Raw genomic sequence first — 54,465 nt, 5'->3', positions numbered from 1 at the left:
CGGTACCGACGCGCAGGCCCGTCGAGATGCGTTCCTGGGTGGTCTCCATCGAGGAGTTGATCGAACGCAGGGTGGCGAGTGCGCCCATTGCGGCGGAATTGGTCAGAATGCTCGTCATTAGAGTGTCCCTTTATTACTTTTGACGATTTGGGGGACATACCGGACTGTACCGGTGATGGCGGATCGGCTTCATGCCACTCGGTTCCAACTATCTCGGAAGAAACCAAACCCGTCATGTAAAGTCACTATCGCGGGCAAAGCTTGCGAATTGATTAAACGCCGACGGACGCTGGAGCCGAGACTATTTATACTTAACAACACTTTAATTGTGCATTCAGGATGTCCCCGGCAACGCTTTCAGCGGGCCCGGACAGACGCCGCCTAACGCAGGATCGCTCATGCCTGAGGCAAGCTCCCCCGGATAAATTCGGTGCCAAACAAGGTCCAGCAAGCCGGCGCCTGCCGCCGTGCATCTTCGACGGAGCACCCAGTGAACGCCCAAGCCATCTTTTCGACAGCCTCCCGGCACTACCAGAAGGGGCAATACACGGACGCGCTCAATCAATTGAATGCGCTGATGGAACTCAATCGCGATGCCAAGACCTTTGTGTTGTTGGCGAAGGTCCTCTCGAAGCTCGGCTTCAAGCAGGAAGCCGCCCGCGCCTATCAGCTCGCCGGCGAAGCTGGCGGCTCGCGGGCAGAAGACTATCTCACCGAGGCGATGAAACTCTACTTCGCCAACGGCAATGAGGACGAAGCGCTGAGCATCGGACTGCCGCTTCTGGAGAAAGCCAAGACCGATGCTGACATCGCCTTCATCATCGCCTCGATCTTCCTAAAGCGAGGGGAAAAGGCGATCCTCGGCCTCTTCAAGGCACCGCTGACCTTGAGCACCAACCGCCTCCACAATGCGCTCGCCTTCAAGCTGCTGACCGCTGAAATCACCGATCTGCAGGATCGTGACGCCCTTACCAATCTCTTCCGCAACAATCCGAAGAATACGACGCTGCGGTCGGCCTATCTGGTCTATGCGCGCGAAGCCAACGATTTTGCCGAGGTCGAGAAACACGATCGCGACATCCAGAAGGCGTTGAAGGCGGGGCAGACCGACTTTCTCGCGGCCGAAGCACCGTATTATCACGCGACCTGGTGCGGAGACGAGCGCCTGAACCACATCGCCGGCGCCCACCTTCGTCCGTTCCCGCCGAGCTTGACGGAAGCGCGCCGCAGCACGCCACACAGGTGGGGCGAACGCATCCGCATCGGCTATGTCTCCTCAGATTTCTGGGATGATCACGCGACGATGAAACTCTTGAAGGCGGTGCTGATGGCACACGACAGGAAGCGCTTCGACGTGACCCTGTTCTGCCACACCAACAGCGCGCACGCGGCCCGCGACAGAGACATCCGTGAGAAATGGGGCAGGATCGTCGAAATCGGAGACCTGACCGACGAACAGGCGGCTGAAGTCATTAGGCGGGAAAACATCGACATCCTGGTCGATCTCAAGGGACACACGCTGGAAAGCCGCGTTTCGATCTTCAATCAGGCCGCAGCGCCCGTTCAGGTGGGATGGCTCGGCTTTCCCGGCACAACGGTCAACGTCGATCTCGACTATGTCATCGGCGATCCCTACGTCCTTCCCGACGCCAGCAAGGCATTCTACTACGAGAAATATTGCCGCCTGCCGGAAACCTACCAGCCCAACGATCCCTACGGGCGCCCGCGTCCCGAAGCTGTCTCCAGACGGACGGTCGGCCTACCCGAAGACGCCTTCGTCTTCGCGTCCTTCAATGCCAACCGCAAGATCTCGCTGCAGACCGTCAATCTCTGGATCGACATTCTCCGCCAGACGCCGGAGAGCCTGCTGTGGCTCATGTGCGACCGTCCGGATGCGCGGTCGAACCTGCTGGCCAAGTTCAAGAGCGCCGGCATCGATCTCAAGCGCATCATCATCTGCCCCAAGGTTCGCTATCAGGATCATGTCAACCGCGTTCCGCTCGCCGACATCGGTCTCGACACCTACCCGTACAATGGCCACACCACCACGTCCGAACAGCTCTGGAGCGGCTTGCCGGTGTTGACCTTCAAGGGCACCAACTTCGCCTCACGCGTGAGCGAAAGCCTGTTGAACGCCATCGGTGTGCCTGAGCTCGTAGCCGCCGGACCGGAGGACTACGTCCAGGAGGCCGTCGCGCTCTACAACAACCGCGACAAGATCGCCGCATATCGAAAGACGCTGGAAGATAACCGGTTCCAGATGCCGCTGTTCGATGCGGAACGCTTCTGCCTGCACCTTGAGAAGGGTTACGAAATGATGGCTGACCGCGCCAAGCGCGGCCTGGCGCCTGATCATATCGACGTTCCCGCCCTGCCGGCGCGGACTGGCTCGTTCGAACGTTAAGCGGCGATCAACCCGCAACGACACAAGGCGGCGCCCTGGCGCTGCTCAGACTGCTGACAAACCCGTCGATTTTCGGCGGGTTTTGTTTTTTGATGTTTGCGGCTGCGGCGGCTCGGGCCGGTTGGGGTGGGCTGCTGCGACTGGGATAGGGGCGCGGGTTCAGACCGGCCTTGGTGTCGGGTTCTTGTCAGCGCCATTGCGATCTTCCTGATGTTTTGTGCTGTGGCAGCCAGCAGGCACTGGCATGTCCGGTCGCGCAGAAATTCTAGCTGAAGGAGCGCACCAGACTGCCGACGAGCAGGTTCCAGCCGTCGATCAAGACGAAAAACAGGATCTTGAACGGCAGCGATATCGCCGTCGGCGGCAGCATCATCATGCCCATGGCCATGGTGATCGTCGCCACGATCAGGTCGATCACCAGAAACGGCAGCATGATCAGGAAGCCGATTTCAAAGCCGCGGCGAATTTCCGAGATCATGAAGGCCGGCACAACCGCGCGCAGATCGACCTTGTCGTCGACGACCACCGTCTGACCCTTCTCCTTGGCGATATCAATGAAGAGCTGCAGGTCCTTGTCGCGGGTATTGGCAAGCATGAACTCGCGGAACGGCTCAGTGACGCGCGGGATCGCTTCGGTCTCGGTGATCTGGCTCTTGAGCAGCGGATCGATGCCGTCGCGCCAGGCGCGGTCGAACGTCGGCGCCATGACGTAGAATGTCATGAAAAGTGCCAGCGAAACCATGATCATGTTGGACGGCGTGGTCGCCAGCCCCATGCCGGTGCGCAGGATCGCAAAGGCGATCACGAAGCGCGGAAAGCTGGTGACCATGATCAGGATGCCCGGCGCCACCGACAATACGGTCAAGAGACCGAAAGTGCGGATGATCCACGAGGCGGCGGAGCCCTCTATAGGCGTATTCAGGATATCAGAGGGAAAGCTCTGAGCGCCGGCAATACCGGACATCGCCATCATGGCAACTAAAAAGGCGACTAGCCGGACCATTTACCGAATCATTGGATGACGAAGGTTCTGAACATCACATTGGTTACGCGCCCATCGGAGCGAAGGTCAACCCGCTCCTGGATGTCATCCCGGAGATATTGAAAGCCGCGCGGTCCCTGGATCTGCTGCAGGGAGACCGTCTTGAGGTAGGCGGCGATATCCTGGTGAATCTGTTCGGCCAATTTGGGGTCCGGCGCACCGTCGAACTGCAGGGCCACTTCGAGCCGGATCCAGTTCTCCGACGGATAGGCAAGGTTCGTGGTGATCGGCTCGAGCTGGACGACGCCGTTCGCTTCGGTCGCAACTTTCGGCACGCCCTCTTCGCCCGTCGCATTGGCGGCCGGTTCCTTGGTCGCCTCTACCTGCGCCTTCGGCGGCGGCGGCGCCAGCAGGTCGCCGACCAGCCAACCGCCGCCGCCGGCGACAAGCGTCAACACGGCAACGACCGCGATGGTCAGCACCTTCGACGGTGGCTTCGGGGTGGCGGAGTCGAGTTCTTCCATCTTGCCGTTCCCTGCCGATCAGATCGGCGAAAATAGATCCATGAACTGCTGACCGTAGGGCGGCTGCTGCACTTCGGTCAGGCGACCGCGGCCGCCATAGGAGATGCGCGCCTCGGCGATGCGGTCGTAGGAGATGACGTTGTCGGCATCGACATCCCGCGGCCGGACGATGCCGGCGACATTGAGAATGCGCAGCTCGTGGTTCACTCGAACCTCCTGCGAGCCGCTGATCAGCAGGTTGCCGTTTTCGAGAACCCCGGTGACAACGGCGGCAACGAGCACCCGCAGCTTTTCCGAGCGCTCCGTCGTGCCGTCGCCCTCGGTCTTGGTGTTCGAGCCATACTTCAACTCGCCCGACCAGTCGAAATCGCTCCCCTGCGACTTGCCGTTGGCGCCAACGTTGAATCCACTGGAGTTCTTGCGGCTGCGGTCGGTCTTGTTGTCGAAGGTGGCGCCTTCGTTGATCTTGATATCGACCGTCAGAATGTCGCCGACATTGATCGCGCGCGCGTCCTTAAAGAGCGCCGCCTGCTGGTCGTTCCATAGCGAATAGCCGTTCATCATCTGGCGCGGCTGCTTCGGGTACATGGCAAGCTGCGGTGTCTGGGAATATTGCAGACCGCTGCCGATCGGGCTCATCGACGGCGCCCGGCCAATCTCGTTGAACGCCTGGTTCTGACATCCCGCAAGGAGGGCGGCCCCAGTCAGTATAGCCGTTAGACGCATTTTCATGATGGTTCCTTCGAGGTGTTCGGGTCGCTGGCACTCGAGATGATGTTGGTGAGGATCGCCGCCTTCTCGTCGGTCATTTCGCTGAGAATCAGCGAGGACTGGCGCGGCGGCAGTCGCATGACGATAGCGGCGGCGATCTCCGGCCTGACCATTTCAAGCTTGCCGGCTGCGGCATCCGGCTTCATCGTCTTGTAGATATCGACGAGGCCAAGTTCGGCCTGCTTGAGGAAATCGTTGCGGCGCTTCAGCCAGTCTTCATATTCCTCGCGACGCTTCTCCAGCGTTGCGATCCGTTCGTCGATGCTTGCCTGCAGGGTCTCGAGATCCTTGCGTTGCAGCACGTAGCGCTGGTCGCGCGCGGCGTCGGCGATGTTGGTGCAGAACTGCTGGATCTCGTTCTGGGTCGCATCGCCGGCGGGCGGCGCCGTGACGTCCTGGGCAAAGGCGCCGGGCATCGAGAGCATGGACGCGACAGCCGCTGCAGCGAGCAGCAGCTTGCGGGTCCGGCCGAGAGAGTGATTGTGATTTGCCGTCATTGCAGCACGAGCTCCGCCTGGAGGGCACCGGCCGTTTTGATGCTCTGCAGGATGGCGATGATGCCATCCGGCTTGACGCCGATGTTGTTGAGGCCGGCGACGAGGGAGCGAAGGCTCGACCCATTGAGGATCGCCACCGTTCCGCCGTCGGACTGCGCGTTGATCGTGGTGTTCGGTTCCATCGCCGTCTGGCCGCGCGAGAACGGCAACGGCTGCACCACCGTCGGCGTTTCGCTGACTTCGACGGTCAAGGTTCCGTAGCTGACCGCCACCTCGTTGACCCGGACATCCTGACCGATGACGATCGTACCGGTCCGCTCGTTGATGACGACGCGGGCAGGCACATCGGTCTCGATAACGAGGTTTTCGATGTCGGCCATCAACCGGGCGAGGTCGGCCATTTTCGGCTTTTCGACGAGGACTGCCTGGGAATCGCGCGCTTCGGCGATTCGGCCGCCATATTGCTGGGCCGCATATTTGTTGATCGCCGCGGCCATGCCGACCGCGGTCGAGAAGTCCGGATTGCGCAATTGCAGAACCAGGTTGAAGCCATCCTTGAACTTGGATGGCAGTTCGCGCTCGATGATGGCCCCATTGGGCACGCGCCCTGATGTCGTGACCCCTTGGTTGAGGGTTGCAGCGTCCCCTTGAGCGTTGAAGCCGGTCACGACCACCGAGCCTTGGGCGACCGCATAGATCTGGCCGTCCGCGCCGGAAAGCGAGGTCATTACGAGGGTGCCGCCGCGCAGCGAGGTGGAATCCCCGAGCGAACCGACGGTTACGTCGACGCGGCTGCCGGGACTTGCAAAGGGCGGCAAGTTTGCCGTGACGAGAACAGCTGCAACGTTTCGCGTCCGGGATTCTCCTCCCTGGGTCGAAATGCCGAGGTTCTGCAGCATCGCGCGGATCGACTGATCTGTGAACGGCGAGGAACGCAGGCTGTCACCGGTCCCCTGAAGGCCGACGACGAGACCGTAGCCGATGAGCTGGTTGTCGCGGCCCGCCTGAAGCGAAGCGACATCCTTGATCCTGGAGGCGCCGAATGCAGGCGTCACCGCCGCGGAGAACGCGACGGCGAGCGTCAGGAACCATTTGCATGCAAGCATTTTCATTTCGCCACCACATGGACAGTGCCGTCGGCCATCACCGTTCCGGAAACGATGATGCCGGTATCGATGTTACGTGCCCGGATCAGCTCGCCCACGGCGGCATCCTGGAGCGGCGATCCGGCGGCGCTGATGGTCAGGCCGCCATTGCTGAAGACGAGGCGCACGGTGGAGCCGCGCGAGACGGCATATTGTTCGCGAAGTGCGCTCGCGAGGATCACCCGGCCCGGCAGCAGCGTGCGCTTGGTGACCTTGCCGTCGATCTCGCTCAGGGTCTTGACGTAACCGTCGGCAAGATCGGGATTGGTGACATCGACGATCTCGACGCGGCTCGCATCGAGCGTTTCGCCCGGATAGATCGTCTGAGTGGGGATCACTGCCGTCAGCCGCTCCGCGTAGCCTGCCGAAGGCAACAGGAAAGTGGCGGCAAGCAGAACGCCAGCCGCCAGCCGCCGTGCCTTGGCTGCGCGGCCAGCCCTCAAAACCTTGATCTCTGCGGCTCGGCGAAACGTCATGTTTGCCCCCTCTTCCGTTACCTGAGGTTCTTGCTCACCGTGGCCGCCATCTCATCGGCCGCCTGAATGATCTTGGAGTTCATCTCATAGGCGCGCTGTGCCGAGATGAGGTCGGTGATTTCCTTGACCGGGTCGACGTTGGATGCCTCGAGATACTTCTGCTTGATCTGGGCGAAGCCCGGATCCGCCGGGGTGCCGACGATCGGTTCGCCGGATGCCGGCGTCTGCTTGAAGAGGTTCTCGCCCTGCGGTTCCAGCCCAGCCTCGTTGACGAAATTGGCGATCGTCAGCTGGCCGATTTCCTGCATCGCCGGATCGTTGCCAATGCGCACCATCACCTGACCCGACTTGGTGAAGACGATTTCCGTCGCATCCTGCGGAACCGTCACACCCGGAACCACGGTGTAGCCGTCGATTGTCACGAGCTGCCCTTCGGCGTTCTTGTTGAAGGCGCCGGCGCGGGTGTAGACCGTCTCGCCATCCGGCGTCTCGACCTGAAACCAGCCGCGGCCGATCAGCGCCAGGTCATAATCGTTGCCGGTCGAGACCAGGCTGCCCTGGATGTGAAGGTTGCGCACCGCGGCCGTCTGGACGCCGAGGCCGATGATCGCGCCCTCAGGCACGATTGCCTGGTTGGAGCGGTTCGGCACGCCCTGGGCGCGCTCGGTCTGGTAGAGCAGATCGGAAAACTCGGCGCGCGCACGCTTGTAGCCTGTCGTGTTGATGTTCGCGATGTTGTTCGCGATCACTTCCAGGTTCAGCTGCTGGGCGTTCATGCCGGTAGCGGCAATGGAAAGGGCCTTCATGTCTCGTTCCTTCAGATCTGCATACGCGCAATTTCGAGGTAGGCGCTGACCACCTTGTCTCGGATGGCGATCGCCGTCTGCAGCGACTGTTCGGCGCTCATGACGGCATCGACGACTTCACGGGTGTTTGCCTGACCGCGGATGCCGTCGATCGACGCGCCTTCGGCCTTCTTCATTGCGCTGACGGCATCACTTGCCATGTCGCCGAGGACCGAGGCGAAGCTCTGCGTTTGCGGCACGCCCTGGGTTGCTGCCGGCAAACCGAAGGCCGACAAGGAAGAAGACGTGGCGTTGATGCCGTCGGCCCCTTTGGTGACCGAGAACGCGCCGAGGGATTTAACTGCATCGATCATTATTGCGAGGCCCTCAACAGGTCGATTGTCTGGGAAATCAGATCGCGGGACTGCTTGATGGTCTGCAGATTGGCTTCGTAAGCACGGTTGGCTTCGCGCATGTCGGCCATCTCGACCAGGATGTTGACGTTGGGCATCTTGACCATGCCCTTCTCGTCGGCGGCCGGATTGCCCGGGTCGAACTCGATGTTGAAGTCCGAATCGTCGGTGCCCTGCCGCTCGATCTCGACTAGGGATGCGCCGCTTGCGCGATCCACCTCGGCGGCGAAGCTGATGGTCTTGCGGCGATAGGGATCCGCACCGGGGGTGTCGCCGGAGGAGCGGGCGTTGGCGATGTTTTCGGAGACGATGCGCAGGCGGGTCGATTCCGCCTGCAGGCCGGAGGCCGACACCTTGAGGGCCGAGGTCAATGGATCCATGGTTCTTACTTCCGTACCGTCATCAGCATCATTCGGTGAAAAGCCTTCACGAGCCCGGCGCTAAGTTCGTAGTCGCGCTTGATCTCGCCGGTCTTCATCATTTCCTGCTCGATCGCGACGCTGTTGCCGGACTGCTGGATCTGCACGCCGTCGACCATGCCGACTTCGGCCACCTGGGAGGCTTCAAGGCCTTCGGTGAAATGCGCCTTATGGGTCGCCGCCATCTGGATGCCGGCGTCCTGCAGCACGCTTTCGAACGGCTTGACGTCCTTCGCCTTGTAGTGCGGCGTGTTCGCATTGGCGATGTTGCCGGCCACCACGTTCTGGCGGACGGTCAGCCATTGCGCTTGCCTGGACGCCAGTTCGAAAAGCTGAATCGGTTGCATCAAAAGCTCCATGCTTGGTGATGCGAACCTAGGCCGGTAATCTTGCGTGGGACTTTCGTCGGGAGCAGCTGTTGCGAGAAGGCTGACATCGCCGCCCGGCGACCACCGGGCAAACGCCAAAATGCCGCGTCTTCGAATGGACGCGACGGTCAGCGATCAAGCGTGCGGTCTTGGGGTCAGTTGGCCCGGTAGACTTCGCCGGACGAGGTAATCATCACCCAGTGGCCGTCGCGCTGCTCGAGTGTGGCGAGGCGGCTGTTGTCGGGCAGGACCGAACCGATGCGCACGATATACATGCCGCTCGTGTCCTCGATGAGCGCGCGGCCATTGGCGACATGCATCAGCTTGAAGCCCGACTTGCCGGGAAAGGGCTGCGACAGCCCCTCTTCCGCAGCAGCGCCCTCGGGACCCGGACCGCCGCCGATGCCCGGCACCGTCGCTGTCGTCAATTGGTCGATTGCGGCCATTGTCTCGCCGTCCGCATCGGGCATGGCCAGCGGAGAGACAGAGACGACGTTGCGCGCAGCGCCTTCCGGCAGATTGCGGGTCGAGCCCTGCCAGAGCGGCGGCATGGTGAATTTGTCCTGGTGGAAGAAGGCATACCAGGGAAAGAAGGTCGCGAAAGCCGCAAGCGCGACGCCGGTCGCAGCCAGGAACTTGTCGGTCATCGGCATGCCGCTTCGCTTGCGCTGATGAACCGTTTCGTCCGCATCGTAGTCGGTCACCGCCATCACCTCGCTCTTGTGCCCGGCTGATTGCCCATCGCCGCCGCCTTCAGTGCATTGGCGAGGTCGGCAAAGGCGTCTTGCGCCGGGCGCTCACCGGCCGTTTGTGTCAGGACCTCGTAGATGACCGGCACCTGCTTGATCGCCATATCGAGATCGGGATCGCCGCCGGGGCGGTAGCCGCCGATCAGGCGAAGGTCGCGGGTTTCCTCGAAGCGATGGATCAGCGCCTTCAGGCGCGACACGAGCTTCTCCTGATCCGGCGTCCACGCCTTGCGCGCCAGGCGCGAGATCGAGGCGAGCGGGTTGATCGGCGGATAGCGCCCTTCCTCAGCGAGGCTGCGCTCGAGAACGATGTGCCCGTCGAGAATACCGCGTGTGGAGTCGGCGACCGGATCGTTGTGGTTATCACCGTCGACGAGGATGGAGATGATCGCCGTGATCGTGCCCGAGCCTTCGGTGCCGGGGCCGGCGCGCTCCAGCAGGCGCGGCAGCTCGGTGAAAACGGAGGCCGGATAGCCGCGCGCGATCGGCGGCTCGCCAGATGCCGTCGCCACTTCGCGGATCGCATGGGCAAAGCGGGTGACGCTGTCGACGATCAGGAGCACGTTCTCGCCGTTGTCGCGATAGTGCTCGGCAATGGTGACGGCCGTCAGCGGCGCCATCTTGCGCAGCATCGGACTTTCGTCGCTGGTCGCCACGACCGCGACCGATTTTGCGAGGTTGTCGCCGAGCGTATCCTCGATGAATTCACGCACTTCGCGACCACGTTCGCCAACAAGCGCGATCACCACCTTGTCGAAGGCGTCAGCCCGCGCCAGCATCGAAAGCAGCGTCGATTTGCCGACGCCGGAGCCGGCGAAAATGCCAAGGCGCTGGCCGAGGCAGAGCGGCGAGAAGATGTCGATTGCCCTGACGCCGGTGAGAAAGCCCTTTTCAACCCGCTTGCGGCTCATGGACGGCGGCGCGGTGTTGGAGATCGAGCGGCGCACTTCGCCCTGCGGCAGCGGGCCGAGGCCGTCGATCGGCTCACCGAGCGCATTGATCGCGCGACCGCACCATTGATCGGTCGGGGCGACGCGAAACGCGCCCTTGCGGATAACCGTGTCATGGATGCCGATCGGATCGCCGGGCTCGATCGGGCAGACCACCACCCGCTCCGGCTCGACCCGCACCACTTCGCCGAGATGGGTTCCCGTCACGCTCTTGTGGGCGACGAAATCGCCGAGCCGGACATGCCGCGACAGGCCGGTCACCGTATAGTGGCCGGGCGAAATCGTCTGGACGTGACCGCCGGGCGCGATCGAAAATTCCGGCTTGGCATAGCGCTCGACCAGGCCGGCAAGTGCCGCCAGAGATGTCGATCCCGTGCTTGTCTTCAGGCCTTCGCTTTGCATACCGATGTCCGTCAGAGATTAACGACTGCCGCCAAGCGTCTTGACCGCTTCCTCAAGCGATCCTTCGCTGTCACGCAGGAGGGCGGTGATGTTGTCGAAGGCACGGGTCACCATGATCAACTGCGATATTTCCTGGACAGCGTTGACGTTGGACTCCTCGACGAAGCCCTGCATGACGCCCACGTCGAAACGGTCGACGACGGGCTCGGCCTGTGCGGCCGGTTGAACGGCGCTGTTGTCGAGGCGCATGAAGCCCTTGCTGAAATCGGCCTCGTAGAGACCGAGCGAGGCGACGGCGACGCCGTTTTGATGGAGCGCGCCGTCGGCGCCGACGGTGATGTCGCCGCCATTGCCGTTGAGCTGGATCGGCGCACCGCCGGCATCGAGCACGGGATAGCCGCGGATCGTGACGAGGTCGCCGGTTTCGGTAAGCGTGAAACGCCCGTCACGCGTCAGCGCCGGCCCCGACGGCGTCTCAATCTGAAACCAGGCATCGCCCTTGATGGCGAAGTCGAGTGCCGAGCCGGTGCGCGACAGCGAGCCGTTGCTGGTGTTCAGAAACTCCTCGCCCTTGCTGACATAGGCAACCTTGGTCGGCTTGGTGTCGCCGAGCATCTGGTTGAACTTCACCTCGGTGCCGCGGAAGCCGACGGTGCTGGAGTTCGCGATGTTGTCGGCAAGTGTGTTGAGGCGCTTTTCGAGCGCCATCTGCGACGATATCGCGACATATAGACCGGTTTGCACGTTCAGTTTCCCCCGAGTTTCAGGCTGTTGATGGACAGGAGAAGATCGGAAGAAATGCCGTAGCCACTCGACGAGCCGAAGACCGCGAGCGGATCGTAACCGTCCGTTGAATTTTTGACTTCCCAGAGAGCCGTGAACCGGTCGAGAAACTCGGTGACCTTGGCCGGATCCTGGAAATCCTTGAAATCGAGTGCCTGTTCATAGGCCTCGGCCTGACGATCGACATTTGTCGCGGCGAATTCGTCGGGCAGTTGCAGGGTCGTGCGCACCACTTGGGCAAGCGCCTCGTCAGCGATGATGGCATAGCCGCTGTCGATCGTCGGCGCCATGCGCGAAAAATAGAGCGCAAGCCGCACGCCGGCATTCTCCTCGCCAGCGTCCTGTTCCAGCGTCTGGCGGGCATATTTGTCGGCGACGCCCTTCTGGGCCCGGTCGAAGGATGTGGCGGCCGCACCATGGGCGGCGAAGTTCAGCGATTCGACGAGCTGCTTGTAGCGCGTGTCGGTTAGCTTGTTGGCGAAGGCATCATCGTTGTCGATGCCTTCGGTCAGCACCTTGCGCATGAAAGCCTTGGCATAGGCCATGTCTTCCAGACCGTGCGCCTTCACGGCGTAGTTGTAGAGCCTGGTATCGGCGAAGAAATCGTCGATCGTTTTGACGTCGCCGATCTTCGACAGGTAATACTCCGTCTCTCGCGCCACGTCCGGCTGCTCGGCAACGCGGGCCAGCGACTTCGTCAAGTCGGCCGTTATCAGCTTGTAGCTCGTATAGGTCGTGGTCACGATCGGTTCGCCCCTGCCGGAATGACACAGACAGACCCAGAGCCTGCCTTGGCAAATCCTGACCGGATAGCCTTGCGCGAACCTGTCCCGATGAATGCCGCCGTCGCCTGGACCGGCCAGCCTCACGCAAGCATCAAACCGTATCCCGTTAGCGGAAAATAAGATCGCGACAGGTATCGAAAATGAATATCATCATCGGACTTCTTGTGACGTTCGGCTGTATCCTCGGCGGCTATCTGGCGATGGGCGGCCACATGGAAGTCCTCAACCAGCCCTTCGAACTGCTGATCATCGGCGGCGCTGGCGTCGGCGGCTTCATCATGGCCAATTCGATGAAGGTGGTGAAGGATACCGGCAAGGCACTCGGCGAAGCCTTTCGCCACAAGGTGCCGAAGGAGCGCGAATATCTCGACACGCTCGGCGTTCTCTACTCGCTGATGCGGGACCTGCGCACCAAGTCGCGCAACGAGATTGAAAGCCACATCGACAACCCGGAAGAATCCTCGATCTTCCAGTCGGCGCCGACGGTCGTGAAGAACAAGGAACTGACCGCCTTCATCTGCGACTACGTTCGCCTGATCATCATCGGCAACGCCCGCTCACACGAGATCGAAGCGCTGATGGACGAGGAAATCCAGACCATCACCCACGACAAGATGAAGTGCTACCACGCGCTGAACACCATGGGCGATGCCTTCCCGGCGATCGGTATCGTCGCGGCCGTTCTCGGCGTCATAAAGGCGATGGGCGCCATCAGCGAGGCGCCCGAAGTTCTCGGCGCCAAGATCGCGGCAGCACTTGTCGGTACGCTGCTCGGCGTGTTCCTCTCCTATTCGATCGTCGCGCCGCTCGTCGCCAACATCAAGTCGGTGCGCGAAAAGCAGAACCGGCTCTACATCATCGTCAAGCAGACGCTGCTGGCCTACATGAACGGTTCGGTACCGCAGGTCGCACTCGAATATGGCCGCAAGACCATCTCGGCCTACGAGCGCCCGTCGATCGACGCGGTCGAGCAGGAAATGATGAACCCCGGCGGCGGCGGCGACAGCAAGGCGGCTTGATCCCATGAATTCCGCGACATCCAACGTACACGCATTCGACCGGAAACTGCTGGCGCGCATGACCGGCGCACTCGGCGACGACCGGGTGATCGGCCGGCTGGCCCTCGAACTCGGCCAGGTCTTCGGCGAGTTCCTGCCCGATATCTGCCGGGCAGAGACGGATCTCGACATCGCCATCGGCTATGCCGGCTACAGGACCGGTCTTCGCCGGGAACTGATCTCCGCCCTCGGCACGGGCGTACTGATCAGCGACGTTTCGCTGCGCAACTGGTGCACGGATTTTCAGATCGGCTGCGACAGCCCCATCATCATCACCCTGGTCGAGGCCCTGCTTGGGGCCGAGCCGGCCGGCATCGAGGAGCCGCAGCCACGCGCCCTTTCTCAGATCGAGATCGACGTCGCGGTGCCGCTTTTCGAGAAGATCGCCGACGTGCTGCGCACCGCCGTCAGCGCCCCAGGTGGCTTCGAGCCGGTTGTCGAACGGCCCCTCAACAGCACGGCCCGCCCTAAGCCCGACCCGATGGTCGAGGACGTCCATGCGGGCGCCATCGATATGACGATCGGTTTCGGCCCGGTTCTTTCCACCTTCTCGATCATCGTTCCGCAGAGCGTGCTTTTGAAGACCACGATCGTCTTCCCCAAGGGCAGCAACCAGCAGCGCAAGGCCAAGACCGAGTGGACGGAACAGCTCGAGGAGCAGGTTCGCCGCTCGGCGGTGACGATCGAAGCGCGGGTCCGGCTCGAAAGCCTGACGCTTGATACGATCAGCCGCCTGCAGCCGGGCGACGTCATCGCCTTCCACGACACCCAGGACGTCCGCGTCGACGTCAACGCCAACGGCCGCGACCTCTATGTCTGCGAATTCGGTCGCTCGGGTTCGAAGTATACGGTCAGGGTCAAGGATACCCACGGTTCCGAACAGGATATCCTTCGCCACATCATGAGTTAAATCGGCCTGCCGCGCGCTCGCAGCATGCCTGAGGCAAGCTTCAACTGGAATAGTTCTCACATGGCACCCAAGAAAGCACCCATCAACGAACAGGCAGACGTCGCTGTCGGAGACATGGAACTCGACCAGGCGATCAACGACCTGCGCGGTGTCCTCAAGCAGGATTCGGACGCGCCGACCGCCTTCGGCTCGGAGTTCGGCGATGAAGCGCTGGGCACGACAACCGAATTCGGCAGCGAGTTTGGCGCGCCGGCCGGTGGTCTCGACGCATTCGGCGGCGATTTCGGTTCCAGCGACTTCGGCTCCAGCGACTTCGGCGCTGATCTGGGCGGAAGCTCCGCGTCGAGCGACTTCGGCGGCACCGATTTCGCAGCAACGTCCTTCGACAGCGCGGACGCAGCCATCGACACGCCGCCCGGCAGTGGCATGACGGCCAATCTCGATCTGATCATGGATATCCCGATCGATGTCCAGATCGTGCTCGGCACCAGCCGGATGCAGGTTTCCGGTCTCATGAACCTCAGCGAAGGCGCCACGATCGCGCTGGATCGCCGCATCGGCGAACCGGTCGAGATCATGGTCAATGGCCGGGTCATCGGCCGTGGCGAAATTACCGTTCTCGATGGCGACGATACCCGCTTCGGCGTCAAACTCATCGAGATCAAGGGCGGCAAGAAGTCTTAGTAGGGCCCGATGATCGGGCGAAGGATGAATCCATGATGGATTTCGAAAGTTTCGAGGCTCAGGCGCTATCAAGGCCGCTCAGCCAGACGGACAAGGCGGCGGCGGTTCTGCTTGCCATGGGCAAGGGCGTCGCGAGCAAGCTCTTGAAGTTCTTCACCCAGAGCGAACTGCAGTCGATCATTGCATCGGCGCAGTCGCTGCGCGCCATTCCGCCGCACGAGCTGGAAGCCCTCGTCAACGAGTTCGAAGACCTCTTCACCGAGGGCGCCGGCCTCATGGACAATGCCAAGGCGATCGAGAGCATCCTCGAAGAGGGCCTGACCCCGGACGAAGTCGACGGCCTGCTCGGCCGCCGCGCCACGTTCCAATCCTATGAAGCCAGCATCTGGGACCGCCTGCAGGAATGCGACCCGGTGGCGGTCTCCGTACAGCTTACCAAGGAGCATCCGCAGACGATCGCCTATGTTCTGTCGATGATGCCTTCGAGCTTCGGCGCCAAGGTGCTGCTGCAGCTGTCCGAAGGGCAGCGGCCGGACATCCTGAAGCGCGCCGTCAACATGAAGGACGTGAACCCGAAGGCCGCCGCGATCATCGAAAACCGCGTCATGGAAATGATCGGCGAGATGGAAGCGGAGCGCAATTCGGCGGGCCCCGCCAAGATCGCCGAGGTCATGAACGAACTCGACAAGCCGCAGGTCGACACCCTGCTTGCCTCACTCGAATCACTCAGCACCGCGTCCGCCAACAAGGTTCGCCCGAAGATCTTCCTCTTCGACGACGTCCTTTACATGCCGCAGCGCAGCCGCGTTCAGCTGTTCAACGACGTGTCGACCGACATCATCACCATGGCGCTGCGCGGCTCCACAGCGGAACTGCGCGAATCGGTGCTCGCCTCGATCGGCGCGCGCCAGCGCCGCATGATCGAGTCCGATCTCTCCATGGGCGACACCGGCATCAACCCGCGCGACATTGCCATTGCCCGGCGCTCGATCACGCAGGAAGCCATCCGACTGGCCGCCAGCGGGCAGCTCGAACTCAAGGAAAAGGACGTGCAAGCCGCCTGATCGGCGGCAAGGCACCCTTGCCCGTTCGACCGGCTGCCCAGGCGGCTGGTGCAACCGTCCCCCCAGACAGTATTTTCTGTTGAGCCCCGGCGAATGCCGGGGCTCAACTCTTGCCTGCCTTACCCTCTGGGTTCACTACAGGAAGCTAGGGCCCACGTCTGCTAGGACGCGTGGCGGCGCAGAGGGAACCGGGAGCCGTCCTGTCTCATGTCGGACGATCAGGATAAAGACAGCAAAACAGAGGCCCCGTCCGAGAAGAAGATCTCCGACGCGGCCGAAAAAGGTAACGTGCCCTTCTCGCGCGAGGCCACGATGTTCGCATCGACGCTCGCGATCTATATTTTCTTCGTCTTCTTCATGGCCGACGGTGTCGCCACAATGACCGAGGCGCTCAAGGATATCTTTGAGCAACCCGAGGCCTGGCGGCTGGAGAATGCGACCGACGTCGTGGCACTCATTACCCATCTCGCGTGGAAATCGACGGCCCTGCTTGTCCCGGTGTTCGTGCTGCTCATCGTCTTTGGCGTCGGCGCCTCGATCTTCCAGAACCTGCCGCGGCCGGTTCTGGACCGTATCCAGCCGAAGATGAACCGTGTGTCGCCGATGGCTGGCTTGAAGCGCATCTTCGGCATCCAGGGTCTCGTCGAATTCGGCAAGTCGCTGTTCAAGATCATCATCGTTTCGGTCGTCGTCGTTCTGGTGCTTTGGAATGATTACTTCGCGACGCTCGACCTGATGTTCTCCGATCCGGTGACGATGTTTGCGACGATGTCGGGCGACCTCAACGAGATCATGATCGTTATCCTGCTGGCGACCGCCGTGCTGGCGATCGCCGACCTCTTCTGGTCGCGGCATCATTGGTACACCGAGTTGATGATGACCAAGCAGGAAGTGAAGGAGGAAATGAAGCAGGCCCAGGGCGATCCAATCGTCAAGTCGCGCCTGCGCTCGATGCAGCGCGACCGGGCGCGCAAGCGGATGATTTCGTCGGTCCCGCGCGCCACGCTCGTCATTGCCAACCCGACCCACTATGCCGTTGCCTTGCGTTATGTCCGCGAGGAGAGCGACGCGCCGATCGTCGTGGCGATGGGCCAGGATCTGGTGGCCCTTAAAATCCGTGAAATTGCAGAGAAAAACGGCGTGCCGGTATTCGAGGACCCGCCGCTTGCACGCTCCATGTTTGCACAAGTCTCGGTCGATAGTGTGATTCCACCCGTGTTTTACAAGGCTGTTGCCGAACTCATTCACAGGGTGCATGCGTCGCAACCAAAACGGATGACATAACTCCGATGAAAAAGTGCGAATTCTCCGAGAAGCGGGAACAGATCGTAGCTGAAGCAATTCGCCCTGTGGCGACTGAACTGCGTCTGATCGACGCTGCAGACTTCATCGCTTTGTTGCGGTTCGAGTCTTATGCCAGCCTCGCTGATCTCGTCGAATCAGCCGCCGAGCTCTACTTTCTGCCCGGCACGGTGAACTTCGGTCTCGGCGGCAACTACAATCTGGATTGGGACTGCGAACCGGAAATCGTCCTCGACCTCGAACTCAAGCCACGCGGTGTGACGATCTACGTCCGCCTTTCACTCGGCAACGAGACGGCGGGGATCGAGATCAGCCACATCAGCTTCCAGAACCCTTCGTCCGATCCGGACGCGAATACCGCATTCCTGGCAAAGAGCCTGGAGGACGCGAAATTCGCCAAGACCTATGAGCTGCCGCTCGCGAGCTGAGCCGCCGCGCCCCCTCTTTCAGGATCGGCGACGCTGCAAGCCATCGTTGCCTCCTGCACATCTCCATAAATCGACCTCGATCCAAAGAGGCACGCAGCAAGGGCTATGGCTGCCTTTGCGCGTTTGATAAAGCGCGGCGCCGTCGGATGTTCTCGACACAAATCGAGCCGAAGTCTGAGAGCGCCATGCGTTCACATGAACGCGCCAAGGACACTCTAGCACTTTGATTCTAGAGCATCTTTCTGCCTCAAGTGATTCCGCTTGAGGCAGGATGCTTAGCTGATGTAGCCGAGGCGGATTGCCTTGGCGATCGCCTGGATCCGGTTCACCGAATCGAGCTTCGTCGTCGCAGCTCCGAGATAAGCGTTGACCGTATGAACCGAAAGGCCCATGCGCTCGGCAATCTCTTCGCTGATATGCCCGTCGCCCGCCATCTGCAGGCAGGCGATCTCGCGGTCACTCAACGTTTCTGACGGCGCAATCCGCTTTTCATCCGCTGCCAGAAGATCTGTCATGATCATGCAGCTGCGACCGTGCAGGTCGACCACCTGTTCCGTCGAGGCATCAACATAGCTGCCCGCAAAGACAACGTAGCCGTTGCCCTGCGCGCCGAGCCTGACGGGAAAGGCGATGCCCGAATAGGGAAGCTTGCGGCCCTTCAGCCGATAGGCAAAGGGCGCCAACTCGGAAAGTTCGGCGGCCTGGTGCTCCCCTGCCCCGTCCCAAAGAACTGGCAGCAGCGATTGATCGAGATGGGCGACCAGTTCCTCGCCAAAGGCGTTGACGAGATCATGGGCGTTCGCCTCGGCCAACTGACCCCAGTTGTCGAGGACGCAGGTCAGTTTTCGCGCACCGCCCGTGCCCTTGCCGTTGAGGCGTAACACTGCGAAATGCTTGGCGTTGATCTGACGCTGCATGGCCTGCAGGCGCGTCACCAAAGTTGCCGCGCGCGCGGCACGATTGCTGTTTCTGGCAAGCTTCTGTTCGTCGTCGATCCGCCCGCCGCCGAGAAAATGCGTCATCGCGCCCGTTCCTCACACAAGATTGTTGCGCACCGCGTAAGCAATCGCTTCCGATCGCGTCCTGGTCGCGGTCTTGCGCATGACGCTGGTGATGTAGTTGTTGATGGTGTTGCGCGAAATGCCAAGAATCACCGCGATTTCTTCGCTCGTCTTGCCTTCGGCGATCCAGAAGAGGCACTCAAGCTCGCGCTCCGTGAGCTCGAAGTCGCGGTCGTGGCGGACTTCGGCGCGCGTGGTGAAGCTTGCCAGATAGCCCGCCAGCAGCGTGACGTCGCGCAGGCTCTCCTGCGACAGGATCACGTCGTCCGGGACCAAGAGCATCAGCGAGAAGCGCAGACGCCCGACGTTGAAGGTGATCGCGCAATACTCGCGGCTGATGCCCCGCGGCAGATCGATATCATCGGGAAGCGCGTGGAAACACGGCTGCAGCACCGCCAGGCACTTTTCCAGCTCGGTGGTCTTGGCATGGAGCGCGGTGATGATGCCGGAAAGACGCCGAACGACGTCGAACGGCCAGTCGGAGCAGACGACGTGGTCAAGCCCACTGTCCTGCGAGAGGTCGTAGCGCGCCAGGAGATAGTGGCTCGCGCCGACATACTCCGTCAGCGCCGAAAGGCCGCTTCCAAGACCGTTCCGCCCAGCGACTTCGCCCAGTCGTCGCAAGAGCTGATCGCGCGAAAATCCACCGCCGCGTGCGCGCGTCGGTGCCGTCGGCAAAGGCCAGACAGCAATGCCTGCTTGCGAAATGTCCATGAGTTCAGCCCCCGTACCGGATCCACATCCCGGAACTGCACTTGCGCTGCCGCCGCCAACAGCCGGCCAAAGCCGAATATTACCACCAGTCGCAGATCAGGACGCGAATCAACTGCTAAAAATGTACATCGGCGCGCGAAAAAAAACATCGCCCTCTTCTGGCTATTTACTTCGCAGCACACGCTTGACGCGATTCCCGGTAACGGCGCGCCACAGGCGACGCCTCGTGGCGACAAATGTCGCCACAGAGCTGTAATATATTGATAGACAATGTATTTTTCTTCATGACTTTGCTGATCCTCCGCAGCGGCTGCGATTGCAGACGGCGCTGGGAGCGAAGATGAGGGCAGTTTCATCCCTAAAATGGGTCAATTTGCGTGGGCGTCGGCAATTAGAAGTCGGCAAGATTATACTTTGTTTTCACAGCTGTGGCTGAAATGCACCAGTGCATTTTCAGACATTGCTCATTTTATCAATATATAAATTGTGAAATCTAAAGAATACCTTCGCATGAAATCTAAGCTATATTTTCAGTAATCTATGTATTGCCCCATGTCGGCATAGTAGATATCGACACTCGATGCACGCCATGCGGGCGCGTCGAATCTATAAATTAAGATACCGTTAAAATATTACCATCGACAGCGCCCTGCGGGACTCCACAGGCTCACTTCGAAACTTGAAGCAAATTGGCGGCAAGGGCAAAATCAGCAGCCAGGCTCGCGCAATATTTGCCTCGAACATGAAAGCAGCACGGCGCTCGCTTAAGGCCGGCATGAAAAAGGCAAATCCCGCCACAGGGGCGGGATCTGCATGAATGTCGAAGTCTGTCTGATGCCTATCATGCGGCCTTGTCGAGGGCCCATTTGCGCAGGATCTTCGCCGCGCGCTCTTCGCTGATCTCCACCATCCGCGCCAGGCGTCGTTCCGGCCCTTCCTTGACCCGGCGGTTGAAGCTGCCACTGTCCTCGCCCATGTTGAGCAGGTCGTCGGTGCTGTCGAAGCCGAAGTCGGATCCGAAACCGTCCATGAGCGCACCGCCGGCACCGGCGTTCGCCGGGGAGAAGTCGGGCAGTTCGAGGCCCGCAGCTTCGCCTTCGATCCGGCCGGCACCGCCGCCGAGACCGAGCTGGCGAGCCAGCGGCCGCATGCCCATCCAAACCACCAGGAAGGCGACCACGATGAAGGCGAGCGCGTTGATGATGCCGCCGAGATTGCGCGTGAGCGTCTCCATCACGCCGGGGCCGGCGACGGCCTGGTCCAGCAATTGCGTCTCGACGAAGTCCATCGCGGTCAGGGTCACGATATCACCGCGGTTGGTGTCGAGGCCGGCTGCGGAAGCAACGATCTTCTGCATGTCCGCCAGATAGGCGTCGATCTTCGCCTGGTCGGCCGGTTCGCCAACCATCGCGGCCAGACGGCCACGGTTGACGACGACGGCCACCGAGAGCCGCTCGATCGTGTAGCTGTTCTTGACGGTCGCGATCGTCTTGCTGTTGATCTCGTAGTTGGTCTGCTCTTCTTTTTTCTCGGCCTCGTCGCTCGACTTCGGGCCGGCGCCGCCGCTCGGGGCAGCCTGCGGGATGTTCTGCTGGACGGTCGCGGCATTGTCCGGCTGCTGCTGGCTGGACTTCTGCTCTTCCTTGGTCACGCGCGTGGAGCGCTCAACGCGCGATTCCGGATCGAAGACCGTTTCCTGGATCTGCTGCGTATCGGTGTTCAGCCGCGCGGTGACGCTCGAACGGAAGTTGTCCATTCCAAGGAACGGCGCCAGCGCATTGTCGATCTTCTTCTCGAGCTCGGTCTGGACGTTCTGGACGACGCCGAGCGACTGGTTGAGAGCGCTGTTGGACGGATCATCGCCGGAGGCGAGCAATTGTCCGGTCGAATCAAGCACGGTCACGTCATCGACGTCGAGCCCTGGTACGGACGAGGCGACAAGATGGCGGATGGAAGCGGCGGCGCTGCGGCCGACCGTGGCGCTGGCGCGGATCATGACCGAAGCGGTGGGGTTCTGGTCCGCCTTGCGGAAGCTGCCGCGCTCCGGCATCACGATATGGACGCGAGCGGCGGCGATGCCGGAGATCTGCTGGATGGTGCGGCCGATTTCGCCTTCAAGCGCGCGAACCCGGGTGACTTCCTGCATGAAGGAGGTAAGGCCGAGCGAGCCGACATTGTCGAAGAGCTCATAGCCGGCATTGGCGCTGCTGGGCAGACCACGCTCGGCGAGCAGCAGGCGCGCCTTGCTCGTCATCCCAACAGGAACCTGGATGCTGGCGCCGTCTGATCCGACATTGAAATCGACGTTTGCTTCGGCCAGAGCGATGCTGATTTGGGTGACATCGCTGCGTTCAAGCCCAACATAGAGTGTCTCGAACGAGGGTCTGTTGACGTAAATACCGGCCCCAAGGACCATGCCGACAGCGACGATGCCAGCTGCCGCCAGCGCAATCAGCTTGCCTTGCCCGAGATTGCTCAGGTTCTTCGTGAACGTCGAGAGTTGATCCAACAGACTCATTCTGTTTCCGCACCCAGTATCGCAAGGCCTTCGATCCGGTCATCGGACGCGTGCCCTGCGCAGTTCCTACATTCGGGTTTGCTGGGTATCGACATGCCCTGTATCGACTTCCAATTCGCACGAATCTACCAGCCCCGATCGGGACCGTAGGAAACGAAACTTGCGCGAACTTGGCTTGATGGCCTCGAAGGGCCTGGCAAATGGCGCTGCCGACGGATTTATGCACAGCCCCCAAAAAACGCGGAGACCACCGTTCTTCAGGGAGCGCGATCGCAACACGGCGCCGAGAAGTGTCCCCACGAGCCGCTGATTTCAAAAGGATGAGGGTAACGCGCGCCGCGCCCTCGCATGAAAGCCGTCAGAAAGCCTCGAAATCGCCGGCCGCCTTCGTCAGCGGCTGCGAGTGGCCGTGGCGCAACATGCCGTTGCCAAGCGCCTTTTTCATATCGGCAAGCTTGACCAGGTTGACGGCGGTGGTGACGTCAACCATCCAGGCGTCTGGGATCGACGCGGTTATCGTGTCGATGAATTCGGCAAGCCCGCGTGTCTTCTGCACGGCCAGGTCGATGCCCTGCAGCACCATCATCTTGTCCGGGTTGGCAAGTGCGTCGACGCCCTCGTCGCCAGCGAGCTGCGGTTCGATCCGCTCGATCAGATAGGCGACGTCATGCAGTTCGGTGACGATGCGCATCAGCACCTCGGGGAGCGCTTCTTCCACGTGCGGCATGTGGCCCTGGTAGTTGGTCTGCATCGGTATGTCTCACGTGGCTCGGGGCTTCGATAGAAGTCGTATTTGCGGCCTGCGAGGCGCCTGCCTCGCAGGGTCAGAAGAATTCGATGGAGCTTTCTACCGGCTTCGGCGCGACGATCGGGCGCTCCTCCATCTGCACCGTGCGCTGGGTCTCGACGCCGGTCAGGGCATATTGCCGGGCACGACCGCTGGACGGCCAGTATTCGAGCTTGCGACCGTGCTCGCCGCCCGTGCTTTCGCCGACGATGCGGATGCCTTCGTCGAGCAGGAACTGGCGCGCGAAGGCGGCATTCTGCTCGCCGACATTGGAGAAACGCGCGATCGTCTTGGCACCGCCGAAGATCTTGGCTTCGAGACGATCTCGTCTCGCACCCTGCTTCAGGAGGCCGTTGATGAGCAACTCCATGAGGTGGACCCCGTAACGGGTGGCGTCACCGCCGGAGGCAGGCGACGCCGCGGAACCGGGCAGCAGAAAGTGATTCATGCCGCCGACGCCGACCACGGGATCGCGCATGCAAGCTGCCACGCAAGAGCCGAGGATGGTCGACAACACGACGTTGGGATCGTTGAAGACCTTGTACTCGCCTTGAATGACATGCACGCGCTTGCCGGCGGCTTCATTGTTCATTTGAGCGCCCCGAATACGGCTTCGATCGCGGCCTTCATCTTCTCGATGGTGAACGGCTTGGCGAGAACGTTGTTGGCCCCGAGGGCCGCCGCCTTCTGGACCAGGGCACGATCGCCCTGAGCCGTCAGGATGATGAAGGCCGCCTTCTTGGTCGCCGGGTTCGAGCGAACCGCCTGCAGGAGGCCGAGGCCATCCATCTTCGGCATGTTGAAGTCGGAGATCACCAGATGATGCGGGTTCTGAGCCATGATCTTCATGCCCTGCTCCCCGTCACCAGCTGCGGTGATCTGCTTGAAACCGAGCTGCTGCAGGGCATCACCCAGGAGCAGGCGGCTGGTCACCTGATCGTCAACGATCAGAACTTTGATTTTTTCGGCGATGGACATTATTCGCTTCCTTCCTTGCGGAGCGCCGCTGCTTTCAGCACCTCCTCCCCGATGGAACCGAGGGGAAGCTGGGTTTCAACGGCGCCCAATTCATAGGCGACTCTCGGCATGCCGTAGACGACGCATGTTTTTTCGTTTTGGCCGAAGGTCTTTGCTCCGGCATGCCGCATTTTCAGGAGACCGGAGGCACCGTCGCGCCCCATTCCGGTCAGAATCACACCGATCGCATTGCGCCCGGCAAGTTCGGCCACCGAATCAAACAGCACGTCGACCGACGGGCGATGCCCATTGACCGGATCTCGGTCGACCAGGCGGCAGCAGGGTGCCGTCGGGTTTGCGACCTGCAGATGACGGTCGCCACCCGGCGCCAGATAGACCTTGCCGATTTCCAGGCGTGCGCCGTCTGTCGCCTCCTGCACCGTCGGCGCGCACAGGCGGTTCAGCCGCTCGGCAAAGCTCTTGGTGAAGGTGTGCGGCATGTGCTGTGTAATAACCGTCGGCGGGCAATTGGCCGGGAACTTCTGCAAAACCGTGATCAGGGCTTCGACGCCACCGGTCGAGGCGCCGATCGCAATGATCTTGCGGCCGGCTCGGTAGTCCGAGGCTGTGTTCGCATTGGCGGCGGCGGGAGAGGCCGCAACCTTGTTGCCGGTGATGATGAATTTGCGCTGCGAGCGCGCAGCCGCCTTCACCTTGTCGACGAGGCCGGCGAAGGGATGAGGGTCGCCCGGATGCGGCTTGCCGACGCAATCGAAGGCGCCGATTTCAAGTGCGGCGATCGTCGCTTCGGCGCCCTTGTGGGTCAAGGTCGAGACCATGATGACCGGCATTGGCCGCAGCCGCATGATCTTGTCGAGGAACTCGAGGCCGTTCATGTTCGGCATTTCGATGTCGAGGGTGACGACATCAGGATCGAGTTGCTTGATTGCCTGGCGCGCTTCCATGGCATCGGCCGCCTGGCCTACGACGGTTACATCCGGATCAGCGTTCAACACAGCGGTGATCAGGCCACGCATGGTGGCCGAGTCGTCAACGACGAGAACACGAGCGGGAGCTGTCATGCCCGTCCTCCATGAAATTTGCCGGTATGGCGGTAGGTGGTGATGCCGATGTTGTCGAAGTGCGCCTTAGCGTCACCCGACACGCGTTCGGAATGGCCGATGTAGAGATGTCCCTCGGTGTTCAGCATGCCGGCGAAACGCGACCAGATCTTCATCTGCGTCGGTTCGTCGAAATAGATCACCACGTTGCGGCAGAAGATCACGTCGAAAGGCCCCTTGAATGGCCATTGGGCCATCAGGTTGAGCTCATTGAAGGTGATCAGCCGCTTGACACGATCGTCGACCTGCCACTTGAAGCGGCCACCGGCATTGACCTCCGAGAACCACTGCTTGCGCATGGCCGGATTGACGGTCTCAAGCGCCGTCGCGTCGTAGGCGCCGGCGCGGGCGAGCGCCAGGATCTTCGGATCGATGTCAGTCGCGAGGATGCGGAAGTCGTAGTCCGCCGCATTCGGCAGCAAGGACAGGACCGTCAGCGCGATCGAATAGGGCTCCTGCCCGTCCGAACAGGCGGCCGACCAGATGCGCACCCGGCCACCGGCCTTCGCACGGGCAATCAGATCCGGAAGCACGTCGGTCTTCAGGTGCTCGAAATGATGGTTCTCACGGAAGAACCGGGTGAAGTTGGTGGTCAGGTGCGAGAGCATGTCGCGGCGCGCCGCGGCACCGGCCGGCGAGGCGACCAGCTGGCAATAGTCACGGAAGCCCTTGAGCCCGAGATTGCGGATGTGCTTCGACAGCCGCGAATAGACAAGCGAAGCCTTGCTCTCATTGAGATAGATTCCAGCGTCCGCATAGATCATCGCGGCGATCTCGCTGAGATCGCGGCGGGTCAGCGGATATTCGCCGCTTGCCAGGCATTCGTCCGGCGACAGTTTCTGTTCGAATGCCACCTGGTTCCTCATGCGGCTTCCCTTTCTTCCTGCGGGAAGATTGCTTCCAGCTCTATGAGGCAGATCATTCGGCCCTCGATTGCCAGCACGCCGCGGGCGAAGCTTTTCTCGAACTCAGACGAGATGACATCGGGCGTCGGCTGGATCTTGTCGTCGGTGATTGTCAGTATGTCGGAGACGGCATCCACCAGGAGGCCGACGACCTGGCTTTTCACCTGGGCGACGATGATGACGTGACGGACGGTCGGCTCCGCCGGCTTCATGCCGAGCCGGGCCGAAAGATCGACGATCGGCAGCACGGCACCACGCAGATTGATCACCCCGAGGACATAGGATGGCGCATGCGGCATCGATGTCGCGGGTGTCCAGCCACGGATCTCGCGCACCAACATGATGTTCACGCAGAATTCCTGATCGCCGACGCGGAAAGCGATCAGCTCCCGTCCGTTCGTCGTCAGATTTTTTGCGGCATAGGTCATTGTCATTACCCGACTGCAGCAAGTGACATTTCAGGCTTCAGCGATTGCCCGCGCGAAGCGGCCACGATCGCATCGACATCAAGAATGAGCGCCACGCGGCCATCACCCAGAATGGTCGCGGCGGCGATGCCCGGCACGTGGGTGTAGTTCGCCTCGAGGCTCTTGATCACCACCTGGCGCTGCCCCTGGATCGCATCGACCATCAAGGCGCGCTGGCCGCCGCCTTCCGATTCGACCAGCAGCGCAACGCCCTCGACCGGGTTCGCCTGGGTGCCGCGGAAGTTCAGGATGCGGCCGACATCGACAAGCGGGCAGAAGGAGTTGCGGATCGAGATCAGCCTCTGGTTGGAGCCGAAGGAGTGGATCGCAGAAGCTTCCGGCTGCAGCGTCTCGACGATCGCGGTCAACGGCACGACGAGCGTCTGGTTGGCGACCGTGACCACCATGCCGTCGAGAACGGCGAGCGTCAGCGGCAGGCTCATGATGAAGACCGAGCCGTGGCCCGGCTTCGAGGAGATATTGATGCGGCCACCGAGCGCCTGGATCGAGCGCTTGACCACGTCCATGCCGACGCCGCGGCCGGAGATGTCGGAGATCTTGTCTGCCGTCGAGAAGCCGGCATGGAAGATCAGGTTGTCGATCTCTTCGTCCGAAAGGTTCGCGTCCGCTGCGATCAGGTCGTTGTCGATCGCCTTCTGGCGCACCTTCTCGCGGTTGATGCCGGCACCGTCGTCAGCAAGCTCGATGACGATGCGTCCGGAGCGATGCTTGGCTGTCAGGCGCACCGTGCCCTCGGCGCTCTTGCCTGCAGCAAGACGCTTCTCCGGCGTTTCGAGACCATGGTCGACGGCGTTGCGGATCATGTGCGTCAGCGGTTCGGCGAGCTTGTCGATGACCGTCTTGTCGACTTCGGTGTTCTCGCCTTCGGTGATGAGACGGACCGACTTACCGGTCATGTCGGCGATTTCGCGCACGATGCGCGACATGCGCTGGAACACCGGCTTGACCGGCTGCGCGCGGATCGCCATCACCGAATCCTGGATCTCGCGGGTGAGCTGCTGCAGCTCTTCGAGGCCCATGTTGATCGACGACGTGCCGTTGGTGTCGTTCTCGACCACGCTCTGCGACAGCATCGCCTGGTTGATGACGAGCTCGCCGACGAGGTTGATCAGGCGATCGACGCGATCGAGATCAACGCGGATGGTCGGCGTGCCAGCGGAGGCGGCGGCCTGCTGCGCGGCAGCGCTCTGAGCGGCGGCACTCGCGGCCGCGGGTGCCGGCTTTTCAGTCGGTGCGCGTGTTGCGGACTGCGCCATCTGCAGGACGTTGCTGGCCGTGCCCGCGGCAGAAACGGCAGCGTTGCGGATATCCCGTTGCTGGGCCGCGAGCTGTTCTTCCTCTTCGACCACTCCCACCGAAACCGCCGGTTCGTCGTCAAGAATCGACAGATCGAACGGAACCGGCTGCATTGGCAGCTCTTCGCCAGACGGGGCCGTTTCATCCGAGACGAGGGAAATCTCCAGATCGCAGTCCCACTCGGCGAACTCGAAAACGGTGCGGATCGCGTCCTCACCCTTGTCGGTCGCAAGCGAGATCTTCCAGAAGAAGTAAGCGCTTTCCGGGCTCAGACGATCAAGCGTCGGCAGGGCGCCCATATCGCAATGGATGCTCATCTCGCCAAGACGGGAGAGGTCGCGCAAAAGCAGCGTTGCCTCGTTGCCCTTGGCATAGAGATCGGACTTCGGCTTGAAGACGATGTCGTAGACGGGCATTTCCATCAGCGGCGGTTCTTCGGGCGCATCGAAGTCGTCGAAGGAGAAGGCGACCGGCTGGAAGCCCTCGTCGTTGACCGGCGGCGGAGCCGCGGCAGCCACAGGCTTTACGACCGGTTCAACCGGTGCTGCGGAAGCCGGCGGCACTTCACCGTTTGCCAGAGCTTCGAGTTCCTTGATCAGCTGACGGCTGCGCGCCCCGTCGACGCTGCCGCCGTCACGAGCGGCATTGGTGAGGTCGGCGAGTACGTCGGCCGACTTCAGCATGACCTTCAGAACTTCCGGTCCGGGATCGAGCCGGTTGGAACGAACGCAATCGAGGGTCGTCTCGAACACATGTGCGAAGGAGACGAGGTCGTCGAGCCCAAAGGCGCCGGCGCCACCCTTGATCGAGTGCACCGCGCGGAACACCGCATTGACCGTTTCCGGGTCGCGGTCGCCGTCATTGAGCTTCAGCAGACCCGATTCCAGTTCGGCGAGTTGTTCCTCGCATTCCTGGAAGAAGATCTCTTTGATTTCGTTCATATCCATTGGAGGCTATCCCCGGACTTCAGGCCGTTACGCGCTCGATTGCATCAATCAGTTTGGTCGGGTCGAACGGCTTGACGATCCAGCCCGTAGCTCCCGCCTGACGCGCACGGTTCTTCTTCTCCGCGTCGCTTTCCGTGGTCAGCACAAGGATCGGAATGGCGCGGTAGCGGTCGTTCTTGCGCACGCCTTCGATGAAACCGAAGCCATCGAGGCGCGGCATGTTGATGTCGGTGACAATCACGTCGGGATTGGCCTCTTCGAGAACTTCGAGCCCCTCGACGCCGTCCTCGGCCTGGATCGTTTCGAATCCGGCATTGTTCAGCGTGACCAGCAGCATGTTTCGGATCGTCCGGGAGTCGTCGACCGTCAGAACGCGCTTCTTCATTTCTCAAATCTCCTTTGCCATCAGATGATCGATCTCGACCCCGATGAGCTGTGTCGTTTTCTCGAAAGCGTCCGACACCTTGCTGAAGGTGAAAGACAAATGATCCTCTTCCCAGGTCTTGGCACCGGCCATCAGCACCTGGACGCAAAGCGTGCCCACCCGCTCGACCGCCGAAGCATCGATCACGATGTCGCTGCCCTTGAGCGCGAGCAGCTTCTCATGCAGCGCCGTCGCCTCGTTCAGGTCCAATACCGGAGCGAGGCTGAGCGTCTTTTGAGCGGTCTTCTTGCTGGCCATTCCTGTCTTCCTCGACTGCTAACTCTTGAATGCCCTAGGGATCAGCGTTGCCACCCGGCAAGCTGCCGCTGCGGCCCCTCGTCGAACAGCGCCGCGGCTGGTTCATCGGCAATTACCGCCGATGCCTGCCGGCGCTGCTCGGCCCCGATTGCCGGAGAAACCGGATGGCGACGCTCCAGGCGGAACTGGCGGATGGTCTCGCCGAGCTCGACGATGACCGTATGGAGGTCGTCCGACGAGCGGACCGTCTCACCGGCCAAGGCCGCACTCGCCTCAACGCCCCGAGAGATCGTGCCGATCTCGGCGGCAACACCCCTGAGATCGCCGACCTGCTGCTCCGCCTCGCGGGCGATGCCGGACACGGCGGTGTTGATCGCCGTCACCTGCTCGACAATGCTGCTGATTGCATCCTGGGTGCGACCGACGATCTCAACGCCGGTCTCGACCTGCGCCTTGGTACCGGTCACCAGCTGCTTGATCTCGCGTGCCGCCTCGCCGGAGCGCTGCGCCAGCGCGCGCACTTCCTGGGCGACGACGGCAAAGCCGCGACCGCTGTCACCGGCGCGGGCCGCCTCGATGCCGGCATTGAGCGCCAGGAGGTTGGTCTGGAAGGCGATCTCGTCGATCACGCCGATGATCTGCCCGATCTTTTCGGCGGAGGCCTCGATGTCGGCCATGGCGGTGATGGCCTGGCCGGCGATCTCACCGCTGCGCTCGACGGCGACGCGGGTTTCGTTGGTCTTCGTCTCCGTGGCGCTGATGCGCCCGGATCCGGTCGCCATGCGCCCGGCCATGTCGGCAAGGGCTGCAAGCTGACCCGAAAGTGCGTCGGCTTCGGAAGTCGCCTTGTCGGAGTAAGCCGCTGCACCGCCGCGCATGCGATCAACCAGCGTCTCGGCAGCGTTGCTTCGCTCACCGGACGCCTGCAGGCTCTGTTGAATCTGTTCGAGTGCCGCATTCAGGCTGGCGACGATCGGCTGATAGGCCTCGGCCGCACCGTCGGGCAGCCGCACGCCAAGATCGCCACGGCTCAAACCGTCGGCAAACTCGCCAAAAAGGGCCTTGATTTCCTGCTCATCGGCGCTGCGCTGCTCAGTCAGCTGCCGCTGATGCTGCTGGCGAAGGGCGTTGAAGCGGAGCGAAACACCGATCTCGGTGTCGACGAAGGTGGTTCGTACAAGTGCAGCAACGAGGCCGCAAAGTTCACGGCGACGTGCCTTGCCCATCGGCAGGAAAGACTTCGGCCAGGCGTCTTCGATCAACCCGACGAGGAGGTGTTCGAGCACGACCGCGTGGCTTGCCATCTGCCAGCGCGGGTCGAGCCCCATACGGTTCGCCGTATCGGCAAGAACCTTGACCCGCTCCGCATAGAGCCCGTCGAAACGGGCGTCGGTCAGCACATTCCAGTGCGACGACTGCAGGTCCTGAAGGCGGTCGATCTGACGATCACTGTCGAAGTGGCGGGTCGCGTCGGGATAGGTCTGCAGACGCTGGAAGAGGTCGCGAAGCGCGAGCTCGATGCGAGGAGAAAGCTTTTGCCTGTGGTCCCGGACGCGGTTGCAGCTCTCTTCGTCGAGCCCGGCAAAGCGCAAGCGCTCCAGCAGGCTGCCTGCCTGGCCCTTCTTTGCCTGTTCTGACGATGCTTCCTGCCTCAACGCTGATCCCCGGGTACTGCGCGCTTGCGAATTTGCCTGGGGAGGGTCAATGGGAGCTCCGGTCCACCGGACGTGCACGCCACATTGATGAGATCAGCCCCCGCCAGCGGCGTCTGCTATCGTTCATCCCGCAAGTAAATTCGGTGAAGAATGGATACCGGACCTGAACCGGTACGGCGGGGCGGCATCATGCCTTGAGGAGACTTGGATTTTTCCCATTCCGACGTGTGGGACCATGTTTATGGTTAATTCCTTGCTTGAAGGTTAACGGTCCATCGCCTCTAATCGGATTCACTAAAATTCGCAGGGTGTTTTCGCGCGCCATTTTTGCACTGCAACAAAACTGTAATAAAAGCCCCTGAAACCAACAGGTTCTCAATCACAAGAGTTTAGAATTGTACTTTGACTTGCGCTCGCGTATCGAAGCGAAAGTGAAGTGGGCGCTGCATGCGCGAAGAAACCTTCGCAACACGCAAAGCGACATCATGACGATGCGCTTACAGGAAACGAACAATGATTGTTCTTGGCATCGGCGCCGCACTCACAGCAATCCTGACAATGATGGCAGTATCGATCGTTCTCAACATCGAGCACAACCGATCAGCAAAGCGCAGCTCGGTGTTTTGACGGTTTTCTCGATCGTCTCTTACTGACACAACCAAGCATTTACGGCCGGGAGCGGATGTTCTACGGCCGTTTTTCTTTGTCGGCGCGGACTTGCACCGCCTTTCGCCATGCTTTTGCATAGTCGACGAAGCTCTCGGGAACATCACCGGCCACCGGTTGGACCCCGGTTCTGGGGCTGGAATCCTTAACCAGGCATGCCGCGCCGAGACTGGTGCCCGTAACATTACCGGGATCGCCGAAGACTGGTCGGCCGGTTGCCGCTTTTAGCATGCGCAAATAGCTGTCGTTGGCCGCGAAAGGCCCTTCAACGACGATGTCGCCGCGCGCGCCGATGAGTTCGAGGCAGGTGGCCGTCATCAGCGCCAGGTAAAATGAAACGACGGCAAAGCGTTCCTCAGGGTCGAGTTCCCGTTCACCCGTGGTCCACATCGCCTTGAAGGCCGGAAAGGGACCAGACCCTTCAGGAACGGACGGCAACAGCATATGCCCGGCCGAGGCGACAGCTGCTTGCGTTTCGGGTGCAGCCGGCACCGTCCGATCCGCCAACAGCAACTGGAACGCCCGTCCTCCCATGAACCGGGCAGAGGGTACGGGATCGCCAAGCGCGTTGACGTTGACAAGCGTGTCGCGTCGTTCATCGAGCGCCTTCGGCTCGGCGCCGACCGCGAGCATGACGACCCAGGTTCCGGTTGAAACGACCGAGAAAGGCGAGGCGCGCGTCAAAAGATGTGGCAGCAGCGAGGCATTGGAATCGTGAATGCCGCAATAGACCGGCGTTCCGGGCGCAATGCCGGTTTCGGAGCAAAGTTCGGGCAGAAGATTGCCAGCGATGTCACTTGCCTTCAGCACGGGTGCAAAAAGCGGGCGCCAGCCCTGGCCCTCGACCAGGGACGAGTACGTGCCGGCTCGCGGATTCCAGAGATCCGTGTGGCAGCCGAGCGAGGTCAGTTCGTTGCAAAGCGCGCCCGTCAGGCGATAGGTCCAGTACTGGGCGTAGGTGAGGATCGAAGCGACCCTGGCGAAGGCGGCGGGAAAGCTCTTCTGCTGCCAGTAGAGTTGTGCGCCGACATTGAGGCCCATCGGCAGGCGCGCCGATCCGGTCTCTGAGAACGGCGGCCTCACCGCGTCATATTCGGCCGCAAGGCTGTCCGGGCCGGCAAACTCATAGTCCAGCACCGGCAGCGCCAGGCTTCCGTTCGCATCGAGCACGACTGCCGTCGCACCGTGGGTGGTGATCGAGATCGCCTCGAAAGCGTGTCCGGCGTTGAGCGCCGCCAGGCTCTCAAGCACGAAGCTCCAGAGATGCTCGACATCGAAATGCGGATAGGGTCCGTCCGTCTGAACGACGTTCGCCGTCTTGCGGACGGCGATCTCCTCAAAACGGTCGAGATCGACCACCGCCACCTTGGCATTGGTCTTGCCGATATCGATGACGCCGACGACCCGCATGGCATCAGTCCATATGGAAGACGGTTTTGAGCGGCACCGCCACCGGTTCGTTGTCCGCCCTGGTTTCCATGATATCCGCCATGTGGGCCCACCACTTCTGCATAACCGGATCGGAGGGCAGGTCGGCCATGCGATGATCGTCCGTCCGCCAGAGTACGCCGAAGAGCAGGTTGGTCTCCTCGTCCAGATGGATGGAGTAGTCGGAGACGCCGGCCTCCTTCAGAAGTGCTGTCAGCTCCGGCCAGATGGCGTCGTGCCGCGCCTTGTATTCGGCGGCCATGCCCGGGTTCAGCTGCATGCGGAACGCATATTTTTCCATGAGAGCCTCAATGCTGAAGACGTCGGCGGGCGCGCCGCCAGAGGATAGGGAGCGCAATCACCGAGATCAGCAGCAGGCCGATGAAGATCGACATGACGATACCCGGCACGTTGAGCAGGCCAAAGCCGAAAGTCACCATGCCCATGATCAGCGCCGCGAGCACGACGCCTGGGATGGTTCCGGAACCGCCGAGGATGTTGACGCCGCCGAGCACCACCATCGTCACCACCTCGAGCTCCCAGCCGAGCGCGATCGACGGACGGGTGGAGCCGAGGCGCGAGGTCAGGCAGATTGAGGCAAGCCCCGCCATCAGGCCGGTCAAAAGGAACAGGATGAACTTGATGCGCGCCACCCGGATGCCGGAAAAGAGTGCTGCCGTCTGGTTGTTGCCGATGGCATAGACCGCGCGCCCGAAATTGGTCTTGTGCAACACGATGGCGTAGACGACGGCGAGGATCACGAAGAGCGTGAACTCGAAAGAAAACACCCACCAGACATAACCCTGGCCAAACCAGGAGAAGCTGTCGGGGTAGCCGGTGAAGGCCTGGTCGCCGAGGATGATGAAGGACAGCCCACGGAAAAGGCTCATGGTGCCGATCGTGACAACGATTGACGGCAGGCCGAGACCGGTGATCAGAAGGCCGTTGATCGCGCCGCAGACAAGGCCGACCGCGAGGCCGATCGCCACCAGCACCGGCGTGTCGAAGCCGAGCTGGACTGCATAGCCCATGGCCGTCGAGGCGAGCGCGATGATCGATGCAACCGAAAGATCGATCTCGCCGGAGATGATCACCAGCGCCATGGCAAAGGCGATGATCGCCTTTTCGGTGAAATTGAAGGTGGCGTCCGACAGGTTCCACGGATCGAGGAAATAGGGCGACGCCAGCGAATTGCCGAGGAAGATCAGGCAGGCGACGACGAGCAGCAGGCTTTCCCAGCTTTTGAGCAATCGCGCGCCGCGGCCCTCGAGCCGGTCGGGAATGTGGCGGGGGGTAAGGTGGGTTTCGGCCATCAGACAGCCTCCGCCTTTCTCAGAATGACGCGTCCCTTGCGCCGTTCGGCGCGGGCGTTGACGGCGACCGCAATGATGATGACCGTGCCCGAAATCGCCATCTGGGCAAAGGGCGAGATGTTGATGACCGGCAGGGCGTTCTTGATCACGCCGAGGAACAGCGCGCCGAGCACCGCGCCTGCCACCGTGCCGATGCCGCCGGCGATCGAGATGCCGCCGATGACGCAGGCCGCGATGATATCGAGCTCGAAGCCGGCGGCGATATCGACATAGGCAACCGCATAACGCGACACCCAGAGATAACCGGAAAGCCCGGCGAGCGCGCCCGAGAGGCAATAGGCCGCAAAGCGGGTGCGGCCGACATCGATGCCGGTATAGACGGCCGCATGCGGATTACCGCCGACGGCATAAAAGGCGCGCCCGAGTGCGGTGCGGCTCATCAGCAGAAAGACGAGCGCAATCATCAGCAGCGACAACCAGGAGAGAACCGGGAAGCCGAGGAGCGCGTCGCGCGGCAACGCCTTGAACGCGTCACTCATCTGGTGGGCGTTGATCCATTTGCCATCGCTCAGCAGAAAGATCAGGCCGCGATAGATAGTGAGCGTGCCGAGTGTCACGACGATCGGCGGAATATCGAGCTTCCAGACGAGCGCACCGTTGATCATGCCAAGCAGCGTGCCGAGCGCGATCGCCGAGAGAATGACGATCGGGATCGGCAGCCCCGGATAGGCGGCATTCAGCATCGCCGCCACCATGCCGGACAGCGCCAGATTGGCAGCCATGGACAGGTCGATGCAGCGGGTCAGGATCACCGCCATCTGACCCAGTGCCAGGATGATCAGGATCGACGTGTCATTGTAAACGCGCGCCAAGTTCGCGGGTGCGACGAAAGGTGGGAAGCGCCAAGTGATGAGCGCGAGCAGCACGGCAATCGCGCCGACCAACAGGAGCTCGCGGTTCTTGAGAAACTTGGACATCACGCCGCCTCCTGAATGCCGGCGGCAGCGCGCACCAGCTTTTCCGCCGTCAGTTCGGCACGGTCGAAACGCCCGGCGATCCGTCCCTCGCGCATGACGATGACACGGTCGGACATGCCCATGATCTCGGGGATTTCCGAGGAGACCATGATGACGCTGAGGCCTTGCGCCGCCAGTTCGCTCATGAAGGCGTGCACGGCCGCCTTCGAGCCGATGTCGATGCCCTTGGTCGGTTCGTCGAGAATGATCACTTTTGGCTTGGTGGCCAACCACTTGGCGATGACGACCTTCTGCTGGTTGCCGCCCGAAAGCGTGCCGACATCCTGATCGAGCGAGGCGGCACGCAGGTCGAGACGCGAGGTGTATTCCCGGGCGAGCGCGAATTCGTTGGCAAGCTGCAGGAAGCCCGAGCGCGAGGTGCGCGACAGCGACGGCAGCGTAACGTTCTGGAAGATCGGCAGGCCGATGATTGCACCCTGGCGGCCGCGTTCTTCAGGCACGTAGACGATGCCGCTGCGGATCGCTTCGGCGGGGCTGCGGATCACCAGCACCTGACCGTCGAGGCGAACCGCGCCGGCGGACGGTCGGGTGACGCCGATCAGCGACTGCATGAACTCCGAGCGGCCGGCACCGACAAGGCCATAGAAGCCGAGGATCTCGCCACGGCGTAGCTCGAAGTTGACGTCCTCGAATTCGGTTGGGTGGCGGTAGCCCGAGACGGTTAGAACCGGTGCGCCGATCGCGACCTCCTTTTTCGGATAGACCGAACCGACGGCACGGCCGACCATCAGCCGCACCAGCGCGTCCTGACTGACATCGGCAATCAGCCCCTCGCCCACCATGGTCCCGTCACGGAACACGGTGTAGCGATCGGCGATGCGAAAGATCTCGTCGAACTTGTGGCTGATGAAGAGGATCGCCTTGCCTTCGGCCTTCAGCCGCTCGACGAGGGCGTAAAGCTCGTGGATCTCCTTATGCGACAGCGCCGCCGTCGGCTCGTCCATGATGACCACCTGGGCATCAATGGAAAGCGCGCGGGCGATCGCGACCAGATGCTTCTTGGCAATGCCAAGATCACGCAGGCGGATCGTCGGATCGAAATCGGCACCGGCGCGCGAAAGCAGCGCCCGCGCGTCCGCGTTCAGCCTCTTCCAGTCGATGAACCCGAAACGGTTGCGCGGGGTGTGGCCGAGGAAGATGTTCTCGGCGACCGAGAGGTCATCGAAGAGCACCGTCTCCTGGTGGATCGCGGTGACGCCCGCACGAGCGGCAGCAAGTGCCGTCGGGAAGCGAACCTCCTGATCGGCAACATGGATCGTGCCGCCATCCGGCTGGTAGATGCCGGTGAGGATCTTGACGAGTGTCGACTTGCCTGCGCCGTTTTCGCCGACCAGCGCGGTCACCGACCCCGGATAGAGCGACAGCGAAACGTCGGAGAGCGCCTTCACGCCGGGGAAGGACTTTGAGATCCCCTCAAGCGTGATGGCGGGCTTCATCCGCGATGTGAGCTTATCCTGGAGCAAAAGACAGTCCACCATTCAGTGTTTCGATGACCCGAAGTCCGGGCCGGTATGCCCGGCATTGAGCAATGCGAAGGCTGCCCCTCACCCTAACCCTCTCCCCGCGTGCGGGGAGAGGGAACGAGTATGCCGCGCTCGTCCCGCCTCGTCAGGACGACGGCAAATCGTTGCCGCGTGTTCCCTTCTCCCCGCGAGCGGGGAGAAGGTGCCGGCAGGCGGATGAGGGGCGACGCCGGTTTGATCGTTCGCCGGATCAGAAGATCTTGGCGAATTCCTCGACGTTTTTCGCGTCGTAGACGAACGGGTCGGCCATCGCGCCTTCGTTGTTGTCGTCGAGCTTGACCGCGCCCATGCGGCCCATCTTCAGTTCAGCACCCGGCTTGGCTTCGGCACCGCCGATCAGGTCATAGGCGATCATCGTTGCGGAATAGCCGAGGTCGATTGGGTTCCAGATCGCGAAGGACTTGGAGGCGCCCGACTTGACGTGGCCTGCCATTTCCGAGGGAAGGCCGAGGCCCGTCACGTTGATCTGGCCGATCTTGCCGGCGTCGGTGACGGCCTGGGCTGCCGCGACGATGCCGACCGAGGTCGGCGCGATGATCGCCTTCAGGTTCGGATAGGACTGAATGAGCCCTTGGGTCTCGCGATAGGACTTGTCGGCAAGGTCATCGCCATAGACGGTCGTGACGACGTTGATGCCCTTGTAGTTGCCCTGGACCTTCTTCATCTCGGCGATCCAGGTGTTCTGGTTGGTCGCGGTTGCCGAAGCCGAGAGCACGGCGACGTCGCCGCCCTCAGGCAGGTTGTCGGCGGCAAGCTTGATGATCATGTTACCGATCAGCGGGTTCGACGACGGGTTGAGGTGCATCAGCCGGCCGTCCTTGGCGACGCCGGAATCCCAGGAGATGACCTTGATGCCGCGGTCCATCGCCTTCTTCAGCGCCGGCACCAGAGCGTCGGTGTCATTGGCCGAAACGGCGATCGCGTCGACCTTCTGGGCGATCAGCGAATTGATCACCTCGATCTGGCCTTCGGCGGTGGTCGAGGTCGGGCCGGTGTAGATCACCTCGACGTCGCCCAGTTCCTTGGCGGCTTCCTGGGCGCCCTTGTTGGCCGCCTCGAAGAAGCCGATGCCAAGCGCCTTGACGACGAGCGCGATCTTCTTGTTTTCCGCATGCGCGGCATTGGCCATCAGCGCCAGCGAAACGGCGGCCGTGACCATCAGTGACTTCAGGATCTTCATGTTCATTTCCTCCCATTGACCGGTGCGCGAAAGCGCAGCCGGCGCGACTTCCTCCGTTCGGCAACGACCCGGCCCCTCTTGACCGTGACCGCCGCCTTCCCCTCTCCTCGCCGCCTCAGGCGGACGAGGACATGTTCTCCGCGTCCGCGCCGGCTCTGGAGCTGGCCACGACCAGCCTCACCCCGGCATTTTCGAGCATCGCGGCATGCCTGTCCTCGATGCCCGAATCCGTGATCACGGTGGCAATCCGCTTCAGTCCGCAAAGGATGAGGCTGGAGCGCTTGTGAAATTTCGACGAGTCGACCAGCACGACGAGTTCGTCCGCCTGGTCGATGAGTTTCTGTTCGGCCTGGATCAAAAGCGGATCCGCTTCCATCAGGCCAAGAGGCCCGAGCCCTTGAGCCCCCATGAACATCCGCCGCGCATAGAAATTTCGCGTCACGTCATTGTCGAAGGGGCTCAGGATGATGTTCTGCTCGCGGTAGATCGTGCCGCCCGATAGCATCACCGTGTTCTTCGAATGCTTCAAAAGGTGCTCAGCAATCGGGAAGGAGTTGGTGAACACCTGCATCCGGCGATTGCTGAGGAAATGCACCATCTGGAAGGTGGTCGTGCCGCCATTGATGATGATCGGCTCACCGTCCTCGCAGAGTGCCACCGCCTCCTTGGCGATCGCCTGCTTCTCGCGGGCGTGCAGCCCTTCATTGACCTTGAACGGCCGGCCGGCGAGACCGACGAATTGCGGCGGATTGATCGCCTCGGCACCGCCGCGCACCCGCCGCAGCTTCTTCTGCACGTGGAGGGCCGCAATATCGCGCCGGATCGTCGCCTCGGAACTGTCGGTCAGATCGACCAGTTCCTGGACGGTGACGACGGGCTTTTCCTGAACCGCCGACTGAATGATCCGGTGTCTTTCTTTCTCGTGCATGCGTTCCTCCGATGACGTTCATGCTTCCATCACGATCGACCAATGTCAATCACAATCAATCATATTTTTTCATTGTGCAGCGCAATATGCGCGAACTTGATCGTTTTTGATTGACTTTAACGCTCAAGTCCTGTGATCTGATGCCAACCATATCTCTGCGCGGCCGCCAAGCCGTGCGGCATCAGACCGGGAGGAATTCGAGATGCTCGACAAGCAGCAGGGCGCACGACTTGCAAACCTTTGGGACGAGGCAAAGGCTGCCGGCATGAGCGAATCCGAGCGCCTGCTCTATCGCTCCAACCTGCTTGGTTCCGACAAGCGCATCACCAATTACGGCGGCGGCAACACCTCGGCCAAGGTGATGGAGAAGGATCCGCTCGGCGGTGGCACGGTCGAGGTTCTCTGGGTCAAGGGCTCGGGCGGCGACGTCGGAACGATCAAGCTCGATGGCTTTGCCACCCTCTACATGGACAAGCTCAACGCGCTGAAGTCGATCTATCGCGGCGTCGCCTTCGAAGACGAAATGGTCGGCTACCTGCCGCACTGCACCTTCAACCTCAACCCACGCGCCGCCTCGATCGACACGCCGCTGCATGCCTATGTGCCGAAGAAACACGTCGACCACATGCACCCCGACGCGATCATCGCGATCGCCGCGTCGCAGAACAGCCGCGAGCTGACAGCGAAGATCTTCGGCGACGACATCGGCTGGCTGCCCTGGAAGCGTCCGGGCTACGAGCTCGGCCTGTGGCTGGAAAAGTTCTGCCTGGAAAACCCCGGCGCGCGCGGCGTCGTGCTCGAAAGCCATGGCCTCTTCACCTGGGGTGACACGGCCAAAGAAGCCTATGAGACGACGATCGAGATCATCAACAAGGCGATCGCCTGGTTCGAGGCGGAAAACACCAAGCCTGCCTTTGGCGGCGCGGTGAAGCCGGTGCTCGCTGCCGATGCCCGCGCCGACGTCGCCCGCAAGTTGATGCCGGTCATCCGCGGCCTCATCAGCGCCGACGAGAACAAGGTCGGCCATTTCGACGACAGCCAGGCGGTGCTCGATTTCGTCACGTCGAAGGATCTGAAGCCGCTGGCAGCCCTTGGTACCAGTTGCCCCGACCATTTCCTGCGCACCAAGATCCGGCCGCTGGTCATCGATTTCGATCCGACCGCGCCGGACGTGGACAAGACGCTGGCAGCACTGCCGGAGGCGATTGCCGCCTATCGCGCCGACTATGCTGCCTATTACGAGCGCTGCAAACACGCCGACAGCCCTGCCATGCGCGACCCGAATGCGGTCGTCTATCTCGTACCCGGCGTCGGCATGATCACCTTTGCCAAGAACAAGGCGACCGCCCGCATCTCCGGCGAGTTCTATGTCAACGCCATCAACGTCATGCGCGGTGCGTCCGGCGTCTCCACCTATGTCGGCCTTCCGGAACAGGAGGCTTTCGACATCGAATACTGGCTGCTGGAAGAAGCCAAGCTGCAGCGCATGCCGAAGCCGAAGAGCCTCGCCGGCCGTATCGCGCTGGTTACCGGTGGCGCCGGCGGCATCGGCAAGGCGACGGCCAACCGGCTGATGCAGGAAGGCGCCTGCGTCGTGCTTGCCGATATCGACGAGAACGCGCTTTCTGCCGCCGAGGGCGAATTGTCCAAGCGCTATGGCAAGGATTTCGTGCGTTCCGTCAGCATGAATGTCACCAGCGAGGCGGCGGTTGAAGGCGGCTTCGCCGACACGCTGCTCGCCTTCGGCGGTCTCGACATTCTTGTGTCCAACGCTGGTCTCGCCTCGTCCGCCGTGATCGAGGACACGACGCTGGCGCTCTGGAACAAGAACATCGAGATCCTGACGACCGGTTACTTCCTCGTTTCGCGCGAAGCCTTCCGCGTCTTCCGCCAGCAGAAGGCCGGCGGCAACGTCGTCTTCGTCGCCTCCAAGAACGGCCTTGCCGCCTCCCCCGGGGCTTCCGCCTATTGCACCGCCAAGGCGGCCGAGATCCACCTTGCCCGCTGCCTGGCGCTTGAGGGCGCATCGGCTCAGATCCGCGTCAACGTCGTCAATCCGGATGCGGTGCTGCGCGGCTCGAAGATCTGGACCGGCGAATGGAAGGAACAGCGCGCCGCCGCCTACAAGATGGATGTCGACGACCTCGAGGCGCATTATCGCGAGCGCTCGATGCTGAAGCTCAGCGTCTTCCCGGAGGATATCGCCGAGGCGATTTACTTCCTTGCCTCCGACATGTCGGCGAAATCGACCGGCAACATCATCAATGTCGACGCGGGCAACGCCCAGTCGTTTACCCGCTGATCAAGGAGAGTTTCATGACGACGACGATGATCAGCCACGCGACAGTCGAGGCCGAGAACGAAATCCGTCTGGCGGCGCTTCGCCGCGATTACGAAAGCCTCGGTGAGAGGCTCGACCGGCGCGGCATTTCGATCGACGCGATCAAGCGCAAGGTCGCCGCCTATGGCGTCGCCGTGCCCTCCTGGGGGGTCGGCACCGGCGGCACGCGCTTTGCCCGCTTCCCCGGCAAGGGCGAGCCGCGCAACATTTTCGACAAGCTCGAGGATTGCGCCGTCATCCATGAGTTAACCAGGGCGACGCCGACCGTCTCGCTGCATATCCCGTGGGACAAGGTCAGCGACATTTCCGAACTGAGAGAGAAGGGCGCCTCACTCGGCCTCGGTTTCGACGCGATGAATTCCAACACCTTCTCCGACGCGCCGGGCCAGGAACACTCCTACAAGTTCGGCTCGCTGTCGCATGTCGATGCCGCCACGCGTCGCCAGGCGGTGGAGCACAATCTCGAATGCATCGAGATCGGCCGGCAGCTCGGCTCGAAAGCACTGACCGTCTGGATCGGCGACGGCTCCAACTTCCCTGGTCAGAGCAATTTCACCCGCGCCTTCGAGCGTTATCTCGACGCGATGAAATCGGTTTATGCCGCGCTGCCGGAGGATTGGCGGGTCTTTACCGAACACAAGATGTTCGAACCGGCCTTCTATTCGACCGTGGTCCAGGACTGGGGCAGCAATTACCTGATCGCCCAGGAGCTGGGCCCCAAGGCCTTCTGCCTCGTCGACCTCGGCCACCATGCGCCGAACGTCAATATCGAGATGATCGTCGCCCGGCTCATCCAGTTCGGCAAGCTCGGCGGCTTCCACTTCAACGATTCGAAATATGGCGACGACGACCTCGACACGGGTTCGATCGATCCCTACCGGCTGTTCCTCGTCTTCAACGAGCTGGTGGATGCCGAAACCCGTCGCGCCAAAGACTTCCGACCGGCGCATATGCTCGACCAGAGCCACAATGTCACCGACCCGATCGAGAGCCTGATGACGAGCGCGACCGAGGTCTGCCGCGCCTATGCCCAGGCGCTCATCGTTGATCGCAAGACACTGGAAGGCTACCAAGACGGCAATGACGCTCTGATGGCAACAGAAACGCTGAAGGCCGCCTTTCGGGCCGACGTCGAACCGATCCTTGCGATGGCGCGGTTTGAAAACGGCGGCGCGATCGCCCCGGTCGCAACCTACCGCAAGAGCGGTTACCGCGCGAAGGTCGCGGCCGAGCGTCCGGCCGTTGCCGGCGGCGGAGGCGGCATCGTCTGAACGTCCGCAGAAAAGCCCTACAGCGTGGCGGCGCCGTCGCCACGCCAGTCTTACGGTCCGCACAAAAAAATCGTCGCGCGATGAAATTGCCCCCTATCTGATTTGAGATCCTGATCTATCTTTCCCTTGAAGGTCCAACGGAAAGGGAATCACTCATGGGTATCGAAAGCATCCTCGTATTCCTGATTGTCGGTGCGATCGCAGGCTGGTTGGCCGGTCTGATCGTCAAGGGGTTCGGCTTCGGCCTCATCGGCAACATGGTCGTCGGCATCATCGGCGCCTTTATCGCCGGCTTCCTCTTCCCGGCGATCGGCATCAGTCTCGGCAGCGGCATTCTTTCCGCGATCCTGCACGCCACAATCGGCGCCGTCATCCTTCTGGTGCTGATCCGCATCGTCAAACAGGCCTGATCCAGGTCGCCCAGCGTCCGCTACCTTTCGCGCCAGCGATCGCGCTGCGTGCCATTTCGTCTGGACGCGCGACGGGCGGCGGGGCACTGTGATCTGCTGTGCGAACCAATGAGCCGGACATTGTAGATCGGCAGACGGAGGCGAACGTGAACGCACTTTACACCGACAAGATCGAGACCGCGCTCAAGTCATTCATGACGGATCATCCGGGCGTACAGACGCGGGATCAGGCGATCACCACCATCCTCGAGAGCTGGTTCACCAGCCATGGCTACCTTCCGCCGCAACAGGAAGGCCGACGTCCAGAGGACCTTGACGCCTCAAACGACGATTGAGAGATTTGCGCGCCCGATGCGGGAGCGATCAAATTACCCTTCGCGCCTCGGCACCGATCGCCACAGCTCCAATAATGTGACCCTTTCGCCATGAGCCTTGCTTCCGTCAAAGACTTCTTTTCGCAGCACGCCCCCGACATCGACGTCATCGAGCTTCGCCAGAGCACCGCGACGGTCGCGCTTGCGGCCGAAGGCCACGGTGTCGAACCGGCGCAGATCGCCAAGACGCTGGCGCTGCGTGTCGGCGACGACGTGATCCTGATCGTTACGCGTGGCGACGCCCGGCTCGACAACAAGAAATACAAGGCCCGCTTCGGCACCAAGGCGCGTATGCTCGGCTTCGACGAGGTGGAAGCCGAGACCGGGCATCCGGTTGGCGGCGTCTGCCCTTTCGGGCTTGCCAAGCCGCACAGCATCTATTGCGACCTGTCGCTGAAAGCCTACGACATCGTTGTTCCGGCGGCCGGCGCCACCAATGCGGCCGTGCATATCAGCCCCAGCCGGATCGTCGAGCTGACAGGTGCGGAATGGATCGACGTTTCTGAAGCGTGATCCCTGCGCCTTGGAATGGCCACAATGCTTAACTGAAACCGCAGGCCAGTCCCGGAAGTGATTTGCCGGGGTATGGTTCTTTTTCATGGCAGGAGTCCGTCGAGCATGAAGACAATCGCGTACCCGCTCGTCTTCGCCGCCACATTTTCCCCGGCATTGGCGATGGATCAGGCTCTGGTGCGCCAGTTCGAAAAGCTCGATCCGCAGACGCGCCTGGAACAGCGCTGCGACACCGAGGCGATGGAGCGCATCAGCGCCGACAAGTCGAGCTTCAAGCCAGACAAGGTGATCGCCTACACGTTCGGCGACCCGGTCATTGCCGAGGACAAGATGAAGGCGCCGGGCGCAGTGTTTCGCAGCAAAGGGGAATGGTACAAGCTGAAGTTCAAGTGCCGCACGGACGCGGAGCACCTCGATATCCTGTCTTTTGAATACAAGATCGGCGAACTTGTGCCGCACGAGAACTGGGATGAATTCTATCTCTATCCCTGACGACCCACCACGGCAGGCACAAGAATTGTCGCCCGAATCCAGACTGCCGCCAGAGCGGCGTCCTAGCTAGAGAATAGCCACCAGGAACAGCAGCGAGCCGAGCGAAAGCGCGGCCATGATGCTCATCAGCAGCTTCATCATGTGCTCTGCCATGTGGTGCATCCTTACTCGGCTCCCTCGCAAGAATGTGTGCATTTCGCGGCTCCGGGGCAGCAGCGCATTCGAATGGGCAGAAACGCTGCTGCAGTGACCAGCCAGCCTGCGCCAACATGGTTAACAAAATACTAACGGCGCTACCTGCCGTCCCGATCTGGCCATCACGATCCAGCGCAGGCGGCAACATGCTGCCGCTTGTCCAAGACAAGGCTCACACAAGATCGAAACGGAATAACGGACGCACTGGGAGTGCTTCCCAAGCGCGGTCCCGTTGCGCCTTTTCACAGACCCCACGGTCCGACGAAGCAGGCAAAACGGCAAGTCCACAGCACTGGAAGCCGCCCGTGACGACTGACCATGGAGAGGCGAGTGAGCCAGGTTAAGCTGAGCATCTGCATTCCAACCTATAACCGCGCCGCCTTTCTCGAAAAGGCGCTCGGCTACTTCGTCGACCTCTACCAGTTCTCCTACAAATACGAGATCATCATCTCCGACAACGCGTCCACCGATGACACAGGCGATGTGGTCGAGCGCTTCATCGCGCAAGGACTGCCGATCCGCTACCTGCGGCAGGCGGAGAACTACGGGTCCAGTGCCAACGTTGTCAGCGCCTTCAGCCGGGCAACCGGCGAATACGTGCTCTACCTGGCCGACGACGACATCCTCATCAACGACGGCATGCGTGAGGCAATCCGCTACCTGGACCTCAATCCGGAGGTCACCGCCTGTTACGCGCCCTGGTACGCCCATGACGAGGTCGCGGAACGCGACGACCCGCCGTTCTACAGCGTAGTGAAGGACACGAGATTCAAGAAGCGGGATTTCGAAACCGTCTTCGACTTTCTGGTCGAGCGCCACGTGTTCCCGGAAATCGGCATCTACCGGAGCGCGGCGCTACGTTCCGCCTGGGTACCGCGCAATTTCGCCTACTGGGCCTTCGCCTATCTCGCTCACTTCCTGGACCAGGGCGCGGTCGCCTTCCTGTCAAAGCCGTTCTATCGGCAGGTCATCCGCTCCAAGATTGCCCGTGACCGGCCGCAGGCCGGCCACGCCGACGTGTTGACCGCTTGGGACAGCTATCGCGGCGGCCTTGAGTACTTTCTCTATTCGGGCGCCAAGCGCGGCGCGGTGCGGCTGACACCCGATCGCCGGTTGTACCTCGACGCGCAGGTGAAGGACTTCACCATGGTGCGCATGACCGTCGCCTTGCGCATGTGGATCATGAAAAAGGACTACATCCGCGCCTACGAGCTCTACACCCGGCTGATGCTTGCCGGCTTTGAACACCATCCCGAGCTGCAACGGACAAGAGGCGTGCTGCCGCTTATGGTCGCGCTGCAAACGGTGATGTGGCGCACCAACGCGGTCGCGGAAATCGATCGGCTCGTGCTGCACGGCGTAGAGGACCATAGCGCGATCGAGGAGCTGTTGCGGGACCTGGGCTTGCGCTCGGAAATCGCCGTCGTACCCGGGACGACTGAGCTGACGCCGGAGGAGATCGCGCGCACCGCTGTGTTCATCACTGCCGACAGCGACCGCAAGCACTACCTTCGCACGGGGCATCTGCCGAACCTGGTGATCAGTGAAGGCGATATTCTCGGCCACGTCTTGATCTGAAGTGAAAAGGGCGCCATCGGCGCCCTGGCTTGCTCTCAGATGTGACGTCGTCCCCGGGGTTGGCCAAAACACTTCAGTCGCGCATCTCCCCCGGGATGCAGCACCTATTTGCGCATGATGCCCTTGTAGTAGGCACCGTTTCGCGGTGGCGGACGGTTCACGCCCTTGGCCTTGGGATTGTACTTCTCGCTTTTATGGCCTTCGTTGATGGGCGTTGTCGATACGCCCTTGTAGTAGCTGCCGCCGGCAAATGCAGGAGCAACGCTACCCGCGGCGACCGCTGCCGTCACCAAGGCCGCCACAGAGAGTTTCGCAAGTATACGCATGTCTGATCCTCGTTGACCCAACCACGCCCCGTTTTCCGAAGGGTCGTGGCTTTCGATTTCGCGGCGATGCACTGCGCCGCTCAGGTCCTCCCGGGCGGCAGAATAGGCAGATGTTGCGACACGCCTGTAACGCAGGTGACAGCGGCAGGATCTCGTGCGCGTTAGGTTTGAGGGTCAATGGGCGGGTCGCAGGCGAGTGGTCTGCCGGGTCCGCCTTCAGACAGCCTTTGCGTCCGCAATAGGCGGAGCATAGTGCGCGACGGCAAATTCACTCAGCGGCTTCCTGATGCAAAAAAAATTGCGCAGATCCGGCGTGCGCTTGTCAGACGTTGCATGCGCGACCGCGCTACTGCCGCTCAAGCCCGCTCCGCCGCAAGCGGCACCGGCTGGGTCACCGGGAATGCTGTCTTGAGCGCGTCGAAGTGCTTCTCGATCAGATGCCAGGAGACGGTCGCAACGGCGACGGTCACCGTGCTCATGACGAAGAACGTGACTGGCCCCGTCTGGTAAAGCTCCGGCCACTGGCCCGCGACGAGCCACCAAAGCGCCATGTGATACACATAGATGGCGTAACTTATCCGGCTCAAGAAACGTGTGACCGAATTGGCAAGAAGATGCGCCGGTACACCCTTGTAGCCGTTGTAGGAACTCAGGACGATCGACGAAAGCGCATAGATGCAGAGCAGCTTGTAAGTCTCCGAGTGGCCAAACTCGACACCGATCGCGAATGGCGAAGCGATGATTGCGATCGATACCAGGTTGTTGATCTTGCTCGTCAGCACCGCCCGAACGTCGGCATTGTCCTTCACCAGGGCAAGCAGCGCCCCCGCTGCCACCGGGTCAAACGCGAAAACGATGTTTGACCAGGCGAAGAGACCGAGCTCGGCGTGATGTGTCCGGGCGACGACAGACATCGTGAAGATGATGCAATAGGCAACAAATATATGGCGCCTGCTCAGGAAGATGATGATGAGCGGGGCCGTAAGATAGAACTGCTCGACGATATTGAGGCTCCAGAGATGCGCGGCAACCCAAGGCTTCCAGCCTTCGGTCATGGCGAAGTACAGGCTGGACATTTGAAACGTATGCCACGCCAGACTTTGCCGGATGCCGTCCATATTGAACAGCGTGGCCACGATGAGCATCAGGAACAGGGCCGGAAGCAGCCTGAGAGAGCGCCGGACATAGAAATTGGTGACGTTGATCGTCGCCCGGCTGTCTTTCGCCGACAGCAGTATGATGCCGATCAGGAAGCCGCTGATGATGAAGAACAGCGAAACGCGAACCGATTCCAGTGTGGGGTGTTCGTTCCAGTAATGAACATAGAGGACCCCGGTCATGGCGATCACGCGAAGCCCGTCAATTTGCTCCCGCCTGCCGCCGCGCACTCCCGTCGCAGTCATTTCAATGTCCCGCCAGATTTATTTAAATAATCTCTACTTAAGTATATCCTTTAAGATTACGCCGCTTCCATCCGCTTGTGAAGAGGCACCGTCGATCCAGTCCTGCGCGACCTCGCGCAGCCACCCGGAAACACTGTGCGCCAAGGCGCGACCTTTGGGAGGGTCGCTTGAGGCACGTCGTCATGGCGCCTTAATGCGAAAGGCCACGTGCGTGTGGCAACAAGCCACCTCTCGACCTCGCTTGGACACGTCGAGGCGGGCCTCGGTATCTCCGTTATGCCGCGGCTCGCGACACCCCAGGTCGAACACCCGCTCATCGCCACCGTGCCGCTTACCGCCCCCACCGTCAGCCGCATGATCGGCCTGGTCGAGCGCCGCGGCGGACGGCTTTCACCGGCCGCGATCCGCTTCCGCAAGATGCTGGTGCAGGAATGGACGACGTATTGAGGGATGGACCGCAGCCGCACGCAAGCAGCGTTGTGTTGAGGCTGAACGCACGGCGCCACTGGCACTTCAAACGTTCTTGGAAACCAAATCTTCGAGAAGAAAAATGGTGCCCGGAGGCGGGCCACCTGAATTGGGCAAAATCAATAACTTACGGAAAGGCTGGACACTGATGTGCTCAGCCATTTCGTTATGTTTTTCCTCAACAGTGTCCAGCCGCACGGAGCGCTCATGCTATGCACGCTGGCGCAACCCCAAATTACACCCTAATACAAGGGTATTTTTTCATTTGGGGGGGGAATGCATGAAGATCAAGTCGCTGCGAATGCATGAGTTTCGACGCTTCGAAGATCTCACAATCAAGAACCTCCCACCCGCGAAACTTGTTGTCCTTGCCGGAGCTAACGGCGTTGGAAAGTCCTCGGTGTTCGATGCATTCTCCCTGCTGCGCCAACACCAGGTGGGTATAGAGTGGCACCCGAGCTACCACCTCCGCCAGGACAGCAAGAACACACATATGAACGCGGTCAAGGCCGAGTTCCACGAAGATAGGCCGATGAGCCCGATTTCGTTTTATCTCCGCACGGCCTATCGCAATGAGCCAGATTTCACCCTCAGCCAACTGTTCCGACAAGGCGACGTCACGAAAGAGCAGCGATTTAGTCGCATGATTCAAGGTGACGCAGCGGTGTCGAGCAACTATGCCCGCTTAGCTTCCGACGCGTTCGAGGACGTTTTTTCGAAAGAAGATCCCTCGACCACTGTGGGCGATTTTAGAAACAAGGTCGTGGGCGAACTCGGCAGCGCTGTCCAACGGCTCTTTCCTGATCTCACTCTAAACACCTTGGGGAACCCTCTTGCAGCAGGCACCTTCACGTTCACCAAGGGATCACAACGAGGCTTCCTTTACGAGAACCTATCTGGCGGCGAGAAAGCGGCTTTCGACCTCATCCTTGATCTGATTGTGAAGCGCCGAGCATTTACCGACACGGTTTTCGCCATCGACGAACCGGAAGCACACATCAGTACAAAGCTTCAAGGCCCTCTTTTGGGCGAGCTTGTCGATTTGATTCCGGACAACTCACAGCTTTGGATTGCGACTCATTCGATTGGAATGATGCGCAAAGCGCGAGACCTCTACACCCAGAATCCCAATGATGTTGTGTTTCTGGATTTTAATGGGCACGACTTTGACACTCCAGTTGTGATGCAGCCAGTCGCACCAACGCGGCAGTTCTGGGAAAACGTCCTGCGTGTTGCGCTGGATGATCTTGCCGACCTTGTAGCTCCCCGTGAAGTTGTCATCTGCGAAGGAAACCCCGTCGTCCCCACACCTGGAGCCAACTCGGAGCATGACGCTCGCTGCTATGCGACAATCTTCGGAAACGAGTACCCCGACGTAATTTTCATTTCGGCCGGCAGCTCCAAAGAAGTGGTGGGCGACCGAATGAGATTTGCGGCAATGATCCCGAAGATCGCTGCCGGCGTCTCCGTCCGTAGGGTCATCGATCGAGACGATCATTCTGACGCGGACGTATCTGACTTCTCCAAGGAGGGCATCCGTGTTTTGAGCCGCCGTCACATCGAGGCATTCCTCTATGATCCGGAGATCATCAAAATCCTTTGCGAAACCCACGGTAAAGGCGACGAATATGACGCCATTCAGCAGGAATGTGATGGCGCAAAACACGCCGCCGAAATACGGGGACGCCCCACCGATGATATCAAGGCGGCAGCGAATGACATCTATAAGATACTAATAAGGCGGCTCGGTTTGCGCGGACAAGGCAACGACCAAATGTCGTTTGCGAGAAACGCGCTGGCGCCGCTCATCAAACCCGGCACGCACACATATCAGACACTGAAACAAGACGTCCTAGGTTGAAGGGATCTATTCTGGCGGTCGCTTGATTTCATAGACCTGTGCCTTGCTGGTTCGCTTCTTCACGCCCTTGAACGACGGATGCCGCAGCTTCTTGTCTTCCGTCCAGGCCCGATACTCGATGTCTGCGACCAACACCGGCTCGGTAAAAACCGCACCTTTCCGCGACAACTTCACCGCCGGCGTCAATGTTACCCGTTCCTGCAGAAATTTTCGCAGCTCGACGGACATCTCATAGGTCCAGCCGGTTCCGACGCCACCAACATAGGTGAGGCCCTTCGCGTCCTTTGCCGCCAGCAGCAACCGGCCGATCGCACCAGGTACGGTCGACGGCTCGAAACCGACGATCACGAAGGTGTCGCGGCGCACGCATTTAATCTTGAGCCATTCCGGACGGCGCCCGATCCGATATGGCGCGTCCCGTCGCTTGGCGATGATGCCTTCGAGGCCCATTTCGCACGCGACCTGGAAGAACTCGGCGCCATCGGCAGGCACCTCTTGCGAGAAGCGAATCGCTCCGGTTCTGCCGGCGACGATCGGCTCAAGCAGCCGGCGCCGCTCTGACAGCGGCAATGCGCGCAAATCGTGGCCGTCCAGGTAGAGAAGATCGAAGGCATAGAAGAGGATTTCGCTAGTGTCGTGCGAACTGGGCTTCTTGCCAAGTGCGCGCTGCAGCAGGCCGAAGTCCGAACGGCCCTGATCGTCCAGAACGACCGCCTCCCCATCTACGATCATGGAAGCATGCCCGAGCTCGCGCGCCTCGGCGACGATCGGCCCGAACTTCTTCGTCCAGTCATAGCCGCCGCGTGTGATCGCCCTCACCTCTCCCGGCTCCACATGGATCGCGAGACGATAACCGTCCCATTTCACTTCAAAGGCCCATTCCGGACCTTTCGGCGGCTTGTCGACGAGGGTTGCGACGCATGGCTCAACGCGCCGCGGCATCGGATCTGCCGGCGGCAATGGAGGCGGTTTTGTTTTCGCTGCTTTAGCCATTCCGCATTTAACGCACAACTCCGCGAAAACGTCTCATTGACTCCCGTCTTCATGAGAACATAGTAAGAACAAAACAGCAGGAGACCTCTATGAGCGACGAAACCGGCGCGTCAAAGCAGACACAGAGCGGGCCTGTTGTCCATCTGTGCGAGCATCCAGGATGTAGTAAGTGGGGTGGGTTCGGCTTCGCCGTCGGCAGGGCGGCGCCAAACTGGTTCTGCTCCGAGCATCGGCCAGAGTGGAAGAAGGCAAATGCCTAGGGGCGGCGCCTGGTGGCTGTCTGAGCTGGTGTTCAAGGTCTGCGTTCAGTGTGAATGCGGGCTCAAGAAGCAGTACGACGCGAAAGCTCTGCTCGATCGCATCGGCGACCAATGCATGCCGGGACTATTGCCGAAGATTGCGGAAGCAAACGGCTGCACGAAGACAAAGAACGCGGTTCGCGATCGGTGCCAACTTCAGTACACCCACCCTTTCCCTGAGGAACCGCTGCCCTCCCGAAGGAACCGGCCGGCAGTGCAGCGCCGGCCGGGCGACCTGAGGAAGTTACCTTCGCAAACCTCCCGGAGTGGTACGAGCTATTCTGCTGCTGCAAACGCTGTGGCCGTGAGAAACACCTCGATCGGCACTCTTTGGTGCGCCGGTTCGGGAGGACGCAATCGATCGTGGCGCTGGCGCCGCGGATGCGCTGCACGAAATGCAGCAACAAGAGCGGCAACAAAATCAAGATCGGCAAGCTGAAGCGGTGAGCGGTGTGAATAGAAAATGGATCGTAGCGATAGTCTGTGGGCTGATGTCAGCTTCGACGGCCGCCGCTGAAAACTCGATCATGGGTCGCGCATCCGTCATTGACGGCGACACGATCGAAATCAGAGGTGAACGGATCCGGTTGCACGGTATCGACGCGCCAGAGAGTTCGCAGCGATGCGAGGACGGGGACGGCGGTACCTATCGCTGTGGCAAGGAGGCCGCGTCCGCGCTCGACAGGTTTCTCGCCGCTTCACGCCCTACCCGCTGCGACGTCGTCGAACGCGATCGGTACAAACGTTTCGTGAGCGTCTGCTTCCGCGCCGACGGCAAAGAGGTCAACCGTTGGCTGGTGGAGAACGGCTATGCGTTGGATTGGAAGAGGTACAGCAATGGCGCCTATACCACCGAGCAGTATTCGGCCCGCTCACGTGGCGTCGGTATCTGGCGCGGTAGATTTGATCTGCCATGCCAGGTCCGCGCGAAACGGCTGAAACAAGAGCCGAGTTGTTGAGGTAGCTTTGGCGCAAGCTGGCCAGGCGAATGCTTATAAAAAATGAGCGACTTGGAACCTCTTTGAGGTTGCGGCCGTTGATAGATCGGGCGCTGGAATCGCCAGCCCCCGATGCACTACACACCCCTCTCAATGGCCCCTGAGTCGCTTTCGGGGCCAATTTTTTACCGAGGCGGGAACCCAATCATGGTATCGGCGTTTCAAGTGTTGTGGAACCCTGACCCCCCAGAGTGACACCTTCATTGTCCCCTCCGGATATGGAGCCGATAAGTGCCTCATGGCCTCATCATCCCCGGACGGGGCCATTTCTTCGAGGGCTTTAGGGAAGCCGCCCGACGCACCTTGGCGTGCCGTCAACGACAGCGACCTCACCCATTTTGGTTATCTTGTCGCATTGGTGAGCCGATATTATTTATCTCTTCAAACTCGATTTTCGAACTCCGGGGCTCCGGGAACTTCGCGGTGCTCCCGGGAAAGGAGGTCGCTCATGCATTCCCTGCCCAGAACGATGGCAATTCTCCCTCGCGAAATGAATCAGATCGAGAACGTCTTCAAAGAAGTCCTGCGCGAGCGTGGTTTGACGCGGCAATGCAAGGCGGCGGAACCGATCGCAAAACGACTTATCGATCTTTACCTAAGCGGCGTCCGCGAGGACGTCGCTCTCAAATACCTGACATATCTAGACGAGCCGGTCGCAACCCGGCCATGGCAAAATGTGGAAGCGCTCACCTCTCCGGTAGATGACGGTTTGGATTCGCCTATGGTCCACACCCCTGCGGATCGAGGCTAGGGCTCCATTGTTCCGTCCCTGAGGTGGAGCCCGTTGCAACACATCCTGGGAGGCCCCGATCGCGCATGCGTCCGGGGCCATTTTTTCAGCCTTTCCCGACCAGAGCAAACACGACCCGCCTGATAGCCTCGGCGAAGCTCACGCCGAGCGCCATCGCCGCAATGCCGGTGACGCCGAGCGCGCCGATTCCCATCAACTTCCACCGACGCACGTCATCGGTTACCGGCTTCATCTCCGCCACATCGGCAACGATCGTCGCGGTCGAAGTCTCGAGGTGGCCAACCCGGCCAACAAGCTCGTCCATTCGGCGATGGACTGCCGCGCGACTTTCCGCCGCCTTGTCTTCCGCGCGATCGGCGCCCTCTTCTATCCGGCGCATGGAATCTTGCAGGGCTCGCATCCCCGCCGCCAGTTCGCCAAGCTGGCGATGCACTGCCGCATCAATGTCTGCTGGTGCCATGAACTGCTTCCCCTCGTGTCGCTCGTCCTCTCGAAAAAGAAGGCCGCCCCGAATTACCGGGGCGGCCATTAAGGCTTAATCGCCGAGCGGCTTCTTCGCCGCCCAGCGCCCGTAAAGGGTGAGCGCGGCACCCGCGATCACGACGACCTGAGCCGTCAGGCTTTCAGCCGTCGGCAACGTGCCATCGAGGAAGTCAAGGACAAGGCCATAGGTGCCGCCGATCAGGCCGGCCACCGCGCCGATCGTCACCCGGCTTTGCCAGATCGGTTCGTTGTTCGTCGCATGAACGATTGCCGGCGCGATCTTCTCCGAAACGGCGTTGATGATTGGGCGGGCCGCCGCGGCATCAGCCGGGACGGCCGGGTCTCGGACCGCGCCGATGACTGCCAGAGCGATTTTCTCTTCGAGGGCCTGCTTTGCGTCCATCAGCTTACTCCACCGCCTTGGCTTCGCGCATCGCGAGCGTGATTGCGGCATAGGCCTCGGCAGCCTTCACGAGCGCGGTTGCGGCGGTGACACTGCCCGGATCCTTGCAGACGATTTCCAGAGCCGCCCAGGCTGCCGCCTCCTTCGCGACCGTCTTGGGTTTGACGTTGCCGGTGCTGGCGACGATCACGAACGCTGAGT

The 54,465-nt window shown here is 61.2% G+C and carries 58 protein-coding genes and 1 pseudogene (1 of these 59 running past the window's edge); 18 read left to right on the top strand and 41 right to left on the bottom strand.

The features are described 5' to 3' along the window. Positions 1-118 (bottom strand): annotated as a pseudogene (locus BBX50_RS30705) (flagellin); the annotation flags it as partial. Between the two features lie 372 nt (positions 119-490). On the opposite strand from BBX50_RS30705, the gene BBX50_RS06510 reads away from it, so the two are divergent. Beyond that, the gene (locus tag BBX50_RS06510) at positions 491-2,404 is read left to right on the top strand and encodes a glycosyl transferase (RefSeq protein ID WP_065774501.1); all 1,914 of its coding nucleotides are present in this window, start codon (positions 491-493) and stop codon (positions 2,402-2,404) included. A 265-nt stretch (positions 2,405-2,669) separates the two neighbouring features. Here the strand turns inward: BBX50_RS06510 and fliP are convergent, their stop codons facing one another. The 14 genes from fliP to BBX50_RS06440 all read right to left on the bottom strand — a co-directional run bounded on the left by fliP (position 2,670) and on the right by BBX50_RS06440 (position 12,411). Next, positions 2,670-3,407, bottom strand: coding sequence for a flagellar type III secretion system pore protein FliP (gene fliP, locus BBX50_RS06505; protein ID WP_065774500.1), 738 nt, complete (start codon positions 3,405-3,407; stop codon positions 2,670-2,672). An 8-nt stretch (positions 3,408-3,415) separates the two neighbouring features. After that, positions 3,416-3,910, bottom strand: coding sequence for a flagellar basal body-associated FliL family protein (locus tag BBX50_RS06500; protein WP_065774499.1), 495 nt, complete (start codon positions 3,908-3,910; stop codon positions 3,416-3,418). An 18-nt stretch (positions 3,911-3,928) separates the two neighbouring features. Then, the gene (flgH, locus tag BBX50_RS06495) at positions 3,929-4,642 is read right to left on the bottom strand and encodes a flagellar basal body L-ring protein FlgH (protein WP_065774498.1); all 714 of its coding nucleotides are present in this window, start codon (positions 4,640-4,642) and stop codon (positions 3,929-3,931) included. Continuing rightward, on the bottom strand, positions 4,639-5,178 hold the full coding sequence (locus BBX50_RS06490) for a MotE family protein (RefSeq protein ID WP_065774497.1): 540 nt from the start codon (positions 5,176-5,178) through the stop codon (positions 4,639-4,641). Before BBX50_RS06490 ends, flgH begins: the two co-directional genes overlap by 4 nt. After that, positions 5,175-6,290, bottom strand: coding sequence for a flagellar basal body P-ring protein FlgI (locus BBX50_RS06485; RefSeq protein ID WP_065774496.1), 1,116 nt, complete (start codon positions 6,288-6,290; stop codon positions 5,175-5,177). Before BBX50_RS06485 ends, BBX50_RS06490 begins: the two co-directional genes overlap by 4 nt. After that, the gene (gene flgA, locus BBX50_RS06480) at positions 6,287-6,799 is read right to left on the bottom strand and encodes a flagellar basal body P-ring formation chaperone FlgA (RefSeq protein ID WP_065774495.1); all 513 of its coding nucleotides are present in this window, start codon (positions 6,797-6,799) and stop codon (positions 6,287-6,289) included. The genes BBX50_RS06485 and flgA overlap by 4 nt, the downstream gene beginning before the upstream one ends. 17 nt (positions 6,800-6,816) lie before the next feature. Then, complete coding sequence (gene flgG / locus BBX50_RS06475) at positions 6,817-7,605, bottom strand: flagellar basal-body rod protein FlgG (RefSeq protein WP_065774494.1); 789 nt, start codon at positions 7,603-7,605, stop codon at positions 6,817-6,819. An 11-nt stretch (positions 7,606-7,616) separates the two neighbouring features. After that, the gene (locus BBX50_RS06470; protein WP_065774493.1) at positions 7,617-7,958 is read right to left on the bottom strand and encodes a flagellar hook-basal body complex protein FliE; all 342 of its coding nucleotides are present in this window, start codon (positions 7,956-7,958) and stop codon (positions 7,617-7,619) included. Next, positions 7,958-8,377 (bottom strand): flagellar basal body rod protein FlgC, encoded by a 420-nt coding sequence (gene flgC, locus BBX50_RS06465; protein WP_065774492.1) that lies wholly within the window; start codon positions 8,375-8,377, stop codon positions 7,958-7,960. Before flgC ends, BBX50_RS06470 begins: the two co-directional genes overlap by 1 nt. A gap of 5 nt (positions 8,378-8,382) precedes the next feature. After that, positions 8,383-8,763, bottom strand: coding sequence for a flagellar basal body rod protein FlgB (flgB, locus tag BBX50_RS06460; RefSeq protein ID WP_065774491.1), 381 nt, complete (start codon positions 8,761-8,763; stop codon positions 8,383-8,385). A 176-nt stretch (positions 8,764-8,939) separates the two neighbouring features. After that, positions 8,940-9,494 (bottom strand): flagellar protein, encoded by a 555-nt coding sequence (locus BBX50_RS06455; protein ID WP_065774490.1) that lies wholly within the window; start codon positions 9,492-9,494, stop codon positions 8,940-8,942. After that, complete coding sequence (gene fliI / locus BBX50_RS06450; RefSeq protein ID WP_065774489.1) at positions 9,494-10,885, bottom strand: flagellar protein export ATPase FliI; 1,392 nt, start codon at positions 10,883-10,885, stop codon at positions 9,494-9,496. The genes BBX50_RS06455 and fliI overlap by 1 nt, the downstream gene beginning before the upstream one ends. Before the next feature lie 18 nt (positions 10,886-10,903). Next, positions 10,904-11,629, bottom strand: a complete 726-nt coding sequence (gene flgF / locus BBX50_RS06445; protein WP_065774488.1) for a flagellar basal-body rod protein FlgF — start codon at positions 11,627-11,629, stop codon at positions 10,904-10,906. Positions 11,630-11,631: 2 nt separating this feature from the next. Beyond that, positions 11,632-12,411 carry a DUF1217 domain-containing protein gene (locus tag BBX50_RS06440; protein ID WP_065774509.1) on the bottom strand — a complete coding sequence of 260 codons (780 nt, stop codon included), beginning with the start codon at positions 12,409-12,411 and terminating at the stop codon, positions 11,632-11,634. Positions 12,412-12,593: 182 nt separating this feature from the next. Here BBX50_RS06440 and motA point away from each other — a divergent pair, with 182 nt between their 5' ends. From motA to BBX50_RS06410, 6 genes are all read left to right on the top strand, one after another. After that, on the top strand, positions 12,594-13,472 hold the full coding sequence (gene motA / locus BBX50_RS06435) for a flagellar motor stator protein MotA (protein WP_065774487.1): 879 nt from the start codon (positions 12,594-12,596) through the stop codon (positions 13,470-13,472). 4 nt (positions 13,473-13,476) lie between these two features. Next, complete coding sequence (locus BBX50_RS06430; RefSeq protein ID WP_065774486.1) at positions 13,477-14,421, top strand: FliM/FliN family flagellar motor switch protein; 945 nt, start codon at positions 13,477-13,479, stop codon at positions 14,419-14,421. 60 nt (positions 14,422-14,481) lie between these two features. After that, complete coding sequence (gene fliN, locus BBX50_RS06425; RefSeq protein WP_065774485.1) at positions 14,482-15,105, top strand: flagellar motor switch protein FliN; 624 nt, start codon at positions 14,482-14,484, stop codon at positions 15,103-15,105. Between the two features lie 32 nt (positions 15,106-15,137). Further along, positions 15,138-16,169, top strand: coding sequence for a flagellar motor switch protein FliG (gene fliG / locus BBX50_RS06420; protein ID WP_065774484.1), 1,032 nt, complete (start codon positions 15,138-15,140; stop codon positions 16,167-16,169). Positions 16,170-16,376: 207 nt separating this feature from the next. After that, the gene (gene flhB / locus BBX50_RS06415; protein WP_065774483.1) at positions 16,377-17,453 is read left to right on the top strand and encodes a flagellar biosynthesis protein FlhB; all 1,077 of its coding nucleotides are present in this window, start codon (positions 16,377-16,379) and stop codon (positions 17,451-17,453) included. Positions 17,454-17,458: 5 nt separating this feature from the next. Beyond that, positions 17,459-17,899 carry a hypothetical protein gene (locus BBX50_RS06410; RefSeq protein WP_065774482.1) on the top strand — a complete coding sequence of 147 codons (441 nt, stop codon included), beginning with the start codon at positions 17,459-17,461 and terminating at the stop codon, positions 17,897-17,899. A 275-nt stretch (positions 17,900-18,174) separates the two neighbouring features. On the opposite strand, the gene BBX50_RS06405 is transcribed toward BBX50_RS06410, so the two are convergent. The 20 genes from BBX50_RS06405 to BBX50_RS06310 form a co-directional block, all read right to left on the bottom strand. Beyond that, positions 18,175-18,921, bottom strand: a complete 747-nt coding sequence (locus BBX50_RS06405; protein WP_065774481.1) for a helix-turn-helix transcriptional regulator — start codon at positions 18,919-18,921, stop codon at positions 18,175-18,177. Positions 18,922-18,933: 12 nt separating this feature from the next. After that, positions 18,934-19,674 (bottom strand): helix-turn-helix transcriptional regulator, encoded by a 741-nt coding sequence (locus tag BBX50_RS06400; protein ID WP_065774480.1) that lies wholly within the window; start codon positions 19,672-19,674, stop codon positions 18,934-18,936. Between the two features lie 841 nt (positions 19,675-20,515). Further along, positions 20,516-22,192, bottom strand: a complete 1,677-nt coding sequence (fliF, locus tag BBX50_RS06395) for a flagellar basal-body MS-ring/collar protein FliF (protein ID WP_065774479.1) — start codon at positions 22,190-22,192, stop codon at positions 20,516-20,518. Between the two features lie 358 nt (positions 22,193-22,550). Continuing rightward, positions 22,551-22,943 carry a hypothetical protein gene (locus BBX50_RS06390; RefSeq protein WP_065774478.1) on the bottom strand — a complete coding sequence of 131 codons (393 nt, stop codon included), beginning with the start codon at positions 22,941-22,943 and terminating at the stop codon, positions 22,551-22,553. 73 nt (positions 22,944-23,016) lie between these two features. Further along, positions 23,017-23,571 (bottom strand): chemoreceptor glutamine deamidase CheD, encoded by a 555-nt coding sequence (gene cheD, locus BBX50_RS06385; protein WP_065774477.1) that lies wholly within the window; start codon positions 23,569-23,571, stop codon positions 23,017-23,019. Next, on the bottom strand, positions 23,568-23,957 hold the full coding sequence (locus tag BBX50_RS06380) for a response regulator (protein WP_025425902.1): 390 nt from the start codon (positions 23,955-23,957) through the stop codon (positions 23,568-23,570). Before BBX50_RS06380 ends, cheD begins: the two co-directional genes overlap by 4 nt. Continuing rightward, on the bottom strand, positions 23,957-25,018 hold the full coding sequence (locus BBX50_RS06375) for a chemotaxis response regulator protein-glutamate methylesterase (RefSeq protein WP_065774476.1): 1,062 nt from the start codon (positions 25,016-25,018) through the stop codon (positions 23,957-23,959). The genes BBX50_RS06380 and BBX50_RS06375 overlap by 1 nt, the downstream gene beginning before the upstream one ends. Continuing rightward, positions 25,015-25,923 (bottom strand): protein-glutamate O-methyltransferase CheR, encoded by a 909-nt coding sequence (cheR, locus tag BBX50_RS06370; protein ID WP_065774475.1) that lies wholly within the window; start codon positions 25,921-25,923, stop codon positions 25,015-25,017. The genes BBX50_RS06375 and cheR overlap by 4 nt, the downstream gene beginning before the upstream one ends. After that, complete coding sequence (locus tag BBX50_RS06365; RefSeq protein ID WP_065774508.1) at positions 25,920-26,390, bottom strand: chemotaxis protein CheW; 471 nt, start codon at positions 26,388-26,390, stop codon at positions 25,920-25,922. Before BBX50_RS06365 ends, cheR begins: the two co-directional genes overlap by 4 nt. Before the next feature lie 5 nt (positions 26,391-26,395). Then, the gene (locus tag BBX50_RS06360) at positions 26,396-28,693 is read right to left on the bottom strand and encodes a chemotaxis protein CheA (RefSeq protein WP_065774474.1); all 2,298 of its coding nucleotides are present in this window, start codon (positions 28,691-28,693) and stop codon (positions 26,396-26,398) included. A 19-nt stretch (positions 28,694-28,712) separates the two neighbouring features. Then, positions 28,713-29,078 carry a response regulator gene (locus tag BBX50_RS06355; protein ID WP_025425897.1) on the bottom strand — a complete coding sequence of 122 codons (366 nt, stop codon included), beginning with the start codon at positions 29,076-29,078 and terminating at the stop codon, positions 28,713-28,715. 3 nt (positions 29,079-29,081) lie between these two features. Further along, complete coding sequence (locus tag BBX50_RS06350) at positions 29,082-29,375, bottom strand: STAS domain-containing protein (protein ID WP_065774473.1); 294 nt, start codon at positions 29,373-29,375, stop codon at positions 29,082-29,084. Positions 29,376-29,416: 41 nt separating this feature from the next. After that, a complete protein-coding gene (locus BBX50_RS06345) occupies positions 29,417-31,030 on the bottom strand; it encodes a globin-coupled sensor protein (RefSeq protein WP_065774472.1) in 1,614 nt (537 codons plus the stop codon). A gap of 687 nt (positions 31,031-31,717) precedes the next feature. Then, positions 31,718-33,106, bottom strand: coding sequence for an FGGY-family carbohydrate kinase (locus BBX50_RS06340; RefSeq protein ID WP_065774471.1), 1,389 nt, complete (start codon positions 33,104-33,106; stop codon positions 31,718-31,720). Between the two features lie 4 nt (positions 33,107-33,110). Beyond that, positions 33,111-33,425, bottom strand: a complete 315-nt coding sequence (gene rhaM / locus BBX50_RS06335; protein ID WP_065774470.1) for an L-rhamnose mutarotase — start codon at positions 33,423-33,425, stop codon at positions 33,111-33,113. 7 nt (positions 33,426-33,432) lie between these two features. Further along, complete coding sequence (locus tag BBX50_RS06330) at positions 33,433-34,437, bottom strand: ABC transporter permease (protein ID WP_065774469.1); 1,005 nt, start codon at positions 34,435-34,437, stop codon at positions 33,433-33,435. Then, positions 34,437-35,417 carry an ABC transporter permease gene (locus BBX50_RS06325; RefSeq protein WP_065774468.1) on the bottom strand — a complete coding sequence of 327 codons (981 nt, stop codon included), beginning with the start codon at positions 35,415-35,417 and terminating at the stop codon, positions 34,437-34,439. The genes BBX50_RS06330 and BBX50_RS06325 overlap by 1 nt, the downstream gene beginning before the upstream one ends. Further along, positions 35,414-36,910 (bottom strand): sugar ABC transporter ATP-binding protein, encoded by a 1,497-nt coding sequence (locus BBX50_RS06320; protein ID WP_065774467.1) that lies wholly within the window; start codon positions 36,908-36,910, stop codon positions 35,414-35,416. Before BBX50_RS06320 ends, BBX50_RS06325 begins: the two co-directional genes overlap by 4 nt. Positions 36,911-37,187: 277 nt before the next feature. Then, complete coding sequence (gene rhaS / locus BBX50_RS06315) at positions 37,188-38,177, bottom strand: rhamnose ABC transporter substrate-binding protein (protein WP_057248265.1); 990 nt, start codon at positions 38,175-38,177, stop codon at positions 37,188-37,190. A 115-nt stretch (positions 38,178-38,292) separates the two neighbouring features. Continuing rightward, positions 38,293-39,105 (bottom strand): DeoR/GlpR family DNA-binding transcription regulator, encoded by an 813-nt coding sequence (locus BBX50_RS06310; RefSeq protein WP_065774466.1) that lies wholly within the window; start codon positions 39,103-39,105, stop codon positions 38,293-38,295. A gap of 202 nt (positions 39,106-39,307) precedes the next feature. On the opposite strand from BBX50_RS06310, the gene BBX50_RS06305 reads away from it, so the two are divergent. The 7 genes from BBX50_RS06305 (at position 39,308) to BBX50_RS06275 (ending at position 46,279) form a co-directional block, all read left to right on the top strand. Next, positions 39,308-41,407: a bifunctional rhamnulose-1-phosphate aldolase/short-chain dehydrogenase gene (locus tag BBX50_RS06305; RefSeq protein ID WP_065774465.1), complete on the top strand. Its 2,100-nt coding sequence runs from the start codon at positions 39,308-39,310 to the stop codon at positions 41,405-41,407. Between the two features lie 14 nt (positions 41,408-41,421). Beyond that, positions 41,422-42,717, top strand: a complete 1,296-nt coding sequence (rhaI, locus tag BBX50_RS06300) for an L-rhamnose catabolism isomerase (RefSeq protein ID WP_065774464.1) — start codon at positions 41,422-41,424, stop codon at positions 42,715-42,717. A gap of 155 nt (positions 42,718-42,872) precedes the next feature. Then, positions 42,873-43,127: a GlsB/YeaQ/YmgE family stress response membrane protein gene (locus tag BBX50_RS06295; protein WP_065774463.1), complete on the top strand. Its 255-nt coding sequence runs from the start codon at positions 42,873-42,875 to the stop codon at positions 43,125-43,127. A gap of 146 nt (positions 43,128-43,273) precedes the next feature. Next, positions 43,274-43,462 (top strand): hypothetical protein, encoded by a 189-nt coding sequence (locus tag BBX50_RS06290; protein ID WP_065774462.1) that lies wholly within the window; start codon positions 43,274-43,276, stop codon positions 43,460-43,462. Between the two features lie 90 nt (positions 43,463-43,552). Next, positions 43,553-44,014 (top strand): YbaK/EbsC family protein, encoded by a 462-nt coding sequence (locus tag BBX50_RS06285; RefSeq protein ID WP_065774461.1) that lies wholly within the window; start codon positions 43,553-43,555, stop codon positions 44,012-44,014. Positions 44,015-44,119: 105 nt separating this feature from the next. Beyond that, positions 44,120-44,506, top strand: a complete 387-nt coding sequence (locus BBX50_RS06280; RefSeq protein WP_065774460.1) for a DUF930 domain-containing protein — start codon at positions 44,120-44,122, stop codon at positions 44,504-44,506. 525 nt (positions 44,507-45,031) lie between these two features. Next, positions 45,032-46,279: a glycosyltransferase family 2 protein gene (locus BBX50_RS06275; protein ID WP_065774459.1), complete on the top strand. Its 1,248-nt coding sequence runs from the start codon at positions 45,032-45,034 to the stop codon at positions 46,277-46,279. Between the two features lie 104 nt (positions 46,280-46,383). Here the strand turns inward: BBX50_RS06275 and BBX50_RS06270 are convergent, their stop codons facing one another. Further along, positions 46,384-46,605 (bottom strand): hypothetical protein, encoded by a 222-nt coding sequence (locus tag BBX50_RS06270; RefSeq protein ID WP_065774458.1) that lies wholly within the window; start codon positions 46,603-46,605, stop codon positions 46,384-46,386. A 356-nt stretch (positions 46,606-46,961) separates the two neighbouring features. Further along, complete coding sequence (locus BBX50_RS06265; protein WP_065774457.1) at positions 46,962-48,008, bottom strand: acyltransferase; 1,047 nt, start codon at positions 48,006-48,008, stop codon at positions 46,962-46,964. A 207-nt stretch (positions 48,009-48,215) separates the two neighbouring features. Here BBX50_RS06265 and BBX50_RS06260 point away from each other — a divergent pair, with 207 nt between their 5' ends. Together BBX50_RS06260 and BBX50_RS06255 are read left to right on the top strand one after the other, a co-directional pair. Further along, positions 48,216-48,455, top strand: a complete 240-nt coding sequence (locus BBX50_RS06260; RefSeq protein WP_065774456.1) for a LysR substrate-binding domain-containing protein — start codon at positions 48,216-48,218, stop codon at positions 48,453-48,455. 301 nt (positions 48,456-48,756) lie between these two features. Further along, entirely contained in the window at positions 48,757-50,337 is a 1,581-nt protein-coding gene (locus BBX50_RS06255) for an AAA family ATPase (RefSeq protein ID WP_065774455.1), read from the top strand. A gap of 6 nt (positions 50,338-50,343) precedes the next feature. On the opposite strand, the gene ligD is transcribed toward BBX50_RS06255, so the two are convergent. Further along, the gene (gene ligD / locus BBX50_RS06250) at positions 50,344-51,330 is read right to left on the bottom strand and encodes a non-homologous end-joining DNA ligase (protein WP_065774454.1); all 987 of its coding nucleotides are present in this window, start codon (positions 51,328-51,330) and stop codon (positions 50,344-50,346) included. A 790-nt stretch (positions 51,331-52,120) separates the two neighbouring features. Here ligD and BBX50_RS06245 point away from each other — a divergent pair. Together BBX50_RS06245 and BBX50_RS30420 are read left to right on the top strand one after the other, a co-directional pair. Beyond that, positions 52,121-52,588 (top strand): thermonuclease family protein, encoded by a 468-nt coding sequence (locus BBX50_RS06245; protein WP_065774453.1) that lies wholly within the window; start codon positions 52,121-52,123, stop codon positions 52,586-52,588. 487 nt (positions 52,589-53,075) lie between these two features. Further along, on the top strand, positions 53,076-53,378 hold the full coding sequence (locus tag BBX50_RS30420) for a hypothetical protein (protein ID WP_065774452.1): 303 nt from the start codon (positions 53,076-53,078) through the stop codon (positions 53,376-53,378). An 85-nt stretch (positions 53,379-53,463) separates the two neighbouring features. Here BBX50_RS30420 and BBX50_RS06235 read toward each other — a convergent pair whose 3' ends face one another. The 3 genes from BBX50_RS06235 to BBX50_RS06225 all read right to left on the bottom strand — a co-directional run. Next, positions 53,464-53,838, bottom strand: a complete 375-nt coding sequence (locus tag BBX50_RS06235) for a DUF1515 family protein (protein WP_065774507.1) — start codon at positions 53,836-53,838, stop codon at positions 53,464-53,466. A 75-nt stretch (positions 53,839-53,913) separates the two neighbouring features. Then, the gene (locus BBX50_RS06230) at positions 53,914-54,264 is read right to left on the bottom strand and encodes a hypothetical protein (protein ID WP_065774451.1); all 351 of its coding nucleotides are present in this window, start codon (positions 54,262-54,264) and stop codon (positions 53,914-53,916) included. 4 nt (positions 54,265-54,268) lie between these two features. After that, positions 54,269-54,465, bottom strand: partial view of a cell wall anchor protein gene (locus BBX50_RS06225; protein WP_065774450.1) — the 3' portion only. The gene runs 121 nt beyond the window's last position; only the last 197 of its 318 coding nucleotides appear in the window; its start codon lies beyond the right edge, outside the window — the gene reads right to left on this strand; it ends in the stop codon at positions 54,269-54,271.

The sequence above is a fragment of the Ensifer sp. LC11 genome (assembly GCF_001695835.1).
Classification (GTDB): Bacteria; Pseudomonadota; Alphaproteobacteria; order Rhizobiales; family Rhizobiaceae; genus Ensifer.
The sequence above is the reverse complement of the archived record's forward strand: the minus strand, read 5'-3'. Positions and strand labels throughout refer to the sequence as shown.

What these genes read in the sequence shown, in the direction of transcription:
- fliP (WP_065774500.1), bottom strand. Translation starts at nt 3,407, where the DNA reads ATGGTCCGGCTAGTCGCCTTTTTAGTTGCCATGATGGCGATGTCCGGT.
- BBX50_RS06500 (WP_065774499.1), bottom strand. Translation starts at nt 3,910, where the DNA reads ATGGAAGAACTCGACTCCGCCACCCCGAAGCCACCGTCGAAGGTGCTG.
- flgH (WP_065774498.1), bottom strand. Translation starts at nt 4,642, where the DNA reads ATGAAAATGCGTCTAACGGCTATACTGACTGGGGCCGCCCTCCTTGCG.
- BBX50_RS06490 (WP_065774497.1), bottom strand. Translation starts at nt 5,178, where the DNA reads ATGACGGCAAATCACAATCACTCTCTCGGCCGGACCCGCAAGCTGCTG.
- BBX50_RS06485 (WP_065774496.1), bottom strand. Translation starts at nt 6,290, where the DNA reads ATGAAAATGCTTGCATGCAAATGGTTCCTGACGCTCGCCGTCGCGTTC.
- flgA (WP_065774495.1), bottom strand. Translation starts at nt 6,799, where the DNA reads ATGACGTTTCGCCGAGCCGCAGAGATCAAGGTTTTGAGGGCTGGCCGC.
- flgG (WP_065774494.1), bottom strand. Translation starts at nt 7,605, where the DNA reads ATGAAGGCCCTTTCCATTGCCGCTACCGGCATGAACGCCCAGCAGCTG.
- BBX50_RS06470 (WP_065774493.1), bottom strand. Translation starts at nt 7,958, where the DNA reads ATGATCGATGCAGTTAAATCCCTCGGCGCGTTCTCGGTCACCAAAGGG.
- flgC (WP_065774492.1), bottom strand. Translation starts at nt 8,377, where the DNA reads ATGGATCCATTGACCTCGGCCCTCAAGGTGTCGGCCTCCGGCCTGCAG.
- flgB (WP_065774491.1), bottom strand. Translation starts at nt 8,763, where the DNA reads ATGCAACCGATTCAGCTTTTCGAACTGGCGTCCAGGCAAGCGCAATGG.
- BBX50_RS06455 (WP_065774490.1), bottom strand. Translation starts at nt 9,494, where the DNA reads ATGGCGGTGACCGACTACGATGCGGACGAAACGGTTCATCAGCGCAAG.
- fliI (WP_065774489.1), bottom strand. Translation starts at nt 10,885, where the DNA reads ATGCAAAGCGAAGGCCTGAAGACAAGCACGGGATCGACATCTCTGGCG.
- motA (WP_065774487.1), top strand. Translation starts at nt 12,594, where the DNA reads ATGAATATCATCATCGGACTTCTTGTGACGTTCGGCTGTATCCTCGGC.
- BBX50_RS06430 (WP_065774486.1), top strand. Translation starts at nt 13,477, where the DNA reads ATGAATTCCGCGACATCCAACGTACACGCATTCGACCGGAAACTGCTG.
- fliN (WP_065774485.1), top strand. Translation starts at nt 14,482, where the DNA reads ATGGCACCCAAGAAAGCACCCATCAACGAACAGGCAGACGTCGCTGTC.
- fliG (WP_065774484.1), top strand. Translation starts at nt 15,138, where the DNA reads ATGATGGATTTCGAAAGTTTCGAGGCTCAGGCGCTATCAAGGCCGCTC.
- flhB (WP_065774483.1), top strand. Translation starts at nt 16,377, where the DNA reads ATGTCGGACGATCAGGATAAAGACAGCAAAACAGAGGCCCCGTCCGAG.
- BBX50_RS06410 (WP_065774482.1), top strand. Translation starts at nt 17,459, where the DNA reads ATGAAAAAGTGCGAATTCTCCGAGAAGCGGGAACAGATCGTAGCTGAA.
- BBX50_RS06405 (WP_065774481.1), bottom strand. Translation starts at nt 18,921, where the DNA reads ATGACGCATTTTCTCGGCGGCGGGCGGATCGACGACGAACAGAAGCTT.
- BBX50_RS06400 (WP_065774480.1), bottom strand. Translation starts at nt 19,674, where the DNA reads ATGGACATTTCGCAAGCAGGCATTGCTGTCTGGCCTTTGCCGACGGCA.
- fliF (WP_065774479.1), bottom strand. Translation starts at nt 22,192, where the DNA reads ATGAGTCTGTTGGATCAACTCTCGACGTTCACGAAGAACCTGAGCAAT.
- BBX50_RS06390 (WP_065774478.1), bottom strand. Translation starts at nt 22,943, where the DNA reads ATGCAGACCAACTACCAGGGCCACATGCCGCACGTGGAAGAAGCGCTC.
- cheD (WP_065774477.1), bottom strand. Translation starts at nt 23,571, where the DNA reads ATGAACAATGAAGCCGCCGGCAAGCGCGTGCATGTCATTCAAGGCGAG.
- BBX50_RS06380 (WP_025425902.1), bottom strand. Translation starts at nt 23,957, where the DNA reads ATGTCCATCGCCGAAAAAATCAAAGTTCTGATCGTTGACGATCAGGTG.
- BBX50_RS06375 (WP_065774476.1), bottom strand. Translation starts at nt 25,018, where the DNA reads ATGACAGCTCCCGCTCGTGTTCTCGTCGTTGACGACTCGGCCACCATG.
- cheR (WP_065774475.1), bottom strand. Translation starts at nt 25,923, where the DNA reads ATGAGGAACCAGGTGGCATTCGAACAGAAACTGTCGCCGGACGAATGC.
- BBX50_RS06365 (WP_065774508.1), bottom strand. Translation starts at nt 26,390, where the DNA reads ATGACCTATGCCGCAAAAAATCTGACGACGAACGGACGGGAGCTGATC.
- BBX50_RS06360 (WP_065774474.1), bottom strand. Translation starts at nt 28,693, where the DNA reads ATGGATATGAACGAAATCAAAGAGATCTTCTTCCAGGAATGCGAGGAA.
- BBX50_RS06355 (WP_025425897.1), bottom strand. Translation starts at nt 29,078, where the DNA reads ATGAAGAAGCGCGTTCTGACGGTCGACGACTCCCGGACGATCCGAAAC.
- BBX50_RS06350 (WP_065774473.1), bottom strand. Translation starts at nt 29,375, where the DNA reads ATGGCCAGCAAGAAGACCGCTCAAAAGACGCTCAGCCTCGCTCCGGTA.
- BBX50_RS06340 (WP_065774471.1), bottom strand. Translation starts at nt 33,106, where the DNA reads ATGCGGGTCGTCGGCGTCATCGATATCGGCAAGACCAATGCCAAGGTG.
- rhaM (WP_065774470.1), bottom strand. Translation starts at nt 33,425, where the DNA reads ATGGAAAAATATGCGTTCCGCATGCAGCTGAACCCGGGCATGGCCGCC.
- BBX50_RS06330 (WP_065774469.1), bottom strand. Translation starts at nt 34,437, where the DNA reads ATGGCCGAAACCCACCTTACCCCCCGCCACATTCCCGACCGGCTCGAG.
- BBX50_RS06320 (WP_065774467.1), bottom strand. Translation starts at nt 36,910, where the DNA reads ATGAAGCCCGCCATCACGCTTGAGGGGATCTCAAAGTCCTTCCCCGGC.
- rhaS (WP_057248265.1), bottom strand. Translation starts at nt 38,177, where the DNA reads ATGAAGATCCTGAAGTCACTGATGGTCACGGCCGCCGTTTCGCTGGCG.
- BBX50_RS06310 (WP_065774466.1), bottom strand. Translation starts at nt 39,105, where the DNA reads ATGCACGAGAAAGAAAGACACCGGATCATTCAGTCGGCGGTTCAGGAA.
- BBX50_RS06305 (WP_065774465.1), top strand. Translation starts at nt 39,308, where the DNA reads ATGCTCGACAAGCAGCAGGGCGCACGACTTGCAAACCTTTGGGACGAG.
- rhaI (WP_065774464.1), top strand. Translation starts at nt 41,422, where the DNA reads ATGACGACGACGATGATCAGCCACGCGACAGTCGAGGCCGAGAACGAA.
- BBX50_RS06295 (WP_065774463.1), top strand. Translation starts at nt 42,873, where the DNA reads ATGGGTATCGAAAGCATCCTCGTATTCCTGATTGTCGGTGCGATCGCA.
- BBX50_RS06285 (WP_065774461.1), top strand. Translation starts at nt 43,553, where the DNA reads ATGAGCCTTGCTTCCGTCAAAGACTTCTTTTCGCAGCACGCCCCCGAC.
- BBX50_RS06280 (WP_065774460.1), top strand. Translation starts at nt 44,120, where the DNA reads ATGAAGACAATCGCGTACCCGCTCGTCTTCGCCGCCACATTTTCCCCG.
- BBX50_RS06270 (WP_065774458.1), bottom strand. Translation starts at nt 46,605, where the DNA reads ATGCGTATACTTGCGAAACTCTCTGTGGCGGCCTTGGTGACGGCAGCG.
- BBX50_RS06265 (WP_065774457.1), bottom strand. Translation starts at nt 48,008, where the DNA reads ATGACTGCGACGGGAGTGCGCGGCGGCAGGCGGGAGCAAATTGACGGG.
- BBX50_RS06255 (WP_065774455.1), top strand. Translation starts at nt 48,757, where the DNA reads ATGAAGATCAAGTCGCTGCGAATGCATGAGTTTCGACGCTTCGAAGAT.
- ligD (WP_065774454.1), bottom strand. Translation starts at nt 51,330, where the DNA reads ATGGCTAAAGCAGCGAAAACAAAACCGCCTCCATTGCCGCCGGCAGAT.
- BBX50_RS06245 (WP_065774453.1), top strand. Translation starts at nt 52,121, where the DNA reads ATGTCAGCTTCGACGGCCGCCGCTGAAAACTCGATCATGGGTCGCGCA.
- BBX50_RS30420 (WP_065774452.1), top strand. Translation starts at nt 53,076, where the DNA reads ATGCATTCCCTGCCCAGAACGATGGCAATTCTCCCTCGCGAAATGAAT.
- BBX50_RS06235 (WP_065774507.1), bottom strand. Translation starts at nt 53,838, where the DNA reads ATGGCACCAGCAGACATTGATGCGGCAGTGCATCGCCAGCTTGGCGAA.
- BBX50_RS06230 (WP_065774451.1), bottom strand. Translation starts at nt 54,264, where the DNA reads ATGGACGCAAAGCAGGCCCTCGAAGAGAAAATCGCTCTGGCAGTCATC.